Consider the following 57,671-nt stretch of genomic DNA (forward strand, 5'->3'; position numbering starts at 1 on the left):
TGGCGAGTAGAACCAAATGGCGCAATAAGCTGCTTTTCTAACAAGTTAATGACGCACCATTCACCTAGTGAGTAATGATTATCGGTTTGAGACAATTCACGCAACACTTGGCAAAGTCTACTTTTCTGACCTTCACTTATCGATTTAAGCGCAGGGAGAGCGAGCTCTAGTAGAGGAAGCCTCAAATGTAGGGGCAAATCGTAATCCAGCCACGGTAACAGCTTTGCGTGCGAGACCATTGGAATATGACCTTTAATCATCTCACGTTGCACATCACTACCATCAAAGATCAGAAGCAATGCAATAAAGCGCGAACTGTAGGGTTCACGCGCAATGTCTACCAAGCCTTGGGGCAATTGGCTGATAAGCAGTTTACCCGTTTCACTTAGCTCTGAAGAAGTTTTTGTTTCAACTGGAGTTTCAAGGTGCGTAGAACCAAAGTCGGCATCGGACGAAAACCCACTGACTTGTTCATTTCCAAACGCTGAAGCGTGGTTCTGACTTCTGTGTAAAAAGCTGCCGTCCCAGTTAGGTTCGATGCGACGGATTCGCTCTTCCAGAGGTGGGTGAGTAGCGAAGAAGCCGGTGAAGCCAGACAAACTGCTTTGCCCAAACATCATGTGGCTCATTTGGCTGCTCGCTTGTGCATTTAAGCTAGATCCAGATGCGTGACCGCCAATCTTCTTTAGAGCACCTGAAATGCCTTGGTCATTACGAGTAAACTGAACCGCACTCGCGTCCGCTAAGAACTCACGTTGTCGTGAGATAGCTGCTTTGATCATTGATCCAAATAAAGTACCAACCCAACCAAGCACTAAACATACAATCGCGACCAACATGATGACAGCAAAGCCTTTATCAGAATCGGAGGAGCTTCTTGATGAGCGGCTAGTGTAGTGTGTATTGTCGAGAACCAAGTGACCCAAATGCGCAATACAAGTAATGCCGAACAAGACGCCTATCAAGCGTGTATTCAATCGCATATCGCCATTTAACACATGGCTGAATTCGTGAGCAATAACGCCTTGCAGCTCATCTCGGGAAAAGATGTCAAGCGCGCCTTGTGTAACACCAATGACGGCATCATCAATACTCATGCCTGCGGCAAATGCGTTGATACCTCGCTCTTCCTGCATTACATAAACAGGAGGGACGGGAATACCAGATGCAATTGCCATCTCCTCAACCACATTAAGTAATTGACGGTGTTTTGTGTCAGTTGTATTCGAGGAAATGAGCTTCCCCCCAATACTTTCGGCAACGCCGCGTCCGCCATTAGAAGAAAGCTCAGATAAGCGGAACATCGAACTGATTGCGACAATTAAGGCTACGCCCCCAAAGCACAGCAAGGTGTAGGTGATAGCGGTTCGTTGATCAAACGGCTCACCAGTGACCCCGTAATAAATGGCAATCGACAGTACGCTGACCAAACCAGTGATGATTAATACTGCTAAGGAAAACAGAAACACCAAAAGCCCGGTACGTTGACGTGCGGTATCTTGATGGTCAAAGAAATCCATTAGAACTCAACCTTTGGCGCTTCTTGGATTGCTTCGCTGTCTGCAAACTCCAGCAGCTTACCGTCTTGGAAGCCAAACATATTGGCAAACAGAACGGGTGGAAAAGTTTGCTTGTAGGTGTTGTAGCTGGTCACTGCATCGTTAAAAGCTTGGCGAGCAAAAGCGACTTTATTCTCTGTGCTGGTCAGCTCTTCTTGCAGTTGGCTCATGGTTTCGTTGGCTTTCAGTTCTGGGTACGCTTCTACAACCACATTTAACTTGCCTAGTGCATTTTGTAACATGCCTTCTGCTTGTGCTAATTGGCTAATGGCTGCGTCGCTGTCTGGTGCGTTACTGGCTGCTTTCAAACCGGATATGGCTTGGTTTCGAGCTTGAATCACTCGCTCAAACGTTTCTTTCTCATGCTCCATGTAGCCCTTTGCTGTACTAACAAGGTTTGGGATCAGGTCGTAGCGACGTTTTAACTGAACCTCAATTTGAGCAAAGCTGTTTTTAAAGCGGTTACGTAGCGTCACTAGCTTGTTGTAAATGCTGACCGCAAACACCGCGATAAGCAAAATGATGACGATAAAAACAATAAGTGAAGTCATAGTAAGTTCCATTTTTTGAATGTATTGGAACGTTATATAAGTAGCTGAGATATTAAGCAAATTAGTCTGGCTTATAATGTGCTGTGTTTTGTAAATAAGAGACACATTGCGTATTCAATACGGAGTATCAGAGGGAGGAAAAGTGTTGACGAGGTGTGTTGAATCGATGCAAAAAGGCTCGACATAGAAGCCGAGCCTTTGTTAATCGCTGTTATACAGTCGGTGCTTATGCCGTCATTGGTACAAGAACCATCGTACCGATGATAACCGTAAGCAGACCAGCTAGAACTGGTACTGATGTACGTTTCACAACTTCGAATGGGCTGATGTTTGCCATACCAGAAGTCGCAACGATTACACCAGATACTGGCGAGATAGTACGACCTAAGTTAGATGCTTGTAGCATTGGAATGATTAGGAACGCAGGGTTAAGACCCATCTTCGCAGCCAGTGAAGGAGCAAGCTCTACGAACGCGTAGAATGGAGCGTTACCAGAACCCGTCGCAATCGCAGCGGCAACAGTTAAACCCGTTAGGATAAGCATGAGCGCAATGCCGCCCGCACCCGCGTTGTCTGCAAGGTGTAGTAGGTTATCGATAGCGCCAATAGACATTAGACCTTGTGCGAATACGCCCGCCGCAACCAACAGCATGACTACACCTTTGAACGCGTCTGCCATACCGGCATAGCATGAATCGAGATCTTCAAGTGACTTCTCACCGTCGAACTTGTTCACCACATAGTGAATCACTGCACCTAAGAAGATAGAACCTACCACGATAGTGTAGATGTCTAGAGTCAGTCCAGGAATCGTACGACCGTTGAATAGGAATACACCGATGATTGGAAGGAAAGGAAGAACTGCGTAGAACGCTGGCGCATCAGCTTTGATTTCTGATACGTCAATCTTTTCCATTGGTGTGTTGTCTTTCTTATCTAGGTATTTATTCCAGAAGAAAGCTGCTGCAGCCATTACGATGATTGCACAAATAGACACAGGCAGTACGGTTTGAACCGCGAACACGTCAAGCGCTAGGCCTGATTTTTCCGCAGCGATGACCACGTCCCCAGATGTTGGTGAAAGAATGATTGCCGCAGGTGAAGCACATACTGCAACCGCTGCTGGGCGAGAGATACCCATAGCCGTCATCATCGGGAACAGAGTTGCCATCAACAAAACGCCTAGGCCAGTTGCTGAACTCACTGCAAGAGACATCAAACATGCCACGATGTAAGCCGCTACCAAAAGGACGTAAGGAGACTTGATAACAGAAAGCGGTTTAGAGAACTGTTTTACTACAACATTGTTTGCGCCGATGTGTGTCATGTAAGACGCAAAACCACAAAGTAGCATGATTTGCATACCAAGGCCGCCGCCACGGTATTGAAGCATGTATTTTACGTACTCTAGTGAGTCCGTCACCATATTACCCGTTGAGGTTATTTTTGATGGCAGAACGTCATGGCCAAGCAGACCTGTTATAAGAAGCAAACTGATACCTGCGGTTAATAACACGCCAGCGGCTTTGTAGCCTTTGACAATGAAATAACCCACAGCAATGGTCACTGCCAAGCCAATTAAGAGCTCTAACATAGGGTTGTCTCCAGATATTATGAAAAAAAGAAAGAAACTGTTTCAGTTTATGACAAGGAATTTACAGAATTCTTTCTTGTGGCACGAGACTAAATTAGAGCTAGCATGATCTAAAACAAATAATAGATTAATAAATAATTGCGCTGGATTATATTGTTTAAATTACGTTTTTTAGGTGTTATGCACTGGTTTTATTGATTTTAAAGAAAGGAAAATATGAACGATTTGTCGAATAAAAATCGTACGAAATGATTAAAAAGTAGGAAAAGCGATAGTTCGAGCTAGATCACGTTAAAGGGGCTTGATTGAACAAAAAAGCTCCGGATGAACGGAGCTTTTGTTTTGACGTCTTTATATTGAAGCGCGAGTAACACGTTATGAGTAGCGTCGCACTAAGAGGTTCCAACTGCGTTGTTGACGTTCAAATTCTTCCTTAATTTGTTCGTATTTCAGCTTTGATACGGAACGTTCGTACTTTTTCACTACCGTTGCTGTTTTCTCACCAAGCACTTCTTTTCGCGCTTCATAATATTCTTGCATGTGGTGTACAAGTGCATCGAATTCCTGTTGAAGTTGGTCTCGAATCGATTGGCTATTCGGTTTCGTTTCTAACTTTTCTTTTGCCTTTTTCAGCAACTGAGTTGCGCGCGCTTTTTCGATACGGAAAGTCGATGTCGTACGAAGTTTGGTTGTTAACCCCAGCCAAGAGCATGATTTTATCAACCATTTCGTTGGGTCGTAATGCCACCAGTACACACCATTTCGGTAATCGTTCTCAAAGATATGGTGGAAATTATGGTATCCCTCACCAAAGGTAAAGAAAGCCAAAATACCGTTATCACGAGCCGTGTTTTTGTCTGTGAAGGTTTGCTTACCCCAAACGTGCGCCAATGAGTTAATAAAGAAGGTAGTGTGATGGCTTAGGAAGAGGCGAGCTGCTCCAACGATTAAAAACATTCCCAATACATCGCCATATATCAAACCCAATGCGAGAGGAAAGCCAATATTGGTCAGGATTGCGAGTGGAACATAATATTTATGCTGCCACACGACGACCTTATCGCGTTTCAAATCACGACAGTTGGTGTACTCGTTTTCTTTCGATTTATTATAGTCGCGTAGCATCCAACCAATATGCGAATACCAAAATCCGCGTTTCGCTGAATACGGGTCTTTGTCATTGTCATCTACATGTTTGTGGTGAACACGATGATCAGAAGACCAATGCATTGCACTGTTTTGAAGAGAGAAAGCACCACCGATGGCAAAGATGAATCGTAAAACTGGGTGAGCTTCATAGGTTTTGTGGCTCCACAGACGGTGATAACCCGCGGTAATGGAGAGATTGGTAAAACTAAAGGCGATGATACCCCAGATCAGATGTTCCCAACCTAATCCGTAATGGTATGCATACCAAGGCAATACAACGAAGGTCAGTATAAAACTGGCAGAAAATATCAATAGATTCAACCAGATAATGGGCGGCTTATTATGCGTCACGATGTGTCCCTAACTTTGAGCTAACAACTGTTCGCTAGAATATCAGCGTACACGTGTAAGTCAAACTAAAGTTAGACGACTTTGTATCGAGTTGTGACTGCTCTATCGCTGCACAATGTTTATGATTTATCGCGCTTATTGGTGGGATATTTTGCTTTTAAACGAATAATGAGTAGTATTAATCAATGAGCTATGGCGTTAGATTTGTAAAATCTGCCAATAATAAGACCGGAATGAGGTGGAAAATGCCAAAGCTCGATAGAGAAGCAAAGAAATGTAAGAAAATAGGAATACGTAATGGAATTACGATTAGCGGAATATAAGGATTATGAACGCATCGCGCAGTTACACGTGGACAGTTGGAAGCGACATTACCGTGGCATTCTGAGTGACGGCTATTTGGATAGCGAAGCGAGTGACGACAAATTACTGATTTGGCAAACGCGTCTGACAAACCCTCCATTTAACCAACACATCGTATTAGCAGAAGAGGGTGGTCTTCTTCTTGGTTTTGTTTGTGTGTTCGGTAACCATGACTTTGAACGTGGCAGCTTCATTGAAGCGCTACATGTTGATGGTGGTTATCAAGGGCGTGGGATCGGCAAACAGCTTTTACTTGCGGTTGCGGAGTGGCACCAACAATATTTCAAAGATAGTGGTTTATATCTTGAGGTAGTTTCACAAAATGAACCCGCGGTAGAATTTTATCAGCATATCGGTGGGCAAGAGTGTCAAGAGCGCAGTTGGAAAGCGCCTAGTGGAAATGAGGTCATGGAAAAAGTATTCCGTTGGTCCAGTGCTCAATCCTTAGTGAGCGGGATTGAAGAAAACGTAATTTATTCTTAGACATTACTCACGTATCAAACATGAACGAGCAGCGAATTCGCTGCTCTTTTTTATGGCTCACAGGAAAGCAGAAGATTAGAATATTAATCCAAGCTGTTTCAAGGCAGTTTCGCATTGTTGAGCATTTTCAAATTGAATTGCAGCCATACCAACCGCTTTTGCCCCCTCTACGTTATAAGGCATATCATCAAGAAACACCGTTTCTGAAGCAACAAGTTGGTGAGCTTCAAGAAGGTTCTGATAGATTTCTGGTTGAGGTTTCAATAACCCCAATTCGGCAGAAACCGTCGTGCCATCGAACAGCGGCCAGAATTGATACGTTGATTTGAGATACTCAACAATTTCAACCACGTTGTCGGTTAATGCATAGACGCCATAACCCGCAGCCTTTAAACGTTTCAGTAAATCGACACTGCCGTAAATAAGCAATTGTGTTTGTTTTACATAATAAAAGAGTCGTTCACAATCTGTTGCTGAAAGTTGCTTCTCTTGTTGATAACGCTGTTTGGCTTGCGACTCGCTAATCAGGCCTTTATTTAAGTCCATCCAAATTGAGCTTGTGAACAGATCTTTGACGAGCCATTCCACATCGGCATCATTGCCAAAAGTGAGTCTAACAATTTCGATTGGCGACCATCTAACGAGTACATTTCCAACATCGAATACGACATTTTTGATTGCTATTGGTTGCATAGGCTTCCTTGTTTGATAAGTTGAGCCGGTGAGAGCGTGTTCTTTCTAGAAATTGATGTTGCACGGCTTTCCTGCATGAGACATTGCGCGAGTTCGCGTTTTTGTTTGTTTAATATTCAAATTTGCTTAATTATTAATTTTGTGAATATAACGAGCTAAATTTAAAGTAGAGCGTCGCGAAATATTTGATTGAAGTCTCACTGCTTATGCTCCTTAAGTAATATATAATTGAAGGGCAAATAGAATGAAAACAAAGCAAACCATAAAATTAGTCAACAACGTTAAGGCTTAGTTAATAAAGTATTCAATATGGACGCGATTCGCAAAGTTTATCAGTACGCAGAACCAAACCTAACGCTAGTAGGATGGATGGGCTTTGTTGGATTCCCAATCTATTACGTGGTGTGGGAGTTTATGTTCCCGCAACCCTATGAAAATCTACCGCTACGTTTACTGTGTTCCGTTTTGTTCTTCGGCATCATTGCTCGTAATCGTATGCCTTTTCAATGGCGCCGATATTTACCTGCTTACTACCAAGTTGCGGTCACACTTTGTTTACCTTGCTTCTTTTTCTACATGTTGTTGATGAATAATTGGTCCAACGTGTGGGTCATGTCCTTTATGTCGGCGATATTTCTGCATATTTTGTTGGTACATATTACGCGAGTAATGTTTGCTCAAACATTTGCCGGGATTGGACTAGCGACGTTTTTTGCTTGGGCTGCTCAAGGTTTCCATTTAGAACTCACGATGGATTGGACTCACGTGCCAATCTTTTTGTTTATTTACCTGTTTGGTAACTTGTTTTACTTCCGTAATCAGGTCGAGCACGAAGCAAAGGTATCTTTGGCTAAGTCTTTTGGGGCTGGTATCGCCCATGAAATGCGCAACCCTCTTAGTGGCTTACTAACGTCGATTGATGTTATTCAATCCGTGCTGCCCAACCCTAAACAGGGGAGGAAAGAGCAATATGTTTTAAGTGATGAAGATGTGACACTGTTACGGGAAGTGAGCGATGACGCAATGAACATCATTCACTCTGGAAACGAGACGATTGATTTGTTGCTTACCTCGATTGATGAAAATCGTGTCTCTCGATCAACATTCAAGAAACACTCGGCACAAACTGTCGTGGAGAGTGCTATCGAGAGCTTCAGCTATAAACGTTCGACAGACCGTTTTGCTATCTCTTTGGATGTAAGAAGTGAATTTGATTTCTTGGGTAGTGACACGTTGTTGAAGTATGTGATGTACAACTTATTCAAGAATGCCTTTCATCATCGAAGTTCCGAAGATTTTCATATTCACGTCACCATGTACAGTGATGAGGTCGTGAACCAAATTGTTGTCACGGATAACGGTTCAGGTATTCCGAGCGAGGTGATTCGCAGCATCTTCAGAGATTTTTACACGACCGGTAAATCAGGTAATTATGGATTAGGATTGCCATTTTGTAAGAAAGTGATGCGTTCGTTCGGCGGCGACATCAAATGCCAATCAGAAGTTGGTGAATGGTCTCAGTTCACCATGACGTTTCCACTGATTACCTCAAGCTCGGTTAAAGAAATTAAAAATGAGCTGACCAAACTGAAGACCATTTTAATGGTTACGGAGCAAAACATATTGGTTGCAAAAGTTACTGATATTGCGCGCTTTATGGGGTTTGAATTGACCGTTTTGGATATTGCGTCAGCCCTCAAGAAGAAAGAATATGAGTTCGAGTTTGACCTTATTTTTGTTGATATGGAAAGCTTGGATTCTAGGGGAAGTCACCTCGATAAAATTGAGTCTTTGCTATCGTTCACAGAAGCTCGTATCGTCTATTTGTTTGAGCACCATCCAATAGAACGAGTTCGTAATGTGAGTTTTGACGCGATCTGGGTCGAAACCCAAGCGTGGCTATTGAACACCAAAGCCACTATTGACCGTTTGCTCTATGATGCGAGCTATGTTGTCACAGCACTGCCAGTGCGCCCTTTAGATGCGACAAATAAGCGCACGATAATGGTAGTTGATGACAATGAATCTTTACGAAAATTCACCGCAATGTTGTTAGAAAAGCAAGGTTTTGATGTTATCCAAAAAGAAGATGGACAACAGGCTTTAGATGCGTTGGATATCGATAACATCGACCTTATCTTGATGGACATTGAGATGCCAGTAATGGATGGCGTAGAGGCGTCACGACGTATTCGAGGGGCAAATAAAGCGTATTCGGCTGTACCTATTATTGCACATACTGGTGATAGTTCTCCGGTAACATTAGATAAGATTGGTTCTTCCGGGATGTCTGATTTTATTGTTAAGCCCGCAGATAAGAACCGACTCTTCGATAAGATTGCAAACTGGATCTAACTGAAATCAATAACGAGTAGAGCTCAGCAACACGCTGAGCTCTTTTATTTTAGCGGCAATATACAAGCTTCCATTCAAAAGGGCCGTTGTCTTTTCTTATTATACGAACTCTAATTCTGGATGGTTAAACGCCTCCTGGCATACCGTAAGCACGTGGTTGATGTCTCGTGGTGTCATATCGGCGTTGATCGAGAAACGTATGATGTTTTTGTTCTTTCCTGTTGCAGGGCGACAGAATACTGCGCCAAAAACATCACGGTCTTCGAGAAAGTCACGCACACGTTCAGTATTTCGTTCGCTACCGCACTCTAAGGCAACAATTTGAGATTCGCTCCGAATATTAAACCCAATCTGTTTTAATCCAGTTCTGAGCTCTTTGGCGCGCTGAAAAAGGTCTTTACGTTTATGATCGGACCCTTTAATGACGTCCAACGTTTTCTCCAAGCGAATCACTTCTTGAGGCAATACCGTCGAGCTAAAAATCGCTGGATAAGCAACAAAAGGAAGTGTTTTCGCGAGTTTTTCTGGGCCGAGAATCGCTCCTGCTCGATAAGCAAAGGTTTTTGCCAGACTGACAGTAATGAAATCGACTTTATCAGTGAGTTCCAGCGCTTTTACCAAGCCAGAGCCGTTAGGCCCGTGTGTTCCTAATGAGTGGGATTCATCCACCACTAAAGCACAATCAAACTCACGCGCCATTTCGTAGATGTCGTGGAGTGGGGCGATCGTACCAATCGTGCTATAGACCGAATCTACCACGATGACGCCTGAGCCATGACGCTGGATCTGCTTACGCAAGTGGTTCATGTTGTTGTGCATGAATGGATGCGCTTGCGCTCCTGCTGCCCGAATACCTTCCCACAATGACATATGCGCAAAGAAGTCGATATAGACCGGTGTTTCAGGCGGACAAATGGTCTGCAGCAAACCAATGTTAGCAGCCCATCCCGATTGGGAAAGTAAACAACTGCCCATACCAACATAGTCGGCTAACAATGCTTCGAAAGCAGGCTTAGAGGACTCGTCTTGTAAGAAGATTGCTGACATCACCACGTTATCGTCGTGTTCAACGATCGCATCCCGATGTGCTTTCTGGATTTGTTCGTTATGAGACAACGCTAGGTAGTCATTACTTTGCATGATTACCGCGTTGCTTTTTGGACGTTTACCAAGAACCAAGTGCTTTTGGTTCTCGTTTTGTTCAATCAAATCTTGAAGGTAAAAATCCAGGCGTTCCTCAACAAAAGAAGGAAGTGGTTTCGTTTTCGATTTATCACTCATAATAAGTTCTCTTCGTAATACAGAAAAACGCCAGCGCTGACAGCTATATAGTTTGACGAATATGAATGAACTGTCATTAGTCAAGTTGCATAACTTTGCGTGTCCTTGCAAACTCGGCATTTAAGGGTTGGGTGAGGTTTGTAACTCCTTACCATTCGGGGGTCTAACTAAGATCGTGCTTGAAAAATAACCGTTAATTTACGTAATAAAAATTAATGATTTTGTTTGATATTTCCTACAAAACTTAACGAAGAAAGCAAATTACAAAGAGAAAAAAGGGGGGGGGCTTTTAGAGGTCTTAGTTCCACAAAATGTGAGAACGAATGTCTGACTTTTACGAAAAGAAGAATATATTTTTGATGCAAAAAAGGCGCGATAAATACGCGCCTTCAAAATGATGAGTATTGAACAAGTGTTGGTTAGCGTTTGTTACGAAGGTAACGCTTGCGACGCTCTTCTTTACGCTTGGCTTTTTCTTCTTCTTTACGCGCGGTTTCGATTTCTACTTCGATTAGCTCTTGAGTAATCATTTCTGGAAGCTCTAGAGTGATTTGACCTAGAGTGCCTTGACGCAGCTCGTGAAGAAGGATTTCAGATACTTTGTGAAGGTCTACACGTCCACCCGCACGTAAAGCACCGCGACGACGCCCAATCTCTTCCATTATTTCGATATCAGACTCAGGAAGCTCTTCAATTTGGTAGCGCTCTTTTAGTCGTTCAGGGTAATGAGCGGCTAAGTATTCAACGGTATAGAAGGCGACTTCATCATATTCCATTGCCGTGTCTTTTACTGCGCCAGTTGCTGCCAGACGGAAACCACTGTGTGGGTTTTCTACTTTTGGCCACAGGATCCCCGGGGTGTCAGAAAGAACGATACCATTTTGAAGGTTAATACGTTGCTGACGACGTGTAACCGCCGGTTGGTTGCCTGTTACTGCGATAGTTCGACCCGCCAAAGCATTGATAATGGTCGACTTCCCAACGTTGGGGATACCCATGATCATGGTGCGGATGTTTTTGCCGATTTCTTCGCGATGTGGAGCAAGCTTACGTACTAACTCCATAATTTTTTGGACTTCGGGCTGTTGAGAGGTAGTAATGGCAATCGCTTTTACGTTGTGTTCTTTCTCGAAATGGTCAATCCAAACTTGGGTTAACTCTGGATCCGCGAGATCACGTTTGTTCAGCACTTTTACTACTGGCTTATCTCCCTTGAGCTCCGCGATCATAGGGTTTTCACTACTAAAAGGGATACGAGCATCAAGCACTTCAATAATGACATCTATTTGAGGGATTGCTTCTGCAATCTCTTTTTGGGCTTTATGCATGTGGCCCGGAAACCACTGGATAGAGTTGTTAACCATCTGAAAAATCGCCTTATTGTTTCATGGTTATGCTGGTGGGTTATTCGTCTTATTTACATCACGTATGAAGATGTTAAGGGAGTGGGGCTAATTATCACCACTCGTTACCACTACAGCGAGCATGTGATGATCTTAACACTTTATTGGGGGAGCGGAAATGTTAGAGCAAGAGTGACAGGAAGATATTTAACGACTTAAACACTGCTGGCGCTCCGATTTGGTCACTTTCGAATCGAAGCTCACAGACAGTGACGAGATTTTAGGTATTCACTAGCCAAGTTCTGTGTTGCGATGAACTGAAAAAAGAAACCAAAACGATATTAAGAGGCGTATTTATGTAACTCTTTAATGAGCTCTACACGCTCTTTTCTTGCCGCCAACATCATTTGCATGTCTACGGGGGGAGCAGGGTTGGTTCTGATTCGACGAGCATAATCAACAGGAACACCATCAACGATTAGCTCTAAATGCAGGTGTGGACCGGTTGTTCTTCCCGTATTACCTGTTCGGCCAATGGTTTGTCCTTTAGTGACATTGTCACCCACACGAACGTCGCTACTAGATAGATGTAGATAACGAGACATTGAGCCGTTGGTGTGACGAATATTAATGTAGTTGCCCGCAAAGCGGTTATACCGTGATTTAACAACAACACCGTCCGCAATACTCTGTATCGGTGTACCAATTGGGACTGCGTAATCGGTGCCCAAGTGTGGGGCAATCAATCCAGTGACTGGGTGTTTTCGTTTTAAATCGAAACCAGAGCTAACTTGGTGCTTTTTCGCTAGTGGAAATGAGTAATAAGGCTTTCGTATTAACTTATTGCCATATTCATCGTATGCGTTGTTGTTGCCATCACTAATAACGAAAAAGTCTCTTTTACTACCGGAATAGTAAAAAGAACTAATGTATTTTTCGTTATACCTATTAGTTCGGGTTTTTATTGAGAATTTATCGCCTTTTCGAACGGAGCCAATAATGTCAAATTCGTTTTCAATTAATTTCAGTAGTGATTTTATTTCTTTTTTAGATAATCCAGCGTTTATCAGAGATGTTACAAACGAGTAATCAATGCGGCCCGTTTTAATGGTCGTGCGACGAAAGTTAGTTTTGTATATTTGGCGAATGTTGCTGTGAATTACTACTTTAGGAACAATGGCTTGAATCTCATTCCTGGGGGAGAGTAATTGATGGGTAACTGACACACCCGTAATGATCGCGAGCGCAATGATAACAAGGGGTAGAGCAAAGTTTTGCGCATGTTGTCTTAATATTAAACTTGTCATTAAAATAAAACTGTGCTTAGAGCCGAAAAATTGAGGGGAGTATAATATTTAAAATAAAATCTTACACGCCGTTATAGCTAATTCCTGTGTTTTTACTAATTAAATAACGATAGATGTGAAGTAGCGCTGCTAAAGAGGTTTAAAACTGCCTATTTTCTTAGCGTTTATGTTTGATTTTATGGTTATTTTGTCACGTTGAGAAAATTCCAGACAATAATATAATCTCGGCAAAATAGACTCTGCCAAATTACTATGTTCACTAAAAATACACTAAAACCAACGTTAGGTCTCATGGCTGCTTCACTTTTATTGAGTGCATGTGGTGGTGGGGATGGTGGTGACAATACACCGCCAGCTAGGAATACAGGAAGCATCTCAGGTAACGTTTTTGACGCTCCAGTCAACGGTGCCAAGATCGAGGTGTTTGAATACAAGGATGGAAAAGTCGGCAGATTGCTTGCGGGTACGACTTCTGATGCCTTTGGTGATTATAAGCTTGAATTCGAATCCTCTTCGATGCCTTTGTATGTTGTCGCGCAGCAAGGTAGCTACACCGATCCTCTCACAAAAGAAATTGTATCTTCTAGTGCTAATAAAACCCTGCGGTTAGAAGGGGTGGTGAACTTTAGTGAAGGCAGTGACCAAAAGTTAATGCTCACACCACTGACTAATATCGTTTCTGGTTTAGCTAAGTATAAGATTTCCGATGGGGAGTCTGGCTCGGATGCGGTCTCTGAAGCTATAGATAGTATCAATGGTATGTACGGGTTTAACGTCAATGAAACCACTCCAATTGATATAACGAAAGGCGGCCAAAGTAGTTTTGCTACACCTGGTCACCAGTACGGAGCTTTGTTAACAGCATACTCTTCATATTCTTATGACCTGATTCAAAGATATGGCCAGTCTGAGGACAACGTCTATACTTCAATGCATTTTGCTGACATTCAATTTCGTGATGTCATCGCTGATGGTCTTCTAGACGGCTTAGAAATCAGTGACTCGACAGGTGCAGTGACGCCGCTTACGTTTGGTCAGCAGAGAATTACCAGCGACGTTTACACTCAAGATCTTTCTCAACACGTTTTGATTGTAGTGAACGACCCAGAGCTTAATATCTCAGGGACGGATGCTGATGATTACGTTGCTTTTAGTCAAAAAATTAATGACTTGGGAAGTCATGGTACGACCGATGGTGTTATTCCACCACGCGATGAAACCGAAATCGATACAACACCACCAACCATAACTCGCACCGATAGTGATGTATTAGCAAGAACAGATAGCGTAGATATTAGACTTAATGACGATATCGGTGTTCAATCTGTTTCTGCTTATGTGGAATATCAATTACATGGTGCTTGGTCAGGCGAATTCAAATGTAACGATCAACAGACTTCTGGCAGTGAGTTTTGTTCGGTTGATGCAAGCGGATTTGAAGTCGGTGTTCGAGAAACAAACATCAAAGTAAGTGTCGATACAAAAGCAATTGATGCCGTTGAGGTTGACTCAGACACTGGCCTTTCTAATGTGACTGCTGCTCGTTTGGTGTTTTACACGGCAGACGTTTTAGGCAATGAACTTGTTCCTGGTAGCAATTCAGGTCATTACGTTAATTTTGAGTGGGATAATGATGCACCAGTCATCTCTGTTACTTCTGCAAGCGCTATCAACAATGAACTTCAAGAGTACGTATTAAAAGGCATAGTAAAAGAAGCGTCTCAAGACATTAAGTCGGTCAGCGTTTCATTTAAAAGCGGGCTACCGAAAGATGTGTCTTGTTCTCCTGTGACGGCAGAGTCGGGCAGCGCTTGTGAGTTTAACGAACCGTATTCGACAGACGATTTCTTATCTACGACTACGTTCGATATCAAGGCGACCGATACCAAAGACAACGTCGGTGAATACCAGCATGCAGTAAGCCGTGACGATCAAGCCCCTGCTCAAATCATTACTTACCCTGAAGGGACATCGATGAATTACGTCAATGTCAGTCTAGATGGAGAACGGTCTACGTACGAAGGGGTTTACACGCAAGATACCTATACTTCAGACAACGTGCAGTCGAGCCGAGACTACTTGAAGATCGATTATGTCTATGCTGCTTCTGGCCTGAAATCAATTGATGGCGTTGATTTCGCGAACTTTAACGTTAACCTGTTAAAACAGAATAAGATCCCTTACGTACGAGTTCGAGTTTCCGATGTGAACTCTGATACTGTTTTGGGCTCAAGTGCCGACAAGCTTAAACTAGTCGTGAAGTACTACGTAAGCCAAAACAATGACAACAACTACGCATTTCAAAACACAACACAAACCTTGGCCTCGACGGACACTATCAGTGCGAGTATTCCTCACGAAACTATTTTAGATAGCGAAGGCAGAGTCGATGAAGTTATTTACTACGTCCCTTTCGTAAAAGAGGTACTTGGTGATGGTTTTAAAAACGTTTCAGAAAACGCCAGTCAAAAACTGGTGATTCAAACCATCGACGAGTCCGACAACGAAAGTGCGACCCAGGAAGTTTATTTCCGAAGCAGTTTTGACCTACCTACGATGACGGTTGTGACCCCTTTCATTGGTGCACGAGTGCAATTAGAAGGTTTGAACCCAAATGGTGAATTCACCTCTCTAGCAAGTTGTACCACCATTCAGCAGCCAGAAAGTGATCAAACTAGCGCGCTTGATGTTGCTTCGTGTGAAGCCACGACGGACGTTGTCAATTATCAATTCATGCGAGTACGTTTAATTGGTGTAGAAGGGACGGACCCTCACTACTATCAATGGAAAGATGATGCAGGCGCCAAAGCGAGCGTTAATCTAAACAATGCCAATATCGGCGCATATTTTGAACTTGACGGCTCGAATACGTATTACGTGACCGAGCTTGCCACTTACCAGACAGGTTTGTTTGATTATCGTTGGAATCAGGTAGAAGCTGGTGACAAAACATCAGAACGCGCCTCGCAAATTCTTACGGATGTGAAATACGCTTTAGCGGGCGGTAATGATTCATTCTTCGGATTCGATCCAACTGTTACGGCTTACGCTACAAACGAGATGCTGAAGGAGCCAATTCCTAGCGATCTATCTAACGACTACCTGCATCGTTTCCTTGTTGAAGCAATTGATGACTTAGCTCAGGACACACCTCGCAATAACTCTTCTGATTTCGCTTCCGCTATTTATGACGATCTTAGCTACGATGGTAAAGCAAACGGAATTGGCGCTGGTGGGAATCAAATCAAATTGGATGATTACGAGTTCGACTCTGATACCTACCGCAAAGACCTTGCTCAGTCTTACTACGATATCATGACTGAAAAATACGGCATCCCAGATAATATTGCTCAACTTTATGCCGATGATATTTCTACGGCTAATCCTAAACTTGGCGAAGACAATATCTTTGATAGTGGTGGCGGCAGTATTGATATTTATCCTCCAAAACAAACGTTAACAATAGAGACTGGCCGAGAAACAATGGTTGGCAACAAGCGCTATGTCGCGGGTGAAGTGGTATCTAGAGTAGTGTTAGAAGATCCATCTGGGGTTGTAGAGGAAGGTGAGCAAGCCCCGAAATTCCAAAGTATGTGGTATGCCATGGGTGACCCTAATACTGCTATTCCATTGGAACTTAAACCACAAGAATCTGGCGATAGCGATAAATTTAGAAAAGAGTACTTCTTTACCTTAAATACAGAATCAACAGATCTCACCGATATCATCGAGTTTGCATTGGAGACAACGGCATTCGATACCAAAGGTAATGGATATACTGAGGCCGAGCCTCTTGTTGAGCGTTTGTATGTGGACAATGACTATCCCGAGGCGAGTTACATACCGCCTATAGGTCCAGATAAAAACCCTATAGGGGAAGATGTTTACCTGAACGCGAACTCTGTGCATGAGTTAACCTTCAAAGTCGAAGATGTAGTTGGTGACCAATTAGACAAAAGAAGCTTGTCATTTGTGAACTATTCGAACAACGCGACCGTTGAATACTCGAGCGAGCAGTTCGCTAGCAATCAACAAGATGCATTTGTTGTAAAACTTTGTACAGGAGTACTTTGTGAGAGCCAAGGCAAAGTTATCTATCCTGGCGATGGTAACTGGAAAGTCAATGTTAATGCTGAAGATAACCTAGGAAACCTAGTTAACCAGCAAACCGTGAATGTGCCTAAATTCGACGTACTAATTGACTCGGAAGCACCTGCAGTAAACGGTGGGGTAATTGACCAACGGTTGGGAGGAAACTCAGCGTGGGTTCCTGATATTGACGCCGGTGAGTTAAGTCCGTTGAGTGAAGTACAAGTGGACATGAAAACTCAGTTTGGTAAGCGTTTTACGTTGCAGCATTATGAAACTGAACCAGTTGAAAGTGAAGAGCCCTATCTATTTGGTACCCAACCGAATGTAGAGGTACGTCTAGTTGCTGACGCATTTAAATATGAAGAGACAAATACGTTCTATGTCAAGGCGATTGACAGCGCGTATCCTAAAGCGGAAGCAACTGGTGAGTTCATTTTTCAAGTAGATAATAAAGGCCCTGAGATTGAGCTTGCTACTCCTTGGGTGGTTGATAGCAACTCTGGCAAGAGTGGAGTGTTAGGTCCGAACTTTAAAGTTAGCTTAACCTCTGTGAAAGATGATTCAAAAGTGAGCAATGTAGAAATTTGGCAGGTTGGAAGCAGTGAAGCGATACGTTCAATTGAACCTAAAGACCCTGCTCAGCCTTTCGATATTGAGATCAATAGTACTCAAAGTGGCAATATTACGATCGATGAGAACAATAGAGCTGATCTATTTGTTAAAGCGATAGATGAATATGGCTTTTATTCCGATACAGAGGCAAGAAGCATAATCTTGGATCGGGAAGGACCTGACTTACAACTGAATGGGTTTAAGCCTGAAAGTTACTATCGCGGTGATTATGTCTTTACTCTTTATGCTCAAGACTTGAATGAAACAGGTGCGCCATCTACTGAAGGGGTGAACAAAGATACCCTGAAATTCAATAGTTTTATCGACACACCTTCTAATCCCGATACTCAAGTCGAAGAGGATATGAAGGTCAACTTAGGTGGACAAAATGACGGTGATAGCTCCACTAGAACTATAAGACTGAAGGGTGCTGATGTTCGTGGAAATACCACGGAAATAGACTTTGAAATTAAGGTTCAAAATAAGCTGCCTACCATAAAGAGTGTGTCGTTTTCTTATGAAGATGGGACAGAGATTACAAATGGATTAATTACACGTAATGATCCGGTGATCATTACCATCGATGCTGAAGACGCAAGTGGCATTCCTCAAGTAGAAGCTACTTATAAGTACGGTGATACAACAAACAGTATACAATTCAGCGAAGAGGAGTCTGGAAAATGGAAAGGCAGGCTAACTTCTGCCGAGCTTTCTAATGACGGTAGCTACGAGTTGAAATTTAAAGTGTACAACAATGTTTTATACAACACCGGAGATCGCCCAGTAACTGAAAGATCCGAAACCATAAACGTTCAACGTGAAGGGGTGGTGCTATCAGTTGCTCAACCTGAGAACTTCCAAGCTCATATTTCTGGAAAAACTCTGAGTGTAGTCTTTAATCCAGTTGGTGTCGTTAAGGCGAAAACTCTTGAATGTTGGGTCAGAGAAAACTATACGTCGACCGAAGTCCCTGATGATGGCTCAAGTAATGCGTATTCTGGTGTGATCAGCAATCCGCAAGAAAATTACAAGTGCGATGTAACGACAGATGTGAATATGTCCGTAAACCCTGTTGTTCTAATCACCAGAACTGTTGGTCAGAACGATAAAGAGACGGTTAGCAAATTTAGCTTTAGCATGATGGATATCGATGCGCCAACCGTTCCTGATGATGAAGATCACCAGTCGGGAGGTACTTACCAGCTTGGTAGCAACAATGTTGGTTTCGATGCTGATGGAAACAAAATCTTAAGTATCACTCTGAGCTTTAAGGATGATTTATCCGGAGTGAATACTGATCTAACTAAGCGTCCTGTACTGGTAAGAAACAGCCTAAACAAACGGTTTGAGCCGAAAAGTTGTATTACTAGCGCAGATCTCACTACGTGCACTTATACTGAGCTTTTCTCAGATTTTCTTTCGGCAACGGAATCAAAATATCTATTTACCATCAAGAATCTTTCTGATGTAGCAGGTAATGCGGCGTCAGATTACGCGTTGGAGTTGTTGTTACCGCCAGAAGGAGTTCTGATCGAAATCACGAGCCCAAAAAAGGATAGTATTATCCGAGGTTCAGAACTTTCAATGGACTTCAAAGTGAAGGTTGGGGCTAATTCAACCCTAGAAAATGTAATTGCTACAGTGGAAGGGCAGCCATACAGCTTAAAAGATAACCCTGATAATTTCTCACGATTTAATAAGTGCGGAGATGACTTCTCATGCTCTACGTTTAAAGCGCCTCTTAGTGACACTTTAGATGGTCAGCCGATCAGGCCGTCCATTCAAGCGTTTGATGTATGGGAGTATTCAAGTAAAGCCGAAGTTGACGTGATGGTTGATAACAGCAAACCAATAATTGATAGCGATGTTACTGTCAGTGAATCACCTACAGACCCTAGTTTGGTTAGATTTCTGTTTTCTATCAGAGATGAAGGCAGCGGTATCGCTACTGTCAAATATACAACAACGAACCCGAGTCATGTTTTCAACAAAGAGGCAGATGTGGATAACTCACATCTCTATTTTGAACTTGCGAAAACTGAATTAGAAGGGTTAAGTCAGCTTCGAGTTAGCATCCAAGCTACGGATAAAGTGGGTTGGACCGAAAACCAGACTCTCGATATCGATCTGACAGCGCCGACTATTACTCTCTCATTTAATGACATGACTAGCTTGCTGGGAGGCAAGCTAGCATTCACTAAAGAAAGTCAATCGTTCACGATTACGTCTACAGAGGGGGAGCATGTCAAGGCAACTCGATATTCCATTGATATGGTGCCAACTACCGGAGACCCGCTTAACTTCAACGGCAATATCGTGTTGTCAAGCGCGACTGGTACCATGGATTTTGCAATTGATGACCAAGCTGAATACATGTACAAACTGACAGTCACTGACTCAATGGGACGTGCTGTTACAGACTTTAAGCTTTTTAATAAGACCTATGATGCCAAAGGTATCGAATCCGTTGTTGATCATGAGTTACCGGTCATCACTGGTATCACTGCGGATCAAGTTTCTATGACGCCGACGGATGATAAATATAAGTTGGATGTAACTGCTGATGTGACTGATAAAAACTTAAGTTCGGTAACATCAACGGCTGACAACGGCTCAGGTCTAGCAGTAGGGCCACAGTCAATCACGGAACCTACTAACGATGGCGACCCTTATGTGTTCCACTACTTGTTATCGCCAGGAGATTACACGATAAAAGTAATCGCGTCTGATGCAGTCAGCAATCAAACGGAAAAAACGACAACATACAAAGTAGAAGCAGCAACAGTCCCTGAGCTAACAATATCGACGACTGCAAGCACACCTTTGGCTGGTGGCGTCGAAGTCCCGCTTACGTTTACTTTTACTGAAGAAGTCACAGAATTCGATATTTCAGACGTAAAGTTAGATGAGAATAATGGCGGTGAGTTAAAACCTTTATCTTGGAGTACCACTGACAACATAACTTGGACAGTCACATACATAACACCAGAAAGAGAAAATAAAGACATAACCATACGGGTCGATGATGGAAGCTATAAGAGCATCAACAATATCCCCGGAAAAGGGGATAGTTTGATTCTGGGGGTAGAAGGTGTGTTACCTACGCTTACTAAAGTAACGTTTGATCCTCTGCATCAAGAAATCGGAAAGGCAGTAGACGTTAAGCTAGAGTTTGACAAAGAGTTGCAAGAGGCCACGGCAACATTGGGAACGAACAATGTTACTTCGCTAACGTCTGATCCTGCTGATAAGAAAGTTTGGACCGGAACCGTTAATGTCCCAGACGTACCAGAACTCGGTGTTGGCCTAGTGGTGAGTCAATATAAAGACCTAGTAGGTAATGTGGGCGAGGATAATACGTCATATGAATTGCCAATCACCCCAACCTTGGCGATCACGCCAGTAGGCAATGTGGATGGTAGCAATGCGGCTTCATTGCAGATTGCGGGGACGTCAACACGCTTTGATGGCCAAACGGTGAGCGTAGAAATCAAAGCGCAAGGCAGTGAAACGGCTATCGTGAGCAGCAATGCCACGGTGCAAAGCGGCGGGGCTTGGACGAGCAACGTGATGGACATCAGTGGTGAGACAAATGGCACCTACAACGTGGTGGTGACGGGGACCAACGCATCGAATGTCGAGGCGACACAAACGACGACGTTCACGCTATCGCAGGCATTGCCAACCTTGACCAGCGCGACCTTTAATCCAACGCACCAGTTGGAAGGGCAAAGCGTCGCGGTCACACTGGAGTTTGATAAAGCGCTTCAAGCAGCGAGTGCTGAGTTGGGTGGTTCCGCCGTCACGCTGACCAAGACAGGGGATGCGAAAGTCTGGACGGGTGACGTTGTCGTGCCAGCAACGTCAGAGCTGAACGTAGGCTTGGTGGTCAAAGACTACCAAGACCTGTCGGGTAACACAGGCGCAGAAGACAGCAACCACTCGATGCCAATTACCCCAACCTTAGCGATCACGCCAGTAGGCAATGTGGATGGTAGCAATGCGGCCTCATTGCAGATTGCGGGGACGTCAACACGCTTTGATGGCCAAACCGTGAGCGTAGAAATCAGAGCGCAAGGAAGTGAAACGGCTATTGCGAGCAGTAATGCCACAGTGCAAAACGGCGGTGCTTGGGCGAGCAACGCAATGGACATCAGTGGTGAGACAAATGGCACCTACACCGTAGTGGTGACGGGGACTAACGCATCCAACGTCGAGGTCACAGAAACGAGCACCTTAACGCTATCGCAGGCATTGCCAACCTTGACCAGCGCGACCTTTAACCCAACACACCAGTTGGAAGGGCAAAGTGTCGCGGTCACACTGGAGTTTGATAAAGCGCTGCAAGCAGCGAGTGCAGAGCTGGGTGGTTCCGCCGTCACGCTGACCAAGACAGGGGATGCGAAAGTCTGGACTGGTGACGTTGTCGTGCCTGCCACGTCAGGATTGACCGTAGGCTTGGTGGTGAAAGACTACCAAGACCTATCGGGCAACACAGGCGCAGAAGACAGTAGCCACTCGATGCCAATTACCCCAACGATCACGATCGGAACCACCGGTGATGTATCGGGAAATACAACAGTAACTGTCAATGGCATAACTACTCGTTTCGAGACGGGGGACACAATAGCACTTAAAGCGGTTGATACCGATAGCTTGGAAGTTCTAGGCAGTGCAACAGTGTCACTTGATGGCACATGGACCGTTGATCTTGATTTGTCTACTTTAAAAGATGGAGAAATAGCCGTTTATGCAAATGGTACCAATTCACTCTCTGCGACCGCTGATGAGGTGAATACGACATTCAATTACTCTAGTACTACAGCGCTTGTTGTTCCAGATTATTGGGAAAGATATTCCGCGGAGTTTCCCTCCCAGAAAGCAGCCTAAAAGAAAGCGAGCATTAAGCTCGCTTTCTTTTTACTTGGTATTAAGTGATCTAAGTCAAACGATTGGCTTTTTCTAATAATTGCGACAAATGACTTAGCGGGCTTTATACAAGGTGAAACATCTAGAATGCCTATGCCAATTTTGTTTTTGGGAGCGGTTAGTGTGATTGTGATGGTTATTTGAAAGATGCTGTGGTGAATATGCCACGTTGAGAATATGTCTTAATATTATATAGTTACACGCAATGCTATACCCCAAGTATAGAGTTCTGCATTAGGTAGTGTGAACTACCTGACGTTTTGTGACTGTGATGAAGCGACACCAGCCTAGCATTGCTTCAAAGTAGTTGCGCTTTTTTGTGAGTGTGACACGCGCTCACCTTTTTATTCATACTTCCTCAGTAGCAATTCATTATCAGTTGTTGCTGAGGAAGGTCATTCCTTCAGAATCTCTCTCAGAGGTGTCATTTGCCCAATAGAAACTGTTAACTTCTGCCCAAAAATAAAAAAATTCCTTTTATTTTAATCCTTCTTTTTGATTTCAATGTCTAGTTTCTTTGTCTTTATCTGTAGTTAAAGTGACTTATTTGCTAGCGAATGTGTCTTTTGTGTGGCTTTTAGCTTATTTTTTGATTTTTCTATGTGATTGAATATTATAAATTAAATTAGTAGCATTAGCGCACCAAATCGTACTTGTAAGCCTTATCAGCTTAAATGTCACCGCAACCATATTTACGATGTTGGTTGTGGAGAATTCAAATGCATTTAGTTTGCAAATTTATACCTAGCTCGAAGCTTTCCTCCAGCGAGCTATCTTATGTTCTTACACCAGACGAGTGTATAGGGCAGCTTTCGCGTTTGCGAAATTCAGATGACATCCTTAGAAACCTCCCTAAAGAGTTTGCGCAAAAGATTTCTCTTTCTTCTAAAAAAACGACCAGCGGATTACTAGCAGCGATTAGATCCGAACTTGGGAAAGGCAGTTGGGTCTCATTATCTTCCTTTGCTCGTAGGTCGCCATTAACGGACTCTCAGTTACAAAGCTTCCCTAGACTTAAATCGCTTGTTGACTCTGTATCAGCTTCGAATGAAAGCAAAGTTTTTAAAGCGGGTTACAAGCAGGTTACTGACGATGTTGCTCTAGTTCGTAGTTACACGCATGTACCTTCTGAGCCGAGCCCAGATCAAAAAATCGTTGTTGAGTTTGCAGGGCAGTGGTCTAGCAATGCAGCATGTTTGATGTTGGGTAAAACCGACGCTCAAAAAGAAAAAGTGACTGTAGGCAAGGCCGATACCGAGAACAAACACCGCAGCCTTGCTACGTTTAAAGATCTGGATGCTGAAGGCAAAACGCTTTATATCAAAATCCCTTGTACCGACCAGCCTCAGCCAATTTTGCTTAAACTCGCCGAAGACCTGCAACCCGTTGATAAAGAAACTCAGATGGATGAGTGGGATAACGTGTTGGTGCCGGTGAGACCTTTGGCCTATTTAGATGGCAGCAACGACAAAGCAAAAGCTTCTGACCTGCGTGGTGGTTTCCTTTATGTGTTTTGGAAAGGGAAGCTTTGGCGAGAGATGGCGATAAACGAGAAAGGTTACTACCAAGATGTTGACGTCGAGTATTACCGCACGCTAGAGCAAGAAGAAAAGAAAAAAGACACACCTCAGGTAATACAAAGAAGCGCAAGCGGTTTTGCCATGGCGCATTTCTGGGCACCTTACAAAATATCAGGTGAAGTCCAACAGGGAGAAAATGGAATCAAGATCATTTTCTCACCAAAGCAAAAGCGCTTTGCTCAAATTGAGGCATTAGAATCGGATGCTGCTTTGCTAGAGAAATCCAGCACGCCATTAGATGAATTAAGCAGTTACAGTGACGCACAGTCATTCAGTGCAAAAGAATTCACCTCCGATGTAGACAGCGCAGCCATCCACAAAGTGACCGAAGACGACATGCCATGGCTGAGTGACCAACAAGCCATCGTTCGTAGTTACGACCAGAGTAATACGGTTATTGCTTATGTGGATGGAAAAAACAGTGGTTTTCTCGTCCGCTTGGAAGTTGGCTTGGTAGATGGCCCATTGGTAGAACAGCTAGACCCTTACTCGTTGGCTTCGTATGACGGCTTAGTTGCCATTATGGAAGATTCTGAAAGTGACTGGCGAGTGACCGAGCCCTTTGAGTTAACCAGTAAGGATGGTTATATCAGTGCCTTAGTGACAGGTATGCCTCCCAAAGGAAAGTTTACACTTGTGCTTTCGCACCTTGGGGGCAAGACAGCGCGGTGATGATGTTTGAAGGGCTGACATACCAAGAGATCACCGCAGAACCACCAAAATTACCGATGATTTCTAAGCACGAAGAACAGCGAGTGCCTGATGAAGTTAATGAAGAAAGAGAGCGTCAAAGGAAAACACTAGACATGATGCTAGAACTTATCAACGCCAATTAAATTGAAACGTCGGGGGTAGTACGCTAAACCTCGGTTTATCAAATAATCAAAAGAATAAGCGAAATATGAAAAAAATCATAATAGGCAGCACCATTGTTGCTGTCTTAGTAGCTGGGGCTGGTGTTGTGCATTGGCAAAGCAAGCCTTCAATGGATAAGAATTACATCTCAAACCTTCGCGGAATAGTACAATCTACATCGTATAGCAATCAAAGGGATACGATTTCAAAAATTCGGGGATGGCAAATCGACATAGAAACCCTTGAAGGTGTACCCAGAGAAGAGTGGAATGCAAAGCACACTCAACCCCAAGTAATGTTCAACTATGGCTCCGACTCTACCATGTACACCATGAACTTAGATGGTAGTGATGTACGCCTATTATTGAGTCGAGGTGATGTAGGCGAACTACCTGTAGGGGGCAACACGCAGCGCACCGCCGACGGGCGATACTTAGCGTTCAATTATTCATCTTTTGGTAGCCGACATTGTATGGTTTACGATCTTAAAGATAGAGAAATTCTGGCGAAAATGGATGCATGCCACTCAGGGACATTTACCCTTGATAGCAGTAAATATTACTATTTAAATTTCCAAGATAGAAATCCATACTTTCTTGATTTAAAAACCAAAAAACCTAAGCATATATTTGAAGGGGAGCTCGAGGTTAATGGCGAAGTCTGGAACCCATCAAAAGATGGCGTCGCTTTTATTATCGATCAACTGAACAGGCGGTTTATTTATAGCGTTGCAAAAAGAGATGGGCGCGGTGAACGAGGAAAAGTAAAACAGCTGGTATTTAGCTTTCCAGAAATGACGTTTATCAATCAAGAAAAGTATGTAGCAGATCAATGTCAAGAGGGTTATACACGCGGTCCGATATATAGCTATATGATGTGTGGTGACCAAAAACCATATGAACTATTTTCGTTTCAAACTCCCAATGAAAAGCTAGAAGACTCTCCTGAGAGGTATCCCCTTCAACGCGGTAAGTGGTACGCCAGAGCGTACGGAAATCGATTGGTGAGATTAAAGCAACCTGAAGAAGTTGGGATGTTTGATGGTTTGAGCTATTACTACGCGTTAAAAATCGGTAGTGGCGAGTTTGACTACAAGAAATTAAATCGAATCAACTTTTACATACCGGCGGATATTTACGAAGACTTTGAGAATATGGATTTGCGTCCTTTTATGCCTCCTATCCCTACCAAAGCGCAATTTGATGAACTTTTACCAGACGTTACAGAAGAGTTACGTCGACACTGTGCCCGCAGTCGGGCTGGTTTTAAGAGTTGTGCCCAGTTTTACGATATGAAAGCGCTGTTTAAAGATATGGATCAAGTTAGAGAATATATGGGGGTTAAGAAATGGTAAAACGTTACGATATTCCGGGCCTTTATCTAATGGGGAGATTGCATGACAGGGATGGCAAACCCGTTGGGCGCTTTTTCCCATTAGCCCATGAAACATTGGTCATTCCTAGCTTGGAAGTTAAACAGGAGTTTGTTGCAGACCACAGTACTACTAACAAACAGATATCTACCAGCAGTAAAAATCCGATCGCGGTTAGTGATGAGTTGGGTAAGCTTAATATTTTAGCGGCTCGCGAATTCAATGCTGATCAGATAGGCGCTGAGTTACTTAGGGCTCCTTTGGCAAAGGGGTGTGTGGAAGCCGCGATTAACAAGGGCGCTGTGCAAGATGTGCTGTTTTTCCCAAGCTATTTGGTGCCATTAAGCCAGATGGCGAATGCGGCCCAAGAAAGTAAAGATCAGGAGCCTTGGTTAACTAAACTATACAACCTGTTGTCTTACAAAGATCTTAAGGAGATAAAAGATGAAAAAGGGCAACCTGCTTGTGTGACCGATCTAAGCGTTAAGCGCGTTAGTGTCGAGCAAGATTGCCTAGCTCCCCCCTCGGACCAATTTGACAAAAGCAGTGGTTTCTTTAATAACTACGCAGAGTGGTACAATAAGAGCCACTCTAAACAGATACACGTAGTTGAAGTTCCGCAGTTTTATACAATTCAGGTTGTCTTTTCTTCAGTGGACTTTATTGGCGCTGAAGTGACATTAGCCGATTTACCAAAAGGTATTAATATTCAAGGCTCTAAAAAAGAGGATAGTGGTTTTTTACCTACATCGACGGTTAAAGATGTCTCTTATGAATATTCTACAGACGGTAAAGCTACCCAAAAAGAGTCCATGTATGTCGCGACGTTTTGGCTTAATTCGGAAAGTGTTTTATCGCTGAGTAGTCAAAATACGTCACTTCGAATAAATGTAGATTTCTCGAAGAAAATCGATGAAGACAATGGAAAACAGGTCGCAACTATTCTTGATGCGAAAGGTATACCAAAAAGTTACAGTCTAAAAGAAAATGCCCTTGCTTTGGATATTCACACAACCGCTGGTCGCACTGCTGTTGTTAATGGTGATCCTATCTCCGTTGAAGAGGCCTTGATTAATCATGCCCCGCAATTCTTCCCTCATTTGAACGCCGATTTAGAAGCATTCCCTTACGACAGTCCGGAAAAACTGATTGAACGAAAGGAGACCAAAACCAGTTTACCAAACTCAACGTGGGCGACGTTTCAAACGGTAAAAGGCAGTTTGGAGACCACCTCCGGTGTGTTAAAAGATGGCATCAGTTGGGTGACGTTAAGTAAATTTGCGGCATCAGCTACAGAGCTTTTCAAAGAAAGTGAAAAAATCGAATTTAGGGAAGTTGCCCTAGTAGCAACAAAGACACTAGGTGTAACACAAGCGTCTACAGCTTTCATCAAAGCGGTAAAGGACCTAAATGATTACTATCCGAACGAAGTGACCCAATCTGCTCACTTTATGAATGGCCGCATTAATGCACAAATAGTGTGGTTTAGTCAGAAGTTTCATGCGCAGATGGATAGAGTCTCTCCGTTATGGAGCGCTTCCATTTTGCCATACCTTACTGGCGCAGGGCGGATCGGAACGAACGTGTTAGACATGTTAGATAAACCGCTAACTATTGCGGAGCTGGGTTACGATGCCGTCAATAGCTATGCCAATTGGAGCGGAAGTCAAGCAGCTCAAGGCTCAGCACACGGAGACTTACTATCTAAAATACAGGAATACATGGCAACAACCGCTTCTGTACAGGCAGATAAAGCACAAGCTTTTCAGGGAACGGAAGAGAAGTATCAAAATGCTGTCAATCAACTAAGAAATGAAATGCCAGATTTGTTTGTAGAAGAAGGCAGTGTTTCACTAGACCAGCGTGTAGAAGACGTGTTACTTCGGTTGAACATGACATTTTTTGAGTTCGATTCTTACCAAGTCACTGAAAAAGGTAGTGTGCACAAAAGAATCGCTGAGCAGTTACAGGCGTTAATCAGTAACCCTTTCGAAATTGTCATAACAGGCCATACCTGTAATATGGGGTCAGAAGCCTACAACTTGGCTCTTTCGGAAAAGCGTGCTGTTTCTGTCAAAGAGGCAATCCTTGATGCGATGTCTCCGGACGCTCGAAGCGTTTGGTCCCCTTTGTTCAAAATTGTTGCAAAAGGGTATGCAGTTTCGTTACCTGGTAATACCAACCGTACGATTGAAGAGCGAGTAAAAAACCGTCGGGTTGAAATCTATCTCGCGTTTAGCCGTTCTGTGGAATATCCGCCGTGTCGCGCAGGCCTTATGAATGTTGAAAAGGCGGCAAAGATAAAAATTGCCAAGGACATGAACGAAGATCAGGCGATGCTGGAGTTTATCCAATCCGGTTTGAATGCATTAATTGGTGGGGCGGCCATGGCCTTCCCGCCAGCAAAAGTTATTGCCGCTGGGGTGGAAGGTGTAAAGCTTGCTACTGCCATTATGGACCTCTTAAAGCCAAACACTGAATATCAAAAATGCGTTAAGCAGGTTGATGCCATCCGTCATCAAGATCTTATGGCGTTTAACCAATTTTTAGCACAGCCAGATATCCCCAATGCGACACGAGTGTACTTAAAATCGTATATGAAGCGAATGATTGCGTTGAATGGTTTGATTCGCTTGATTAAGAGCTTTCACGCTGTCAATGCGAATCCTGCTTTTAGCGGTGGCGGGATATTAAGTGACGCTGATGTGCTGAGTGGTCCTAAAATCAATCAGTTCAGTGACCTCGATGTGCTGGGCTATATTGATGAGTTCATCCTCAATGATGATTGGAGTGTTGATATCTCACTGCTGGGTGCTGAACACTTAGATGAAGTTTGGATGGAGAAAAATGGCTACAGTCAATCATACAACCAAATTGGTAGCGCTTCGGTTGCCAAAATATACGCTCAAGGTGTTAATGTTTATCGACATTATTCATCCGATGATTTGACCGACTTGGTGACTGAGAAAGCTCAGCGATATAACCATTACTTCCCAATTCATTACAGAGCAAGTCAAGACGACAGCCATTTCGAAGCATTACTAGGGGATAAACCACCAACAGGATTAGATGACAGTATCTTCGAGAGAGTTGAAGTCTTTGTTCGTCGTCCTTATAAAAGTAATGATTCAGTTCCAAAATATGATGATTGGGTGCCGTTTGAGCAATATTATCGAGAGAACGGTGCAATGCTGACACCCTATGACAATGTTAAGGTCGTAGCGCTGGTAAAAGATGGGGTTGGGAGCGAAGATAACAGCAACGTTATTGGTCAGCTGCCGATTTGTCTTGATGTCATCTCACATAGTTCAAATGAAGGAAACTGGAAGTGGAGTGATTGTGTTGCCTCTACTCACATAGAATATGTATCAGAGTTAACACCTGTGAACTTTTCTGAACAAGAGAGAAAAGTGATTTTTGGCGATGACAATAATGCGAAGAAGCTTGGCGTCATTATTCAGCCAAGTTATTTCTTTGGTACTACACGTGTATTTGGTATTCGACCAGTTGCTAACTACGATGATGTTGCATTGAAGAGTCTCTTTGATACAGCTGCTAGCTCGACCGTCTCGGGTGGTTTCAAATTCCTGAGCTACTTTTTTGAGCTAAAAGTGCCAGGTCAAAGTAAGACAGAAAAGCGTGTCAATGTGCTGTGCTCGTTTGGTTCGACAGATAGCAAAGAGAGAACCATCGACCAATTTAACGTAACGTTGTCACCATCTCGTCAATATGAGTTAACAAAAGACTTTATCAACTTTAGCGGCGCTATTTTTGGCGATGGTCTCTTCTATGAGAAGACATTTTTAACGCCACCTGAGGGTAAGAAAGTACGATATCCACAGGTTTTTGATGGGGCAAAAGTGAGCCTTTACTTAGGGCAAAGTGGCTTAAAATACGCCTCTGCTAAGAAAGATGGGGATGACCCTCTCCTAAAAGCTGATAAGCGCATGAGTGGTAAAGTTACTGCGTTTGACTGGAATAAAGAAACGACGGCAACTCTTCTGATTCGCTCAAAACCGTGTGATCCTTATAATTTAGAGGAGCAAGGTTTTGACAAAAACCTAATCCCAATTCACGTTCAATTTTCTTATGATCCAAACTTATGGCCTGGCTCAAACCTATGTCCAGTGACAGATTTTAAAGCAGTCGCACGACTCGGAACAGTGAAAAAGGTGGGTGACTCTTTTATCTTTGAAAGATCTGAAATCGAAAAAATGCCTAAGTCACTATCTGATCTTCAAGAAGATCTGGTTAAGATGAATTCAGAAAGTTTAGAACATATAGCACTGTCGACATGGAGTGGTGCAAGGGAGGAAGAAACCACTTTGTTTGCCAGTGTGGAAGAGCTTTCTTATATCAATCTATTTGGTCACAAAGTAAATGGCTTAAGGCCGATGATTGCACCAAGCAGTTCAAGGAAAGGCATCAACTTTGGTATACAAGTCAATGCTCCGTTTGGAGCAGGACTAGATTTAGAGAAAGGTGATGGAATGCACATGGTCGATAGTGGTGTGACTAGAATTCCAAGTAACTGGATCAAACTCAAGTACAAAGAAGACGAAGTTGAGGCTGCTAAACAGCTTAATAAGCTCAAAACAGACCTTGAGTATGCTGATCATTCTAAGGAAATTAAATTTAAACCACATATCAACCTTCAGAAGTGGATGAGTTACAACGACCATTTTGATAGCTTGCTCGAAGCGAGGATCGATATGATTGATAGCTGGGTAGAGAATTAGTACTTGGATACAAAAAAAACCGCCTTCGGGCGGTTTTTCTTTTCTTATCAATGGAAATTGAAGTAAGGTTTTCTCGCTTCTCGCTTCTCGCTTCTCGCTTAACCAGCTGCAGAAATATCGTATTTCTTCATCTTATGGTTGAGGGTACTCATTGGGAGCGCCAATTGCTCGGCGGCTTTCTTAGTGTGCCAATTACAGGCATTTAAGCAATCGATGATCACTGTGCGTTCGTATTGGCTGACAACGTCCTTTAGGCCGATTGCCGCGTGTTCTAAATCCGCTTGTGCTGGTTCGTAGGCAGGTTGTTCTGGGGCAGGTGATGCCGATTTTACCTCAACACTTGGCGTGTCTTCTGGGATTTGTTCACCAAACTCGATGTGAGTGATGGTTTCAAAATTGGACAGTAGTACTGAGCGCTCGATGATGTTTTTCAGCTCACGTACGTTACCCGGATAAGAGTACGCAAGAAGCTGTTTACGCACGTTGGCACTTAACCCCGGCGCTTGCGGTAAGCCCAAGGTCTTGGTCGTGTGCTGCACGAAATGTTCTGCAAGAGGAATAATGTCTGACTCACGTTCTCTCAAGGGAGGCAGCGTAATCGGGAATACATTCAAGCGATAGAACAAGTCAGCACGGAACCCCCCATCTTTGATCTGCTGCATAAGATTACAGTGGGTTGCGGCGATTACGCGCACGTCGACTTCAATCTCTTTACTGGCACCGACAGGGCGAACCTTACGTTCTTGCAGCACACGCAGCAATTTTGCCTGCAGTAGCATTGGCATATCGCCAATCTCATCTAGGAATAGCGTGCCGCCGTTGGCTGCTTCAAACAGGCCGACTTTGTCTTTGTCTGCGCCCGTAAATGAACCTTTCTTATGCCCAAAAAGCTCAGATTCCAATAGCTGCTCTGGAATAGCCGCACAGTTTTGAACGATCAAAGGCTGTTCTGCTCGGTTAGAGTTTTCGTGAATGTATTTCGCGATTACCTCTTTACCGGCCCCAGTTTCACCACGCAACAGAACGTCGACAGGAAGAGATAGCACCTTATCAAGACGATTCAAGACATTGAGCATTTCTTCGCTTTCGGCAATAGGGCCCTGATAGGTTTTTTGGGTACGCTTTTTGAGCTGAGTGTTCTCGCGGACGAGGGCTTGATTATCGGCACTGAGGCTTTTAATCACTTGCCCATATTGCTCTAACCAAACGGCTTGGCGAATATTACTTGCGGCCATGCGACAAAACTCAGTCAATGCCGCCTCATTGTCGATAACACTTAAATCGAGCAAGACCAAGAGTCCAATGGTCTTACTTTCGCTATCAATTAAAGGCCAAGCCAGTAAGTTCTCGCTTTTTAGCCCTAGCGTCTGCTCAGTTTGATAGATGCTGTCACAGTCATAACCGTTGTACTTATACAACTCGTTAATCAATACCACTTCACCATTGCGAATGGCAAAGTTAAATGGGTCGTTCTCACTAGCGGAATCAATCTGCAATGCCTCCCAAGGGTGGGAAACAATCGTTTTATCGTTATGGTGAGCGGTACTTGGAATCAACGCCTGACCAGTCTGGTCCAAAACATAAATGATGCCGTGTTTTGCGAGGGTCATTTGTCTCGCAGCGGTCAACACAGCATCCAAGGTTTGGGTAAGCTGGCTGCGATCAGCCAAAGACTGGCTGATCGCAAGTAGGGCGTTGCTAAGTTCGCTATGGTTAGATGAACGCATAGGTTAGTGTTCCTTGCTCATCGACAGACACTTCGATTTGCGTATGTGAATCATCCTTGTCATGCACCAATAGCTGTGTCGAGAGCTGAGGAAGTAACTGACGGTTGATAACCGCGTCGATGTTACGTGCGCCCGTTTCAGCAAGGCGACAGTTACCTAGTACGAATTCAACCAAGCTTTCTTCGTAGCTCAGAGATAACTTGTGATGGCTCTGTAGACGCTGAGAAACTTTGTTCAACTTGTGGTGAATAATTTCTGTCATTGCTTCATCAGACAGCGGAACAAATGGAAGCACAGACATACGCGCCAACAGCGCCGGTTTGAAGTGTTGGTTCAAAGTCGGGCGGATAGCTTCTGCGATGATGTTTGCATCGATGTCTTTGGATTGATGAACCAAAGATTCAATCTCGTGCGTCGCAAGGTTACTGGTCATGATGATCAGCGTGTTCTTGAAGTCGATGGTGCGACCTTCGCCGTCGTTCAGCGTACCTTTGTCGAACACTTGGTAGAACAGGTTCAGCACTTCTGGATCGGCTTTTTCAACTTCATCAAGAAGTACAACAGAATATGGACGTTGACGTACCGCTTCTGTCAGCATGCCGCCTTCACCGTAACCTACGTAACCCGGAGGGGAACCAATTAGGCGAGATACCGTGTGCTTCTCTTGGAACTCAGACATGTTGATGGTCGTCATAAACCGCTCACCACCAAACATTTGATCAGCGATCGCACGAGCAGTTTCGGTTTTACCTACACCACTTGGGCCAACCAGCAGGAATACGCCTGTCGGTGCATCTGGGTTGCCTAATCCTGCTTTTGCGGTTTGAATGCCTTCAGACAGTGCATCGATAGCGTATTCTTGGCCTTTGATGCTTTGTGTTAGGCTTTCTTTCAGTTTTAGCGTGGTTTCTGCTTCGTCTTGAAGCATCTTACCCATTGGAATTCCGGTCCAGTCCGAGATGACGTGGCTGACTTCATCTGGACCCACTTCAAAGTGAACCAATGGGTTGCCATTGCGGATTGCATCTAACTGCTCTTGGCAGGCCGAAATTGCAATGCGAACTGCTTCTTCATCCATCTCTGCATATGGAGAAACGTCTTGCTCTTGTTCTGATTCTTCATCTGCAACAAGCTCTTCTTCATTTGTTTCGCCAAAGACCAGTTCATGCAAGCGAGAGCGTAGAGCAATCATCTCTTGGATCTGCTCTTTTTCTTTTTGCCATTGCGTTTCTTGTTCTGCTAGCTCTTCTTTCGTTGTTTCCATTGCCAGTTTTAGGTCTGGAATATTAGCAAGGCTGTGCTTGTCGCCAGTTTGCTGCAGAGCATCACGCTCAAGTGCTTCAAGCTCGCGCTGTTGAGCTGCAAGTTCTTGCTGAAGGGTCTCAACAGAAGCAGGAATAGCATTCAGGCTGATGTTCACTCGTGCACACGCCGTATCTAGCACATCGATCGCTTTATCTGGCAGTTGACGGCCAGAGATGTAACGCGCAGAAAGCGCTGCCGCAGCAGTGATGGCGTCATCACGCACGTAAACATTGTGTGACTTCTCGTATGCAGGGCGAAGACCACGAATGATCAATGCTGCTTGCTCAGGAGACGGTTCGTCGAGTTTCACCAATTGGAAACGACGTGCAAGGGCAGGATCTTTCTCGAAGTACTTCTTGTATTCCGACCATGTTGTCGCTGCGATGGTTTTCACTTCACCGCGTGCTAGGGCAGGTTTTAACAAGTTTGCAGCGTCGCTGCCGCCCGCTTGGTTACCACCACCAACAAGGGTGTGCGCTTCATCAATGAAAAGAATGATAGGGGTTGGCGAGTTTTTCACTTCATCCAATACCGCGTTTAGGCGTTTTTCGAATTCACCTTTTACGCTTGCGCCAGCTTGTAGAAGCCCCATGTCTAGGCCGTAAAGCTCAACACCTTTGAGGTTGTCTGGTACGTCACCTTGTACAATCTTAAGTGCTAAGCCTTCTACTACTGCTGTTTTACCAACGCCCGGCTCACCAACAGCAATAGGGTTGTTTTTACGTCGACGAGCAAGAATGTCTACGATTTGGCGGATTTCTTGGTCACGGCAGAAAACAGGATCGATTTCGCCTTTGCGTGCTTTACCCGTAAAGTCGGTCGTGAACTTGCTCAGTGCTGAACCATCTTCACGAGCTTGCGTTTTCTCGGAAGTCGCGACTTGCGCCTCAATAGAGTGGCTTGTTAGCTCTGCAAAATTACGCTTAAGGCTGTCAGGGTTTACGGTTTCAAGGATAGAGGCGTAACCGTGTTGGCCGTAACGTAGAGGATTGCTAACAAGAGTAAGGAGTAGGGCGCCAGAGCGGATTTGTGTTTCGGATAGATCTAAAGAAGAAACCAGCCAACTTTCTTGTAACCATTCGATTAATAAAGCAGAAAAAACAGGTTTGCTGCCATTTCCCTTGGCGTTGGTGTCGAGGGTGGATCGAATCGATTGTCTTAGCAAGTTCTCAGAACAATCAAAATGACTTAATAAGACGTCAAAATCACTATTTGGCCTTTCTAATAGACTCAGTAAATAATGCTCGATTTGAACTTCGGTTGCTTTTTCAGAAACTGCAAGTGCAGCTGCGTCTTCTAATGCCACTTTTGCAATAGGGTGGAGACGCTGAATTAATGAAGAAAGGTTTATATTTATCATAGCCATTTTATTCTTTAGAGGAAAAGAGGTAGCGGCTATTATACTAAAAGTGATAACACTCTTTTTTTATCAAGATATTTTGCCTAGCGTTTGTTGGTGATTTTAATGACAAAATTAGTGGGAATATTTACGGTTGATTATCTTGGTTTGTCATACTGAATTAATTCTTAGTTAATATGACTAAATGGATAGTTTTATTAACTTTATTCTGTTCTTGATATATGGTTATTTTCACTTTTTATTATTGAAACAATTTATTATTATCGATTTCCAACTTTTTGGTTTTTTATCCAATAAATTGTACTTAATAAATTGAAAAATAAAGCCCATTTTTATCTAAGTGGTTGTATTGTAAGGTTTATAAAAGTTGGCATGGAGTTTGATTATACTAAGTAGTCGCGGTGATAAGCGATTTGGTGATTTAAACAAAACAGATTTTAGAAAAGGAAATAACGATGCCAACTCCAGCATATATGTCTATCAAAGGTGAAACTCAAGGTCACATCACTAAAGATACTTACTCTGCAGATTCTGTAGGTAACACATGGCAAGAAGCTCACGTTGATGAGTTCCTAGTACAAGAACTTGATCACGTACTAACAGTGCCACGTGACCCACAAAGCGGTCAGCCAACTGGTCAACGTGTACACCGCCCAGTTGTTGTAACTAAAGTTCAAGACCGTTCTTCTCCGCTACTATTCAACGCACTAGTTTCTGGCGAAAAACTTCCTGAGTGTGTGATTCGTTTCTACCGTACTTCAGTTCAAGGTAAGCAAGAGCACTACTACTCAATCAAACTGATTGATGCGCTACTTGTAGATATCCAAACTCGTATGAACCACTGTCAAGACGCTGCAACAGCAGACCGCGTGACAGAAGAAGTTCTTAAGCTGACTTACCGTGCAATCGAAGTAACTCACGAAAACTGTGGTACAGCTGGTAACGACGACTGGCGTGCTCCACGCGAAGCATAATTGCTTTTTGCGTAAAGATTCAGGGCCAACAATTGTTGGCCCTAATTCGATTATTTGTATCAGGTAAAAGATATGGTGAATGACGTAGAATTTAAATTTGAAGTGCCAGGGTGTGGGCACGACTTTCGAGTAGAAAGCTTTCAAGTGAATGAAGAGCTTTCGAAGCCTTTTCACATCAGTCTCTCATTACTTTCACTTGATCCAGATATTTCTTTTGATGCCTTGATTCGTAAAGCTGGCACGTTAACTCTTTATGGACAGGGTGTAGGTGCTGCACGCGTATTCAACGGGGTAGTAAACGAAGTTCGTTACCTAGGTACGGGTCGTCGCTTCTCTCGTTATCAATTGGTTCTGGTTCCTCAAGCTTGGTTCTTATCTCAGCGTCAAGACTGTCGAATCTTCCAGCAGAAATCTGCGAAAGACATCATCACGGAAGTGCTTGATGATGGCGCAGTTACCGACTATCGATTTGAAGTCTCGGGTACTTATCCTCCGAAAGAATACGTACTGCAATATCGTGAATCTGACCTTCAGTTCGTTCAGCGAATGATGGCAGAACACGGTATGTGGTATTACTTTGATCACACTGATGCGAACCACACCATGGTGATTGTGGATAGCAACGATGCTATTGCGCCTTTGGTGAGCTCTCCTATCAACGCTTCTTATATTGGACCGATTGTTTATCACGCTGATGGCGGCGGTGTTGCTGACCGCGAGCACATCTCTGACCTAGAGCTTGTTAACCGCGTGCGAACGGGTCAGGTTACGTACACGGACTACAACTACGAGCAGCCAAAGATCCCGCAAGAGATGACGCATGCAGGTGATCTCGACCAAGATCTCAAGCAGTTTGATTATCCGGGTCGTTATGTTGATCCTGCAATGGGGCAGGTGAGAACGACTGAGTGGATGTCTGAGAACATTGTTGATAATCAACAAGTTGAAGCAAGCAGTGATGTGATGCGTTTGGCATCCGGCTACAGCTTCAACATCAGTGATCACCCTCGTTCGGCGATCAACCGTGATTACATCATGTTATCAGTGATGCACACAGGACAAGACCCACAAGTGCATGAGGACGAAACAAGTGGTATGCCAACTACGTACTACAACCAGTTCTCTTGCATCCCTCGCGACGTGGTATTCAAAGCTCCTAAACTGGCGGCTCCGCTTGTAGACGGCCCTCAAACGGCGGTAGTGGTTGGTCCAGCAGGCGAAGAGATCTACACCGATAAGCTTGGACGAATCAAAGTTCAGTTCCACTGGGATCGTTACGGCGATAACGATGAGCACGCAAGCTGCTGGATTCGCGTAAGCCAATCTATGGCTGCTCCAACGTGGGGTGCGGTTTATTTGCCACGTATTGGCCATGAAGTTGTCGTTACCTTCCTTGAGGGAGACCCAGACCGACCGCTTGTAACAGGCGCGGTGTACAATGGCCTGCATTTCCCTCCGTACTCATTGCCAGAAAACAAAACGCGTACCACGTTCCGTACTCAAACGCACAAAGGCACTGGTTACAACGAGCTGAGCTTTGAAGATGAAGCGAACCAAGAAGAAGTCTACATTCACGCTCAAAAAGACATGTCGACGAAGGTACTCAACAACCGTTACCGAGACATCGGTCAGGATGAGTTCTTAAAGGTCGCGCGTCACCAAACTAATGAAGTGCATGGTGACCATAAAGAAACTATTGATGGCCACAAGACAACACAAGTAAACAGCACCTTTACTGAGACGGTAGAACAAGACGTCACTGTGACTTACAACGCCAATGAAACTCAGTATGTGAAAAACAATTCTGATTTGGAAATTGGTGATAACCGTACAACCAAGATCGGTAAGAATGACGACTTGGATGTGGGTGAAAACAGCAACCTGACTGTCGGTGCTTCTAAGAGCTCTGATGTTGGTGCTGACGATAATCAAACGGTAGGTGGTAACTTAACCGTATCGGTGAAAGGTAACACGTCTTACAAAGCCGATGGTGCGACGCAAATCATCAGTGGTGACAAGATTGTATTGAAAACCGGTGGTTCTTCATTAGTGATGAACAGTGACGGTTCAATCAAGCTTTCTGGTTCTTCAATCACCATTGAAGGCAGCGATAAAGTCGTCGTGAAAGGTGGTAACGTAGCGATTAACTAATGATGGAAAAACAACCTCTTATTGCAGAAACCATCACGAAACAGCAAGCCGAATCACCGGCTTGCTTTTCGCGTTTTGGAACCATAGTCGCCATTAACGAGTCAACGGGCAGTGTCCGTGTCGATTTTGATGGTAATCCATTCAATCAGCCGCTCACTGCAAGGTTAGGGCGTGGCTTTCGTCGCAGTGAATTACAAATGGCAATAGATAATAAACTGAGTTGCCGTATCGAATTTATGAACGACGACTTAAGCTTGCCTCTCGTGACGGACATTTTTTTCTCTATTCTGAATGACTCTGACGAGTTCGTGTTGAGAGCGAAAAAGATGGTGATAGAAACCGAGCAAGAACTGATCGTCAAAAGTGGTGAGACAGAAACGCGCTACAGTGGGCGTGATGGCCGAATTACGACGAAAGCGAAATACGTCACCTCACAAGCAGAAAAAGCTCAAAAGATTCAAGGCGGAACGATCGCAATTAACTAGTTACCTCGAGTTAGCTACTTACTGTGAGTTAACTAATTGTTTCGAGTTAACTAACTGTTTCGTGTTAACTAATTGTAATCGCGTTATCGCACGCTAATAACGGATAAGTAGATGCGACAAAGAATCGGTGTTGAACACCTAAATGCCCCCATAACTAACCAGCTCGTTGAAAGCGCTTTAGCAAAAGCAGAGAAGGCGACCAACGAGCTTTCCCAATTGCCGGCATCTTGGCTGGGTTTCTGTAATGAAAAGTTATCGATAGCATCCGAGAGTCTCGGTTTTTTACTCAAACAACGTGTCCAAATCCACAAACGTGGTTACCCAAGCCGAGAGATTGAGTATCTCAAATTGATAGAACGTCAGATTGAAGAGCTCAAACAGGTTTATCTCTCGTTCTATCGACTTACCCCAGGGCTGTTCCATCAACTAAAAAACCAAGAACCAGAAATTTATGTTTGGCTCGCGCTACAGAATGAACTTGGTTCAGATATTGATAATCTATTAGTTGGCTTATCGGTACTTGAAGAGTTAGATAGCAACACTGCGATGGTGTTTGTGACTCAATCGCCCGTTGAACACCTCGACAGTGTGATGTCAGAGCTGATTGAAGGTAACTCGAAAACAAGCGCGTTTTATTTTGAATGCTTACGTGTAAGGCAAGCATTAAGCGTTGCTCTGATCAAGCGCTGGCATAAAGCGGAAATCATTAGTTCCAATCTCGCATTACCCCTGTTGGCATTACAAGATGTAGAAGAGGGCATTGAGTGGATTAATGAGCATGCGAATGGTGAGCAGTATCTGTTCGAACGCTTGATCACCAAACGTGATAGAAGCACTTGGTTCCGCCAGTGTTTTGGTATTGACCCGAGTGGATTGCCTTCGGCACAAGTGCTGACTTTCGCCAAACTTTTGGAGCTCAAAGAGTTTGAATCCTTTGATATATCTTCATCGCTGGCGCCTGTTGATTTTGCACTAACGGGTGATTGGAAATTGGTGCCTGAGATCATCGAGCAGTTAGAGCGACTAGAAGAAGATGAAGGCGAGGTTTGGATTCAAGCCCTGTATGTCGTCTACGGAAAGCTCCTTCCTCTTACTCCTCAAGAAATAGGTGTTGAGTATGAGTGGGAAGAGATTGTCGATTTACTCAATGAGTGGCTTGAAGACGACAAGTACGTTCAAAACTTACCAAGTCGTTTGGGGTATTCACTGAGTTTCGAATCTACTTTGGCAGCAATGCAAGATGCCAATATAGACGTGATGTTTCGTGATTGGCTATGGCGACAACTCTGTATTCAATCTAGGGCTTATGTGCCTTGGGATATGGCGATGCCAATTCACCAACAAGATTGGAACTTCAACAACTTAAAAGCAGCACCTTCTGCGAGCGAACGATTCAACTTAAGGAATAGCAATGCAGTTATGGGACATTGAAGCGCACCCCGAGCTATCGCTTAAAGGGCGCTTTCAGCGTGATGAAAACGGCGATGAAGTGTGGGTTGTTGTCGCGAAGCGTACTTGGCAGTTTGATGGTGTAGTATGGCATGAGTTGGGCGAAAGCGAGATTTTTGATGATCCTCAATATTTGGGAGAAGAAGGCTTCTCGGCAATGAAAATGGACCATGAATTCGCCTATACCAAAACTAATACTGACGTACTGGTCTACGGAAAGGCGCGCAGCTATGCGAAGAAACCGGTGACTTACCAAGAGTGCCGCGTGTTGATTGATGGCCATATCGACAAGACACTTGCTATTCACGGTGAACGTGTATGGGTAGAGCATGGTGGCAGTATTACGCTCAGCAAACCGATTCCTTTCATCGAAAAAGACATTGACTATACCTGTGCCATTGGCGGTGACTTACGGAACCGTATTGGCGGCGGTGTTGCCGATTCCAGTAAAGAATTAGTTGAGCAAAAGGTGCCTTCGGTGTTTTATCCAAAAGAAGATTGGAGTGCGACAGGTAAAAAACTGCGTGTGGCCGGTTTTGGGCCGATACCTCCGTTCTTTGAATCTCGTCAAAAGTTGGCGGGTACGTTTGATGACGATTGGATTGAAAACCGCAAACCAATGTTACCGGTCGACTTCGATAGACGCTTTTTCCAAAGCGCACCTGTTGACCAACAATGTAAAGGTTTCCTTCACGGTGGTGAACGTTTGATGATGAGTGGTTTTTGTCATGACGACACGGTTTCATTTCGCATCCCTAAAGAAAAATACCGTGCGCTTGCTACGTTCAAACAAGATACTTATCAAGCCGATATGTCGATGTATACCCTATTTGTCGATGCTGAAAAGAAAACGATTTCAATCAGTTATACCTCCGCATTTCCTTGTCAGGGGAAAGAGCACCTGTTGGTATCAACGTCCATCACGAAACTGGCAGAGGTAAGTGAGCATGCATAATTCGACAGGCCGTTATGTCTTAGGAATGGAAGTGATGACGCCGATGGGCATGAACCTCGATATCTCAAGCAGTGTCGCTCATGCTGATTTAGCCAGATTTGAACAAATCGTTGGAGAAGACGGGATTGAGCGCTTTACCTACGCGAAAATCGAATACACCAAAGACACTGAGTTGTTTGAAAAAACGTGTGAGATAACGAGTTATCTACTCGATTCTTTATTGATGCAGTTACCGCGTTCTTTGAAACCGATTCCATTATTGATCGCCGTGCCAAGCTCTGTCTCTCTAGTAAAGGTGCAGGAATGGCTTGGTGAAAGTGACTATTCTGACTTTCTTTCTGTGGTCCAAGCAGTGCATGCAAGCGGGCCTAGCTTTGTGCTACAAGCCATGAAATCACTCGATAAATACGACGCCATGATGTGTGTGAGTGTCGATTCGTTAGTGAGCTCCCTTGACTCGTTAATAAGTGAAGCAATGGTTATGAGTACCAATAATCCATGGGGCGTTATTCCAAGTGAAGGTGGTGCGGGGTTGATTCTGTGTCGAAGAAATACAGTAGAAACATTAAAACTCAACCCCCAAGCGCAATTAGGCTATATCGATACGGAATTAAATTCGTCAGATAGAAGAGGGATGTTTCGGTTGGTTCAACGTTCAAGTAAAAAACTGGCATCCTTTGGTGAGGTTTTTTCGGATATGTCAAACTTACGTGCTCACACTGAAGATTATGGTTTCGCTTTGGGTGCAAAGGCGGAACGCTTTACTTATCCAGAACAACCTCAACTTATCAATGAGTTATGGGGAACGATGGGAAGCTCATCTTCGCTTGCTTTGGTCGCTTATGCTGTTAAAAACCACCACTTTAACCAACCTACATCATTGCTGATGTTTGACTTTAATGGTGATAAAGGGCTACTCCAATTATTAGCCTGTTAATTGGATCACACACTTATAAATAGTGAAATAGGCAAAGTTTTTATGATCGGTATTTAAGATGCCAAAACAAGGGAACTAATGTAGTGAAAGCGTAAGTCAAAGCGACTTATAAATTAGTAATTATCACTAAAGTAATAGACTTACTGTTCGTTTTAAATACCAGCCTTGAAACAAGGATGTTTCAGCAAATATTATTTCGCTCTAATAATATTTGTTCGATGAAAGAGTGCAGAGTGTCTGATAAGCAGGGAGCAGCCAAAGGATATATTGATCAATTGGTTGTTAAAGCCATTGAGAAAAAGAAACAGAACGAGCAAAGATTGGCGCAAAAAAATAAGCCAAAGCTTGAGTACGTTCTTTTTTCGCAATTTGATGTACTAGACACGCTGCCTTCAAAAAATGGTAGAACTACGGTTTACCATCTCGCCAAGAAAGGCCAGCCAGAAAAACAAATCTGCTGCAAAGTCGTCAATGAAGAGGCGCCAGAAGTTGCCAGCAAAATGTTGGTTAATGAAGCCAGTCGACTAGAGATTTCCCAGCATCCAAGTGTTGCTGAGTTTATTAAAGTCGGCAACGAGTTCGAACGTCCGTATTTGATGTATGAGTGGATTCAAGGCGAATCTCTCGCAGAAAAAATGGAACGTCACTCGACTAAGGGCTTTCGTCACGATCACATTGCTTGGCTCGTGTATCAACTGGCAGGTGCGCTTGAGTTTATGCACACCAGAGGCATCTGCCATCTCGATATCAAACCATCAAATGTGCTTGTCAGTGAGGGCGATTACGTCAAGCTGATTGATTTTGGTGCGGCTCGTTATATTGGTGAGACTGAGACACATGCCGAAGCCAGTCTGAGTTACGCTTCGCCGCTTTATCTAGAGACAGGCACAACCGAGCCACAAGACGACGTATATTCTCTAGCTTTACTAACCGGACATCTATTTATCGGTGCTATTTTTGGTGATGCTTGGCATAAACAGTTAAAAGATCGCAAGCGACCTGCACTCATTCCCAACCACATTTGGAAGCTGCTGAAGCAAGTCATCAATAATCCGAGAGGGCATGGCTATACAGCCATCTCATTTGCCCAACAGCTCGCACGTATTGATACGCAGTCGATTGATTCACAATCAAACGCGCCAATTTTTAGTAGCTTACGCAATGCAGATTTATTACTGACGCATTGCAAACCGCAAGATAAGTCTGGCTATGGACGTTTCAAAATTTTAGAGGCGAGTTTGGTGCTCAGCGTGATTGCGATTACTGGCAGCTACTTGTACCAACAAAACCAGCCAGAATGGAAAACCATTGTTAAGTCTGAGCCATCGATTTCACAGGCTGAAACACCTTTGGTTAGTACGATCAAGCCAGCACAGACGGCCTCTTTCTTAGCGCAGCCACCCTGGGATATTGAATTCGCTCTTAATGATATGGAAAAGAACGTGGTGACTACTGCGCCATATCGTGAAGCTTTCCAAGTGCAACAGATGAAACTGTCTAAGTTGTACAAGAAGAACCAAAGCCAGTTGACCGCTTATCAAGACTTAGCGGATGACTTACCAAAAACCTTAGTCGATATTCGCAAAGAGTTGGTTACGTTGCGTGAGAAGCTTGTCGATGATGGTGCGCTGTTTCCTTATGCTGATAAAACCCTGACCAAAGTGATGGCAGGTTTGAACGTTGCTGCGGTTGATTCAATGAAACTGTCTGCCGTTGCGGGCAGCAAAGATGAGCAAATCGCTAATTTGATTTTATCGGGTGAAGCGAAGCAAGCAGATGATGAAATGAAAGCGGCTTGGTTGCTCAATCAGTCAGAAGCTTATTTCTACAGCCAGGTACTGCCGAAACGAGTCTTAGAAAGCATTAATGAATCCATTGAGCAACATGCGAAGGACCATTACTACACTAAAGCGATTGACGAAGCAAAAGCCGCAAAAGCTTACTTTGGTAATACGCCAGAACTCAGTAAAAAAGTGAAAGATCTGATTGTCGCAAGAAGTGAATTCATCTTGTTTAGCACAGTGACAGAACAGTCCATTTTTGATCAGCAAAAACTGCATGACTCACTGGCGGATCTAGAGCGTAACGCACCCAAAAAATTCAGTGAGATTACCGAGCTACTTAACGGTATGGCATCAGATTCCATCGACAAAAGCCATCAACTGTCTAAACCAGCACGTGGCGCGATCGCTGTGGAAAGAGCCATTAAAGATTATCTTTTATCTGAAGGGCGAGGTTAGTGATGTCAGTGATTGATATTGAACGCTTGCTTACGCCAATTTCAGACGCAAATCCAATCGGTGAAGACGCGCGTTACGAGTTTTGCTACGAAATGATGGAAGCCGAAGTGAAGAAGTTTGGCTCTTTGTTTGGGGAAACTGTGGAATGGGGTGTCGTCAAAACGCATGCTACCGAGGTTCTTGAACATCACAGCAAAGATCTTAAGGCGATTTGTTATCTCATTCGTGCACTTACAGAAGAGTCAGACTTGCAAGGTTTTGAACAGGGCTTGCAGCTGCTTAATGGGGCGTTAACGAAGTTTGGTGCGAATCTTTACCCAACCAGAAAGCGAGGTAGAGATGGCGCCGTTGAGTGGTTAAACCATCAGTTTAAGCTGGTAAGTGGTAAGTTAGCGGAAAGTACACAACCTTGGGAGCTTGTCTCTCGTTGTATCAGTACGATTGAAGACGTACAGCGCCAGTTTGATGATGTTTTCCAAGATTCAGAGGTGGATTTCTTTGAGATTCGTACCCAGCTGAATATCTTATCGCAACAAGCTGGAGCGGACTCTCACGAGGCGGGTACGACATCTTCAGCGGAACAAAGTGCGCCCGCTCAATCTGTGCAAGCGGAAAACGCAGAAGAAGCCCCTAGGCCAGTAGCGGAGCAACCATCAAGCAGTCAAAGCGTATCGGCTGTAGCTAAACCGAAAGTGGCCAAAAAAGCCGCGGCGCCGGAGGTTGATGTTGATACGGATTTCTCCTCACCAACTGCTTCTAAACGCACCTTGAAGAAGGTTGCGGAGGTCATGCTTTATTCCAACGCGAGCGATCCACTTGCCTATCGAATTTATCGTCATCTGACTTGGGATGACATTGATGACTTACCCGATCATCAAAACAACGAAACACCGCTCAGTTTAGCGGTCTCTTCCGATCAACAAGCGGAGTATCGTGACAAGGCCAACCAAGAAAGTGATATCGATACGATTAAGCGTTTAGAGCGCACACTAACCGACGCGCCTTTTTGGCTGACGGGCCACTTCTATGTCTATTCAATGCTCACCAATCTGGGCTTTGACGATGCCGCAACGGCGGTGAAGCAAGAGGTGAGACGTTTCGTTGAATCACTGGAAGGCATTGAACACCTTTCATTTAAGAATTCTATACCATTTGCGGACGAAGCAACTTTGGCTTGGTTATCGACTCAAGTTGCAGGTTCATCGGGCTCGCCAGCGGTCATTCAGACCGTGGTGCTTACCGAGGACGATTCGTCGCTAATGGAGGATATCACCCTAGAAAACCTAGGGGAGCGTGCTGCAGAACTTGCTCGCAAACTCGAACTGGATAGCTCGGGACGTGGGCAATTTTTGCTGTATTTACAATTGATAACAGCTTACCAGTCTGTTGGATTATACCCGTTGTGCTTGCCGTATCTTGAGAAGGGTTGGGACGTACATCAGGAATTTAATCTTGAGAGCTGGGAACCACACTTATCTTTGCAACTAAAAGACCTAATTCGAAAAACACTCCATCCGTTATTCCGAACCAAGGATCTTTTACCTGCCAAGTATGAACAGTGGAAAGCAATTTATGACTGATTACAGAGTTAGATAAGGAACTAATTATGTCACGTGACGGCTCGGTGGCTCCTAAAGAGCGAATTAATATCCGTTATGTTCCAGCAACTGGTGATACGCAAGACGACGTTGAACTGCCGCTGAGCATGATGGTGGTTGGTGACTTTACTGCACGTGCAGATGAGACGCCAATCGAAGAACGTACGCCAATCAATATCGACAAAGACAACTTTAACGAAGTGCTAGAAGGCATGTCTCCAAACGTTAGAGTAAACGTTGAAAACCGCCTTTCTGATGAAGAAGGTGCGCAAATCGGTGTTGATCTAACGTTTGAAAACATGAAGGACTTCTCTCCTGAAGCGATCGCGAAAAGCGTACCAGAGCTAAATAGTCTGCTCGAGCTTCGCGAAGCCTTGGTTGCATTGAAAGGTCCTCTAGGTAACGTTCCTGCGTTCCGTAAGAAGATCGCATCGGTTCTTCAAGATGAAGAAGCGAGAAAGAAACTGTTGGATGAACTAAGCATTGGCAACGACCAAGAAGCGAAAGAAGAGTAAGGGATATCATGTCTGCAGAAGCACAAGCGCCAGAACAAGAAGCAGCCTTAGTTGAATCAGGGTCACTTCTGGATAGCATTCTTAACGAAACTCGTTTAAAGCCAAGTGATGAAGGTTTTGATGTTGCAAAACGCGGCGTAGAAGCATTCATCAGTGAGCTACTAAGCAGTTCGACCGCAGAGAAAATCGATCAATCTTTGGTTGACCTGATGATCTCTGAAATCGACCAAAAATTGTCAAAGCAAGTTGATGCCATTCTTCACAACGAAGAAGTGCAAGCCATCGAATCGACGTGGCGTGGTCTTAAGTACCTAGTTGACCATACTGACTTCCGTGAGAACATTCAGATTGAACTGATCTCTGCGAAGAAAGATGAAGTACTAGACGATTTCGAAGACGCACCAGAAGTGGTGAAGTCTGGTCTATACAAACAGATCTACACTCGTGAATACGGTCAATTTGGTGGTAAACCTGTTGGCGCGGTAATCTGTGACTACGACCTGTCTGCATCATCTCCAGACATCAAATTGATGGAATACATGGCGAACGTGGGCGCGATGTCTCACGCACCGTTCATCACGTCTGCATCTTCTAAGTTCTTCGGCCTAGACAGCTACGAAGAGCTACCAAACCTAAAAGACCTTAAGTCTGTATTTGAAGGCCCACAATACACGAAATGGCGTGGCCTGCGTGAGCACGAAGACGCACGTTACCTAGGTCTGTGTACGTCTCGCTTCATGCTTCGTACGCCTTACTCGGTAGAAGATAACCCAATCAAAGCGTTTGATTACGACGAGCAAGTAACAGACAGCCACGACAACTACCTATGGGGTAACTCAGCGTACGCTATGGCGTCTAAGATCAGCGAATCTTTCGCTAAATACCGCTGGTGTCCAAACATCATTGGTCCTCAAAGTGGTGGTGCGGTTCAAGATCTACCGGTTTACAACTTTGAAGCGATGGGCCAAATCGAAACTAAGATCCCAACTGAGATTCTTGTTTCTGACCGTCGTGAATACGAACTGGCAGAAGAGGGCTTTATTGCGCTAACGATGCGTAAAGGTTCTGACAACGCGGCATTCTTCTCGGCGAACTCTATTCAAAAACCAAAAGTGTTTGCGAATACGCCAGAAGGTAAGCAAGCAGAGATGAACTACAAGTTGGGCACACAGTTGCCTTACATGTTCATCATCAACCGTCTAGCACACTACATCAAAGTGCTACAGCGTGAGCAAATCGGTTCTTGGAAAGAGCGTTCTGACCTAGAAATCGAATTGAACAAGTGGATTCGTCAGTACGTATCTGATCAGGAAAACCCGCCAGCAGAAGTACGTGGTCGTCGTCCACTACGTGCTGCGAAGGTTGAGGTATCAGACGTAGAAGGCGATCCAGGTTGGTACAAAGTATCAATGTCTGTACGTCCTCACTTTAAGTACATGGGCGCAAGCTTTGACTTGTCACTAGTTGGCAAGCTAGACCAATAACCCATTGCTGATAATATCAAGCAGCCAGTGAAGACTGGCTGCTTTTTTCGTAGGACCGGATATGGAAAAAGGTTATCGTCTTTTAGAGCGCATCGAGCTTGGTGAGCCCAAAAACTGCTATGAGAAAGTCGTTTCTCATCGTCATTTAATCGAATCCATTCACTCGCATTTGGCGGATTTGCTCAACACGCATTCGGGCAATGCGATGATAGATAGTGAATACGGCTTACCTGACTTTAACGACGTACTCTCCAACAATACAAACCTCGTTCGACACATTCAAAACAACATCACTTCAACCATAGAACGCTTTGAACCGCGATTGCTGAATGTCGAGGTTCATTACCGAGAAGACCACCACAATCCTTTACAGCTTGGGTTTGGTATTCGAGGTGAGGTTTCCCATAACGGCGGTAAAGTCCCAATGTCTATTGACGTCTACATGGGAACTGACGGCCAATTTAACGTTTAGTAGGTGCCACTTGAGTAACAGTAAATACTTCCAAGATGAACTCACGTATTTGCGCGAATCGGGTAGTGAGTTTGCCAAATATCACCCCAAGTTAACGCACTTCCTCTCAGAAGGCACTTTCGATCCAGACGTTGAGCGGCTACTGGAAGGTTTTGCCTTTTTAACGGGGCGAATTCGCGAAAAGATTGATGATGAGTTGCCAGAGCTGACACAATCTCTTATGACGTTGCTGTGGCCGCACTATATGCGTTCTATTCCTTCTCTGTGCATCAGTGAACTCAAACCTCACACTGGTAGTGTCACTGAGAAAACCGTGGTAAAACGTGGCGCAGAAATGGCGAGCGAGCAGGTAGAAGGAACGCAGTGTTTATTCCGTACATGTTATGACGTCAACCTTTACCCTATTACGCTGACCAATATTGAACAAACCAACAGCCGCACAAGCTCTTCGATTGATGTAACGTTATCAACAGAGCATGGTTTGGAACTATCGCGCATTGGTTTAGATACGTTACGTCTTCACCTTCATGGTGAAATTCATATTACGCGCACCGTTTTTCTTTGGTTATTCCGCTATTTAGATTACGTTGAGCTGGATGTTGGTGGTGGCTACAAACATCGCCTTGGCCCTGAATATGTCGTGCCAGTTGGACATGAAGAAGATGAAGCGCTGTTGCCTTACAGCAAAAACTCGTTTGCCGGTTATCGCTTACTGCAAGAATTCTTCTCTCTTCCAGACAAGTTCATGTTTTTTGACATCAAAGGTCTAGAATGGCTAAAAGGAATTCCACAGCGCAGTACAGTCAAGGTGAAGTTCCATTTTAAGCGTGCTTTACCTTCTGAAGTGGTTTTGAAAGATAAGCACTTAAGATTGCATTGTACGCCAGCCGTTAACTTGTTCGAGAAAGATGGTGATCCGATTCGTTTAGAGCATCGCCGAAATGAATACAAAGTTCGTCCTCAAAGCAACAGCCAAGAACACTACGAGGTGTATGCTATTGAACAGGTAGAAAGCTGGAGCAAGGATGAACGTCGTCGTAAACCATTAATTGAATTCGAATCGTTTGAGCACCAAATCAACCAGCGAGACAAGCGTGAGTTCTACAAATCTAAAGTAGGCGAACGAGTGAGCGGTCGTGGCCTTGAGCGTTATATCTCATTCCATACGCACAATGGCAACATTGCCGATTTGGGAACTGAAACGGTCCTGATGAAGCTGCAATGCAGCAATGCAGACTTAGCTGAGCGCCTGTCTGTTGGGGACATTACCTATGCCACCCATAAATCGCCGACGTATGCGACGTTTAAAAACATTACTAAACCAACACAGTCAGTCAGTCCGCAAGTGAACGGTGAGCTTCAATGGCAACTTATTGCTAATATGTCACTGAACTATTTGTCGTTGGCAAATATCGATGTACTTAAAGTGCTTTTGTCTACGTATGATTTCCACTCTCGTGTTGACCGACAAGCACACCGAGCGTCGATTCACCGACTCGACGGCATTATCTCCTCTGAAATGAAACCGATTGATCGTGTGTTCCGCGGCGTATCAGTAAGAGGCAATCAGTTTAAGCTCGTAACGAATTCGAAGTTCTTTGTGAACGAAGGGGATATGTTCTTAATGGCGAACGTATTGAACGAATTCATCCGACTGTATTCCAGTGTGAACTCGTTTACAGAGTTGGAAGTTTTTGATGAAGCCAGCGGTGAAGTCTATAACTGGACGAGCCTAATTGGACAGCAGACGATTCTATGATTAATACACTCTCTGATAAGTCGAATGAGTTTAGCTTCTACCAAGCGGTTTTGTTGTTGGAGAAGCATTACCAACTGCAACCAGAAACTGACTTTGTCGCCGTGGGTGAAAACAAGTATTTTCATCAAGAGCGCATTGAGTTTAGTGTTTCACCAAACTTGTCATTTCCCAAGAGCGATATGGACTTTATCGCTCATATGGAAAGAAATGGACAGCAATACTCGCGCGTAGAGACGAATTTTCTCGGTTTACATGGTTCAAGTTCGCCACTGCCTGCGTCTTATACTGAAAAACTTGCAGGCCGCGACCCAGAAGACAACCCAGTTAAAGACTTTTTCGACTTCTTCCACAACCGCTACACGAGCTTGCTGTACCGCGTCTGGAAGAAATACCGGTATCACGTCCAGTACCAGAGCGGTGCAAGTGATGCGTTCTCAGGGCGTATTCTACATTTAGCTGGTTTGTCTGGTGTCATGCAAGATTGCGATGTTGCGGAGCTGGATAGAGCGAAAATTCTCTCCTACGTCAACCAACTCTCAACACGTACGCGCTCGCCTAAGCTTATCTCCGGTATTGTTGCCCACTACTTTTCTTTACCTAATGTCCGTATCGAGGAGTGGGTTCATCGCCGAGTAGAGATTGCAGAATGCCAACGTAATAAACTAAACCGAGCAAACTGTGTGCTAGGTCATAGTTTGCACTTAGGGCAAAGCATTTCGGATTTGAACGGTAAGTTTAACCTTTGTATCGATAACATTGATTTTGAGACGTTTAGAAAGTTCTCTTATGATGGCGAGTTGCACAATACACTGGTGGGACTGATGCGGTTTATTTTGCGAGATCCAATGTCTTGGGACCTCAAGCTAACGGTTAACTTAGACTCAATACCAGAAAACAATCTCGGTCAAGGTGAAGGGAACAGCCTGGGACAAACCTTTTGGCTTGGTAACCCTAGTGATAAAGACGCCAAGATTCGCGTGATTGGAAGCATATAAGAAAGCCGCTCAATTGAGCGGCTTTTTCGTTTGAGAGCTATTTTACTTATTAAGCAAATAACTCAGCCTAGCGACTGATTGGCTGGTGCAGAACCACCGTTGTATCAAGTTTTTGAATCCCACTGAATGATTCAATCTCGTTACACAAGTGGTGGATTGATTGAAGGTCTGGCGCTTCGATAAGAGCAATAATGTCGAAGCTACCACCAACAACACTGGTTAAACGAACTTCAGGAATCTCTTTTAAGGCACTTGTTACTTCATTTTTTTTGCCTTTTTCGCAAGAGATGAGCAGGTAACTTGCCGCCTTTCGACCTTCGTTCTCTACTCGGATCTGAGCGGTATAGCCCTTGATGATCCCCGTCTTTTCTAACCTGTTAATTCTTTCTGCAACAGCAGTACGTGACAAACCGATGTTTCTAGATAGGTTCGCAATTGATTCGCGTCCGTTTGATAACAGACTGGAAAGGATTTTGCGATCCAACTTATCTAAGCCTTGTAAAGTCATGTTAGAAATCATGTGTTCTGCCTATTCTGGTTTTTATATTGTTATTAAATCGACTCTGGAAGTGTAAAGTTATACAGCTCAGCCAGAGTGAATGGGTTTTTCTGTGTCAATGGGGTGATACGTAGGCTCAAATCCCTTCCTGACACTTTTATGTCACTGACGAAGCTACCGTTATGAGTGTTTGTCAGGGTCGAATCACCTAGCAATCTGTATATTGCCCACTGACCACTCTTATTTAGAACGTGCTGCTTACCCTCGTCGGTTACATCTTGTATCGTGATACTAATATTGAGGTCACCATTCTGCGGTGGCCACTCCATCTCACGAATTCGGCTCGGACCGTGATAGTAGTTAATGTCAGTGTCAGCGATTTTCAAGCTGGCTCTGATCGCACTAGAATCAAGGTCTAATACTTTGGCGCTAAACGGAATATAAACTCGGTTTGTGCTCTTATTAATCAATGTATCTCGGATCACATTGTAATTACGCAATTGCACCAGCAGGGCAGGTGACAGTGGCATGGTTTCGCCATCTACTTGCTTTGGTGTCCATAAGTTTGTGTCGTAAAACGGCGCAAAGTTTTTCTGAATAAAGGTGTCTAACAAACCACCTGATGCAAACAGCAATTCGAAATCTTCGATTGAAATTTCTTCTGTTGCGGTAAGATCAAATGGATATTTACCAAGCCCTAGCTCCTTAAACTTGGTGTAAATCTCGCTGTACCATTGGGTTTGAATGCCTTTTGAAGATTCTGCAATCATCACTGACCAACTTTGTTGGACAACATCCAACAACCAACTGCGTACAGGCTCTGGTGATTTTTGAGCAATCTGCTTAAGTTTGATAAGCGGATCGGCTTCTGTGCTGTTCATGCGGTGTTGAGCCGCTGCTAGTGCGGCCATTTGTGGGTCTGGCGCGTCAGCAATGTCTTTCATGTAAGTACGAACGCGGCTCAATGCGGCAATGGTCTCATCCCATGGAGTAGGGGAGTTCGGTGTTTCACTGACTTGCAATTGGTTGAGTAAGTGGAACGCTTGTTCTACACGCTTCATAAGCAAGTAATCTGGTTTCACTGCTTCTTCAACCGCTTCCGAAGCAGAATCAGCAACTTCTAACAACTTAGGGTTAACTTGTGAAATCAGTGCGTTTTTCTCGCCAACCGGTGAGAACTGTGTGTTGGCATACACTTGTTTCAACACGGTTGTCATCGGTGATGAAGGGCCTGAAATAAGGTCAATCGCGTTTGTTAGATCCCCAACGTTGTTGTAATGCTGAACCTTGAGCTCACTCAGTGCATTTCGCCAGTAGTTGATGTAATCGTCTGTGTATTTCTTACGTACTTGTGTCTTGAAATCATCTTGCTCTGTCTTCGTTGGGATAACATGGTTTGAAAGGCCAAGTACCCAGTTGTCAGTGATGACTTGCTGCGACATTAGATCCACACGCGGACGGTAGAAGGTGCTAAAACCAGTAGACGTGTAGATTTTGTCGATGATTAGACGGTTGTCGGCTAATGGCTCGTTGAACACATTGTTAAACTCAAAGCCTACCGCTCGTTGAAGATCAAGCGTACCGAGGTCGATAGCATCCGCTTGATTCAAAATGCCAGCGTAAACCAAGTCTACGTTTGAGTTTGCAAGTAAAGAGCGTCGAGTTGCGCGAACGATGTCCATGCTGATGTCGACAGGAGCAAACTGAGTACGGAAGTAGGCATCTAGATAGCGCATCGCCTGGTTTACTACATCAGGTTGACTGCTTAGCTCATTCATCATGGCCAATGTTTGATGACGCAAGAATTGAATGTCGCGTTTAGACGGGTCATTTAGCATCAAGTAGCCTTTTAACAAAGGCAGTGAGCGGCTAAAGTCATCTTGGTTATGAGTCAGTTGTAGGCGGTAACCTTTTTCGACAACGGGCATCAATTGTTGAGCCACTTCTTTTAATAGTGCCTCGTAAGCAATCTTGGTGCTTTTATCTAAACGGCTGATGTTCAGTGGTAGAACTTCGTTATCTAGTTCTTTTGAGCCTTCTAACCAAGCACTGTAAGACGGCTGAATCGCACGAGTCGCATTGACTAACAGTTGATTAAAACTTGCTTCTTGCTCTGCTTGAGCGGTGTCATCGATACCAAGCAACTGGTTAATCACTCGTAAGTTACTGTCGAGTGTTTTAACGAAGAAATAGCCACCGCCAGCAAGAATGACAACAGACACAAACATCGCAAGATGACTTTGTCGTTGAATCAAACGTAGGTAGGTTTTGTTCTCACCCGCAAAATCGCTCTCTGGAAGGATCTGAGAATCGATCAGGAACCTTGAGAAGTAAGGAGTTTCTGTTAACTGAGTATGCTCAGAGGCAATGATCGGTAAGTTGAAGTAGTTGCTGCAACTCTTCGCCAGCAGATTGTATTTACGACCACCTTGTAAGCTTGAGCAGAAAAAGATTTCACGGATGTCTAACGAGTAAACACCACTGTTCGATTCACAGAGGCGCTCTAAGATGTAGCTAACCTCAGACTGAGCCAGTTCAAACTGTTTAGGAAAAGAAAGGATTGCCTGTTTTTCGTCGATCTCAGTTGAGTTTGCCGAAGAATCCAGAGCGTTACTTTCCAGCACTTTAACAAGGTTACGGTAACCGTCTTTGTAGTACTCAGTGATCACACCTTTTGCTTCTTTCAACGGTATAGAAAGGAACTCAACACGCGTTTTCAGTGAACTGAAATGAACGTACTCTTTAAAGCCATCCAGTTTATCCAGTTTAGACATCATCAAATACACAGGCAGTGCAGAGGATGTTTTCTCACTGATTGATGTCATACGTTGGAGTAATGCTGTCATGGTGTAATCTTTTTGCTCTGGCTCTGAAACAATCAGGAACTCAAAGTCGATAAAGAACAGACAACCAGCAAAAGGTTTTCTAGGGCGATGACGAATCACTTCGTTAGTGAACGTATTCCACAGTGAAGCATCGCTACTCGACACTTCTTGGAAAACTAAACGTTGATCAGGTTTGATGTACACCGCACCGTCAGACTCATACCATTCGAAGAAGTCATTTTTGGCCGTGCGTGTTCTGTCCATTGGTTTAATTGCACTGGAATTAAACAAAAATTGACGTCGTCCAGACCCTTTATTACCAATCATTAGATAGATTGGTTTTTTACCCGCGTTAGAAAGGAGAGGGCGAATCACCATGGAAAGCGCTTCTTCCTCTGTTTCTAGGCGTTGAGCCTTAGCGTTATTCTTTTTCTTAAACCACAAAGTGAATTGAAAAATAAGGTAGAAAGTGGCAATAACACCAAGACCAACCCAGAGATAAAGTTTGTCTGCGTCTTCAAGCCAGAATAAATACACCCCAGCCAGTATTGCGGCAAATAACAGTGCCACAAAGGTCGAAACCACGATCGGGTTTCTGAGTATTTTTTGTTTGAACATAAGCCTATAACTTCTTTTACTTGTATTGTTATTTGTTGTCGGTTTCCGCAGTTTGTAACTGGTTTATCTTATATAGGTAGGTGTTCAGTAAAAGGAGTGAGCGATCAATTTCCTTTTGCTGGGTGTTCTTTTCTGCGTATTCAATTCGACCAAGAAGCGGAAAAAGTGAATTACTGTACTCATACGCTTTCTTTGAATCTTTATCTGAGTTCTGCTTTGCGACATTGGCAAATACGGTCCTAGCATAGGCAAACCGTTTGTATATGACATCGAATTCAGCCTCGAAACGAGAACGTTGCTCTAAAAAATTCTCTCGAAGTTGCTGTGCAGATGACGAATCTGGATAAAGTATCGTTAACTCACTGGTGAGCTTATCTATCGTATTTACCTTACTAACTTTGACTGGATCAATCGTCCAATCTGTCATTAGAACGTCGAGACGATCGACCGTCGTTGACCTTAAAGAAGTAAGATATTCCTTGTTTTTAACGCTTAGTGAATCAACCAAGGTGGTGAGTTCGCTCAAAGAGGCATGTTCAATCTGGCCTTTAAGTGTTTGGTACTGGTGCTGCTTGTAAATGAAGTGCGACGCAAAAGCCGTCACCATTAAACCGATTATCGAGTAAACCATCACCTTGCTTGACTTAGAGGTCTCAACGTCTTTCTCTTCGCCCTTTTGGGATTGAGTTTTGGTTACTGATGGTTTTGCTGGTGGTGCGATTTCAATCTTTATGCCTGTACTGTCGGGTTTCGCCTGTTTTGCTTCTATCGTTTTGGTTTCTTTTGCTTTTTGTTCTTTAAGCTCTTCAATCCATTGATTCAAAATACGACGAATACGACCAAACGAAGGCGCTTTAATGCCATAGTGAAGGCGAAGCTCTTCTTCAATCCTTAAACAAAGCTGATGAGCAGCCTCAATTAGAGGTAACTCTTCTTGCCTTACTTTATGTTTGTTGATGCGTCTTTCGGTGTTTTCAACCATCCATTCGATAGCGCCCATGCGAGCGTTAGCTTTCGAATGCTCTGGATAAGCGGTATACCAATACACCACACACAAATCGAGTAAAGAGTTTAACCCTTCAACAAGCCCTTTTAGACCCTCATTATGCGTTGCTGCGACAGTAAAGTAGCAACTACAGCGAAAGTCTTTTCCTTGTGTACTTAAAATCTTCTTTGAGAGCGTTTGAACCGTCTTCCATGAAACACGTCCAGTGACCTTATTTAGGTTATTTATTTGACGCTTTATTTCGTCAAAATCATCTAAGCCATTAGGGTTTGAGCCGCTGGGATTACTTTCATCGATCGGCCTTCTGGTGAAGTCGCTGAAAAACATAATGTCTAATTCCAACTGAGTATATATAAAGACAGTAACCAGTGATTAAAATATAAATACTGCACTATCATCTTTTTTTTGTGGGATTTTATAGGCAAAAGAAAGAAATTGAATAATAAATAATATGTAAATCAATGTAATTTAACTTAGTGTGACATTCGTTCACATTTTTGCTGTCAGGTGTTGATTTATTTGGCATTTGTAAAGGTGATGTGCATTCCATTTATAGTAAGAATATTCGATGCGAATTGGCTTTTATCATTTGTATTGATTATGAGAATGGTCTTAAATTTGAAGCAGTGTTGTATTATTAAAATTAAGATTAACTTGTTTAGTGGTCACTTTAATAGCGTTTGCTTATTAAATGTAGCCTGATGTGTTTGCTCGTTTTATAGATGGCTCCCAAATATAAGTAGCAACTAAATTAGTAAAGTTCATTATCTAACCAAATATATTCAAATTTTCCTTGCCGCCTTTATGAATATATCCATAGTTATATTGCTTTAATTTATAGGCGTTTTGCCTTATTTGATGGCGCTATTTTTTACCTTATTGAAAAAGAAAAGAGAGTTGATATCTTTCGCCTCTAAGTATTATTACAAGGCTTACCTAGAGGGACGAAATGCTAAAACCAAGTCAAGTGGGGCTGATTTCAGCCATGTGTCTGTTTTCTACTTTTGCAATAGCGAAAGGGGAACGATATGGCGGTTCAGTAAACATGCTTATGGTGGAAAGCCACGACTACGACGAAGGTTCTAGCGGCGATCAAGAGGCTTTACGTT

Annotated in this window: 33 protein-coding genes and 1 pseudogene (2 of these 34 cut by a window edge); 21 read left to right on the plus strand and 13 right to left on the minus strand. The window is 43.8% G+C overall.

Annotated elements, in window-relative coordinates; translation table 11 throughout:
- The 4 genes from C1S73_RS22500 to C1S73_RS22515 form a co-directional block, all read right to left on the minus strand.
- Window positions 1-1,520, minus strand: partial view of a M48 family metallopeptidase gene (locus tag C1S73_RS22500; protein WP_038867874.1) — the 5' portion only. Its footprint begins 349 nt before the window's first position; 1,520 of the gene's 1,869 nt are visible here — the first part of the coding sequence; the start codon lies at window positions 1,518-1,520; the stop codon falls past the left edge of the window.
- The gene (locus C1S73_RS22505) at window positions 1,520-2,110 is read right to left on the minus strand and encodes a LemA family protein (RefSeq protein ID WP_038867873.1); all 591 of its coding nucleotides are present in this window, start codon (window positions 2,108-2,110) and stop codon (window positions 1,520-1,522) included. The genes C1S73_RS22500 and C1S73_RS22505 overlap by 1 nt, the downstream gene beginning before the upstream one ends.
- A gap of 226 nt (window positions 2,111-2,336) precedes the next feature.
- Entirely contained in the window at window positions 2,337-3,704 is a 1,368-nt protein-coding gene (gene dcuC / locus C1S73_RS22510) for an anaerobic C4-dicarboxylate transporter DcuC (protein ID WP_038867870.1), read from the minus strand.
- Window positions 3,705-4,079: 375 nt separating this feature from the next.
- Window positions 4,080-5,204 (minus strand): acyl-CoA desaturase, encoded by a 1,125-nt coding sequence (locus tag C1S73_RS22515; RefSeq protein ID WP_038867867.1) that lies wholly within the window; start codon window positions 5,202-5,204, stop codon window positions 4,080-4,082.
- Window positions 5,205-5,501: 297 nt separating this feature from the next.
- Between C1S73_RS22515 and C1S73_RS22520 the strand changes: the two genes are divergently transcribed.
- Complete coding sequence (locus C1S73_RS22520; protein ID WP_038867865.1) at window positions 5,502-6,050, plus strand: GNAT family N-acetyltransferase; 549 nt, start codon at window positions 5,502-5,504, stop codon at window positions 6,048-6,050.
- Between the two features lie 75 nt (window positions 6,051-6,125).
- Here the strand turns inward: C1S73_RS22520 and C1S73_RS22525 are convergent, their stop codons facing one another.
- Window positions 6,126-6,743 carry an HAD family hydrolase gene (locus C1S73_RS22525; RefSeq protein ID WP_038867864.1) on the minus strand — a complete coding sequence of 206 codons (618 nt, stop codon included), beginning with the start codon at window positions 6,741-6,743 and terminating at the stop codon, window positions 6,126-6,128.
- A gap of 309 nt (window positions 6,744-7,052) precedes the next feature.
- On the opposite strand from C1S73_RS22525, the gene C1S73_RS22530 reads away from it, so the two are divergent.
- A complete protein-coding gene (locus C1S73_RS22530; RefSeq protein ID WP_038867862.1) occupies window positions 7,053-9,098 on the plus strand; it encodes a hybrid sensor histidine kinase/response regulator in 2,046 nt (681 codons plus the stop codon).
- A 99-nt stretch (window positions 9,099-9,197) separates the two neighbouring features.
- Here C1S73_RS22530 and cqsA read toward each other — a convergent pair whose 3' ends face one another.
- The 3 genes from cqsA to C1S73_RS22545 all read right to left on the minus strand — a co-directional run bounded on the left by cqsA (window position 9,198) and on the right by C1S73_RS22545 (window position 13,029).
- Complete coding sequence (gene cqsA / locus C1S73_RS22535) at window positions 9,198-10,499, minus strand: alpha-hydroxyketone-type quorum-sensing autoinducer synthase (protein WP_081634758.1); 1,302 nt, start codon at window positions 10,497-10,499, stop codon at window positions 9,198-9,200.
- A 299-nt stretch (window positions 10,500-10,798) separates the two neighbouring features.
- Complete coding sequence (gene ylqF / locus C1S73_RS22540; RefSeq protein ID WP_038867858.1) at window positions 10,799-11,743, minus strand: ribosome biogenesis GTPase YlqF; 945 nt, start codon at window positions 11,741-11,743, stop codon at window positions 10,799-10,801.
- Between the two features lie 320 nt (window positions 11,744-12,063).
- On the minus strand, window positions 12,064-13,029 hold the full coding sequence (locus C1S73_RS22545; protein WP_038867855.1) for a peptidoglycan DD-metalloendopeptidase family protein: 966 nt from the start codon (window positions 13,027-13,029) through the stop codon (window positions 12,064-12,066).
- A gap of 291 nt (window positions 13,030-13,320) precedes the next feature.
- On the opposite strand from C1S73_RS22545, the gene C1S73_RS22550 reads away from it, so the two are divergent.
- The 5 genes and pseudogenes from C1S73_RS22550 (at window position 13,321) to C1S73_RS22565 (ending at window position 31,208) form a co-directional block, all read left to right on the plus strand.
- Entirely contained in the window at window positions 13,321-22,623 is a 9,303-nt protein-coding gene (locus C1S73_RS22550) for a tandem large repeat (RefSeq protein ID WP_227740527.1), read from the plus strand.
- 758 nt (window positions 22,624-23,381) lie between these two features.
- A pseudogene (locus tag C1S73_RS22555) lies at window positions 23,382-24,692 on the plus strand (hypothetical protein); the annotation flags it as partial.
- Between the two features lie 218 nt (window positions 24,693-24,910).
- Window positions 24,911-25,078 (plus strand): hypothetical protein, encoded by a 168-nt coding sequence (locus C1S73_RS28315; RefSeq protein ID WP_425275239.1) that lies wholly within the window; start codon window positions 24,911-24,913, stop codon window positions 25,076-25,078.
- 65 nt (window positions 25,079-25,143) lie between these two features.
- Window positions 25,144-26,451: a TolB family protein gene (locus C1S73_RS22560; RefSeq protein WP_038867849.1), complete on the plus strand. Its 1,308-nt coding sequence runs from the start codon at window positions 25,144-25,146 to the stop codon at window positions 26,449-26,451.
- Entirely contained in the window at window positions 26,445-31,208 is a 4,764-nt protein-coding gene (locus C1S73_RS22565) for an OmpA family protein (protein ID WP_227740526.1), read from the plus strand. Before C1S73_RS22560 ends, C1S73_RS22565 begins: the two co-directional genes overlap by 7 nt.
- Before the next feature lie 98 nt (window positions 31,209-31,306).
- Here the strand turns inward: C1S73_RS22565 and C1S73_RS22570 are convergent, their stop codons facing one another.
- Window positions 31,307-32,935 carry a sigma-54-dependent Fis family transcriptional regulator gene (locus C1S73_RS22570; protein WP_038867847.1) on the minus strand — a complete coding sequence of 543 codons (1,629 nt, stop codon included), beginning with the start codon at window positions 32,933-32,935 and terminating at the stop codon, window positions 31,307-31,309.
- A complete protein-coding gene (tssH, locus tag C1S73_RS22575) occupies window positions 32,922-35,600 on the minus strand; it encodes a type VI secretion system ATPase TssH (protein ID WP_038868106.1) in 2,679 nt (892 codons plus the stop codon). The genes C1S73_RS22570 and tssH overlap by 14 nt, the downstream gene beginning before the upstream one ends.
- A 455-nt stretch (window positions 35,601-36,055) precedes the next feature.
- Here tssH and C1S73_RS22580 point away from each other — a divergent pair, with 455 nt between their 5' ends.
- The 13 genes from C1S73_RS22580 to tssG all read left to right on the plus strand — a co-directional run bounded on the left by C1S73_RS22580 (window position 36,056) and on the right by tssG (window position 51,614).
- Entirely contained in the window at window positions 36,056-36,574 is a 519-nt protein-coding gene (locus tag C1S73_RS22580) for an Hcp family type VI secretion system effector (protein WP_038867845.1), read from the plus strand.
- Window positions 36,575-36,646: 72 nt separating this feature from the next.
- Window positions 36,647-38,725 carry a type VI secretion system Vgr family protein gene (locus C1S73_RS22585; RefSeq protein ID WP_038867843.1) on the plus strand — a complete coding sequence of 693 codons (2,079 nt, stop codon included), beginning with the start codon at window positions 36,647-36,649 and terminating at the stop codon, window positions 38,723-38,725.
- A complete protein-coding gene (locus C1S73_RS22590; RefSeq protein ID WP_038867841.1) occupies window positions 38,725-39,210 on the plus strand; it encodes a hypothetical protein in 486 nt (161 codons plus the stop codon). Before C1S73_RS22585 ends, C1S73_RS22590 begins: the two co-directional genes overlap by 1 nt.
- Before the next feature lie 111 nt (window positions 39,211-39,321).
- Window positions 39,322-40,641, plus strand: coding sequence for a hypothetical protein (locus C1S73_RS22595; RefSeq protein WP_038867839.1), 1,320 nt, complete (start codon window positions 39,322-39,324; stop codon window positions 40,639-40,641).
- Window positions 40,622-41,614 carry a DUF2169 family type VI secretion system accessory protein gene (locus C1S73_RS22600; RefSeq protein WP_038867836.1) on the plus strand — a complete coding sequence of 331 codons (993 nt, stop codon included), beginning with the start codon at window positions 40,622-40,624 and terminating at the stop codon, window positions 41,612-41,614. The genes C1S73_RS22595 and C1S73_RS22600 overlap by 20 nt, the downstream gene beginning before the upstream one ends.
- Window positions 41,607-42,551, plus strand: coding sequence for a hypothetical protein (locus tag C1S73_RS22605; RefSeq protein WP_038867834.1), 945 nt, complete (start codon window positions 41,607-41,609; stop codon window positions 42,549-42,551). The genes C1S73_RS22600 and C1S73_RS22605 overlap by 8 nt, the downstream gene beginning before the upstream one ends.
- 233 nt (window positions 42,552-42,784) lie before the next feature.
- Window positions 42,785-44,791, plus strand: a complete 2,007-nt coding sequence (locus tag C1S73_RS22610) for a serine/threonine protein kinase (RefSeq protein ID WP_038867832.1) — start codon at window positions 42,785-42,787, stop codon at window positions 44,789-44,791.
- A gap of 2 nt (window positions 44,792-44,793) precedes the next feature.
- A complete protein-coding gene (gene tssA, locus C1S73_RS22615; RefSeq protein WP_038867830.1) occupies window positions 44,794-46,371 on the plus strand; it encodes a type VI secretion system protein TssA in 1,578 nt (525 codons plus the stop codon).
- Between the two features lie 26 nt (window positions 46,372-46,397).
- Entirely contained in the window at window positions 46,398-46,904 is a 507-nt protein-coding gene (tssB, locus tag C1S73_RS22620; protein WP_038867828.1) for a type VI secretion system contractile sheath small subunit, read from the plus strand.
- Between the two features lie 8 nt (window positions 46,905-46,912).
- Window positions 46,913-48,388, plus strand: a complete 1,476-nt coding sequence (tssC, locus tag C1S73_RS22625; protein ID WP_038867826.1) for a type VI secretion system contractile sheath large subunit — start codon at window positions 46,913-46,915, stop codon at window positions 48,386-48,388.
- A 61-nt stretch (window positions 48,389-48,449) separates the two neighbouring features.
- The gene (gene tssE / locus C1S73_RS22630; RefSeq protein WP_038867824.1) at window positions 48,450-48,860 is read left to right on the plus strand and encodes a type VI secretion system baseplate subunit TssE; all 411 of its coding nucleotides are present in this window, start codon (window positions 48,450-48,452) and stop codon (window positions 48,858-48,860) included.
- Between the two features lie 10 nt (window positions 48,861-48,870).
- Window positions 48,871-50,619: a type VI secretion system baseplate subunit TssF gene (tssF, locus tag C1S73_RS22635; RefSeq protein ID WP_038867822.1), complete on the plus strand. Its 1,749-nt coding sequence runs from the start codon at window positions 48,871-48,873 to the stop codon at window positions 50,617-50,619.
- A complete protein-coding gene (gene tssG, locus C1S73_RS22640) occupies window positions 50,616-51,614 on the plus strand; it encodes a type VI secretion system baseplate subunit TssG (RefSeq protein WP_038867820.1) in 999 nt (332 codons plus the stop codon). The genes tssF and tssG overlap by 4 nt, the downstream gene beginning before the upstream one ends.
- 67 nt (window positions 51,615-51,681) lie before the next feature.
- Here the strand turns inward: tssG and C1S73_RS22645 are convergent, their stop codons facing one another.
- Genes C1S73_RS22645 through C1S73_RS22655 form a run of 3 tightly spaced genes read right to left on the minus strand, consistent with a single transcriptional unit; the run spans window position 51,682 to window position 56,889 of the window.
- Entirely contained in the window at window positions 51,682-52,134 is a 453-nt protein-coding gene (locus C1S73_RS22645) for an Lrp/AsnC family transcriptional regulator (protein ID WP_009705245.1), read from the minus strand.
- Between the two features lie 32 nt (window positions 52,135-52,166).
- Window positions 52,167-55,556: a type VI secretion system membrane subunit TssM gene (gene tssM / locus C1S73_RS22650; protein WP_038867818.1), complete on the minus strand. Its 3,390-nt coding sequence runs from the start codon at window positions 55,554-55,556 to the stop codon at window positions 52,167-52,169.
- A gap of 28 nt (window positions 55,557-55,584) precedes the next feature.
- Window positions 55,585-56,889, minus strand: coding sequence for a type VI secretion system ImpA family N-terminal domain-containing protein (locus C1S73_RS22655; protein WP_038867816.1), 1,305 nt, complete (start codon window positions 56,887-56,889; stop codon window positions 55,585-55,587).
- Window positions 56,890-57,511: 622 nt separating this feature from the next.
- Between C1S73_RS22655 and C1S73_RS22660 the strand changes: the two genes are divergently transcribed.
- Window positions 57,512-57,671, plus strand: the 5' portion of a protein-coding gene (locus C1S73_RS22660) for a hypothetical protein (protein ID WP_038867814.1). 440 nt of this gene lie beyond the right edge of the window; 160 of the gene's 600 nt are visible here — the first part of the coding sequence; the start codon lies at window positions 57,512-57,514; the stop codon falls past the right edge of the window.

The sequence above is a fragment of the Vibrio jasicida 090810c genome (assembly GCF_002887615.1).
GTDB classification, from domain to species: Bacteria; Pseudomonadota; Gammaproteobacteria; order Enterobacterales; family Vibrionaceae; genus Vibrio; species Vibrio jasicida.

Bases quoted from the DNA above. Each gene is read 5' to 3' on its own strand.
- C1S73_RS22505 (WP_038867873.1), bottom strand. From the start codon at position 2,110: ATGACTTCACTTATTGTTTTTATCGTCATCATTTTGCTTATCGCGGTG.
- dcuC (WP_038867870.1), bottom strand. From the start codon at position 3,704: ATGTTAGAGCTCTTAATTGGCTTGGCAGTGACCATTGCTGTGGGTTAT.
- C1S73_RS22645 (WP_009705245.1), bottom strand. From the start codon at position 52,134: ATGATTTCTAACATGACTTTACAAGGCTTAGATAAGTTGGATCGCAAA.
- tssM (WP_038867818.1), bottom strand. From the start codon at position 55,556: ATGTTCAAACAAAAAATACTCAGAAACCCGATCGTGGTTTCGACCTTT.
- tssA (WP_038867830.1), top strand. From the start codon at position 44,794: ATGTCAGTGATTGATATTGAACGCTTGCTTACGCCAATTTCAGACGCA.
- C1S73_RS22530 (WP_038867862.1), top strand. From the start codon at position 7,053: ATGGACGCGATTCGCAAAGTTTATCAGTACGCAGAACCAAACCTAACG.
- C1S73_RS22605 (WP_038867834.1), top strand. From the start codon at position 41,607: ATGCATAATTCGACAGGCCGTTATGTCTTAGGAATGGAAGTGATGACG.
- C1S73_RS22585 (WP_038867843.1), top strand. From the start codon at position 36,647: ATGGTGAATGACGTAGAATTTAAATTTGAAGTGCCAGGGTGTGGGCAC.
- tssE (WP_038867824.1), top strand. From the start codon at position 48,450: ATGGAAAAAGGTTATCGTCTTTTAGAGCGCATCGAGCTTGGTGAGCCC.
- C1S73_RS22570 (WP_038867847.1), bottom strand. From the start codon at position 32,935: ATGCGTTCATCTAACCATAGCGAACTTAGCAACGCCCTACTTGCGATC.
- C1S73_RS22595 (WP_038867839.1), top strand. From the start codon at position 39,322: ATGCGACAAAGAATCGGTGTTGAACACCTAAATGCCCCCATAACTAAC.
- C1S73_RS22565 (WP_227740526.1), top strand. From the start codon at position 26,445: ATGGTAAAACGTTACGATATTCCGGGCCTTTATCTAATGGGGAGATTG.
- tssB (WP_038867828.1), top strand. From the start codon at position 46,398: ATGTCACGTGACGGCTCGGTGGCTCCTAAAGAGCGAATTAATATCCGT.
- tssC (WP_038867826.1), top strand. From the start codon at position 46,913: ATGTCTGCAGAAGCACAAGCGCCAGAACAAGAAGCAGCCTTAGTTGAA.
- C1S73_RS22550 (WP_227740527.1), top strand. From the start codon at position 13,321: ATGGCTGCTTCACTTTTATTGAGTGCATGTGGTGGTGGGGATGGTGGT.
- C1S73_RS22590 (WP_038867841.1), top strand. From the start codon at position 38,725: ATGATGGAAAAACAACCTCTTATTGCAGAAACCATCACGAAACAGCAA.
- C1S73_RS22580 (WP_038867845.1), top strand. From the start codon at position 36,056: ATGCCAACTCCAGCATATATGTCTATCAAAGGTGAAACTCAAGGTCAC.
- C1S73_RS22525 (WP_038867864.1), bottom strand. From the start codon at position 6,743: ATGCAACCAATAGCAATCAAAAATGTCGTATTCGATGTTGGAAATGTA.
- ylqF (WP_038867858.1), bottom strand. From the start codon at position 11,743: ATGGTTAACAACTCTATCCAGTGGTTTCCGGGCCACATGCATAAAGCC.
- cqsA (WP_081634758.1), bottom strand. From the start codon at position 10,499: ATGCCGAGTTTGCAAGGACACGCAAAGTTATGCAACTTGACTAATGAC.
- C1S73_RS22600 (WP_038867836.1), top strand. From the start codon at position 40,622: ATGCAGTTATGGGACATTGAAGCGCACCCCGAGCTATCGCTTAAAGGG.
- C1S73_RS22545 (WP_038867855.1), bottom strand. From the start codon at position 13,029: ATGACAAGTTTAATATTAAGACAACATGCGCAAAACTTTGCTCTACCC.
- tssG (WP_038867820.1), top strand. From the start codon at position 50,616: ATGATTAATACACTCTCTGATAAGTCGAATGAGTTTAGCTTCTACCAA.
- C1S73_RS22655 (WP_038867816.1), bottom strand. From the start codon at position 56,889: ATGTTTTTCAGCGACTTCACCAGAAGGCCGATCGATGAAAGTAATCCC.
- C1S73_RS22560 (WP_038867849.1), top strand. From the start codon at position 25,144: ATGAAAAAAATCATAATAGGCAGCACCATTGTTGCTGTCTTAGTAGCT.
- tssH (WP_038868106.1), bottom strand. From the start codon at position 35,600: ATGATAAATATAAACCTTTCTTCATTAATTCAGCGTCTCCACCCTATT.
- C1S73_RS22520 (WP_038867865.1), top strand. From the start codon at position 5,502: ATGGAATTACGATTAGCGGAATATAAGGATTATGAACGCATCGCGCAG.